The organism is Pedobacter boryungensis, assembly GCF_013204825.1.
Classification (GTDB): Bacteria; Bacteroidota; Bacteroidia; order Sphingobacteriales; family Sphingobacteriaceae; genus Pedobacter; species Pedobacter boryungensis.
In genome coordinates this window covers 57,672-115,342 of the sequence record NZ_JABMKV010000001.1, presented here as the reverse complement: position 1 = coordinate 115,342, position 57,671 = coordinate 57,672, and the positions used below count along the sequence as shown (strand labels likewise).

Genomic DNA, 57,671 nt, shown 5'->3' with positions numbered 1-57,671 from the left:
GGATTTCCATTTTCTTACAATTTGATTTGAATCTGGACTTATATAATTCAAATTTCCATAAACAGCATCTGAGCTAGTTTGCTTAAAGCAGGACACAATATTCGAAATCACGTCAGTATTAGCAAGCATATCATCAGCATTCAATATTCCTATTATGTCTCCTGTTGCTAAAATAATACCTTTATTTAAAGCATCGTACATTCCCTTATCTTTCTCAGAAACAAAAATGTCGATGTTAGACTTATGTTTTTCCAATATAGCTAAAGTAGAATCCGTAGATTCTCCATCAATTACTATATATTCAATATCATTATATTTTTGGGAAATAACAGATTTAACACAGTCTTCTATGTATTTTTCTCCATTATATACTACCGTGATTAAACTTACTTTCAATGACAGATTTTCTAAATAATATAATAAATTCAAAAAAATTGCTTTAATCTAGGATTAATTTCTCTAAATCCTACTCAACATTTCTTTTTATAAAATTGAAGTTGTAAGTATTTTGAGAATACCCTTACCAAACATAATAATAAATTAAAACCATATGTGACGAGGAATTATGAGTAATTTATTCCCATTTTTACCCAATTATACTCGTTTAGTTAAAGTTTAAAATTTTTAATTTAACTAAAAGTTAAAATATTTCTTCTATAAAGAAAATAGCAGCCACAGCCTATTACCGCACCAATTAAAATCCAAGTATATTTATCCAGTGGGCATGGAAGTGGGCCATAACTTACATAATTCCCTAAACTATAGGTAGAACTTTGCTTAATATAACAACCATTTGTTGAAATTGCTTGTACACAATAAACTGTATTCGGACTTGTAACTCTATCTGAAGACCCATTATAAACATAAGTAGGCAAGCCATTATAACTTGTCGTTGGAGTTATGTATAAATTTCCCGATGAAGCATATATACATCCATTGGCTGCATTGGCACTATTATTATTTAAAAAAAACAGAATAGTAAAAAATATAATGATTTTAAATTTACTCATAAAGGGATGAATTTTTGTGTTTTTATAAACAAGTTTTAAGCCGAAATGTTATTGCTTTTAAAGAAATGTAAACTAATGCAATAATTATTTTTTAGAAATTTTCTTTAGTTATACTAAAAATACCTGTTTCTTAAATTCATATTTTTTCAGCATCTTTAAGGTGTATTTAATAGTTTTATTATTTATAAGCAATATCATCCTACAAGGAATACCGTAATATGCAGAAAGCCAATCTTCTAAGAAATCTATTCTTAATTCTCACTATAATTTTACTTTTTTCAGCTTGTGCAGCTCGCAAGGAGAAAACTCTTTTCAATGCTACTACTGATATAGTGACCGACACGATTAAACAAGTGTATGTAGTAAATGATCAGGGTTTAGGTGACTTGTATTATAAGATTAAGGTAAATGATATTTTAGCTGTCAGAAATGTACAAAACAAAGAGTTTGGTTCTACAGGAGCAGCTGGAGCTTCTTCTAATGGAACTGCGGCTAATGTTACTTCTTATCCTGTTGACAATGACGGAAAAGTGAATCTCCCAGCAATTGGAAAAGTTGCTGTAGCTGGTTTAACTCGCAAAGAAGCAACCGCCAAATTACAGGCAATTTATGAAGAAAAACAGTTGGTGGATCCAATTATTGAAGTAACGATTGTAAATGTAAAGGTGACCCTATTGGGAGAATTTATGAAGCAAGGTAATTTTTTATTAGAACGAGATAACACAACTTTGATAGATATATTAGGCGAAGCTGGCGGGATCACAAAAACTGCTGACCCTAAAACACTAAAAATTATTCGCGGCGACAGGAGCAATCCAGAACTTATCTATGTAAATTTAAATGATATCAATAGTTTAGCTAGTAAAAAATTGATTTTGCAAAACAACGATATAGTTGTGATCCAACCTACAAAAAGTAGTGTGCTTGGTGAAAAATTACAGAGCTATAATAACATTATACAACCATTACTGGTTGTAATTAACTTAGGTGTTTTAATATTTACATTTACACGTTAATGAGCAATCCAGAAACTTTACAACATACTAAATCCGTTAGACAGGATATAGACTTCTATAAAATATTCAAAGTTTTTTTTAGTCGCTGGTATTGGATTGCAGGATGCGTAATTATTGCATTAATAATTGCTCGAATAAATATTCTGTACACCCCGCCAATGTATCAGACTAGTGCTTCTTTAAAATTACAAGAAAGAACTCCTACCCTTAACACAATGGGAGGTGACCCTTCTCAAGCATATAATTATACAGATAGAATACAAGCAGAAGGTGTAGTTATTCGTAGTAACGACGTTATTTTAAACGCAATTTCCAATCTGGATTATAAAATATCCTATTATTTAAAAGGTACAATCAGAACGACTGAATTATATCCAAGAAAACCGTTTGAAATAGAAATTATCAAACAAGATTCAGTTGATTTTAGTCGATTTTTGTATCAAGTAGAGGCTGTTAACCCCACCACCTTTTCATTAATCTCAGAAAACAATGGTTCCAAAAAGGAATATCATTATGGAGATACGCTGAGAATGGGAAATATGATGTTCAGAATTAAAAGTCAAATTCCTTCAGGGTCTTATAGCTTTAAATTTAATTCTAAAGAAGATTTCATTGGTAGAGCTGGTAATATCGGAATTAGTGAGATGGGTAACTTTACCAATATCATGTTACTAACGCAAACAGATTCTAATCCTGTTTTTGCAGCTGATATTTTAAATTCCATTATGAAGGAATATGTTGCATATGATATTATTGAAAAACGAAGATCAGCGGAGCAAACTATTGAATTTATTGAAAGTCAGTTAGGTTTTCTAAGTAAAAAAGCAGATACAGCAGGTTCGAACTTGGCCAACTACAAAATAAAAAATAAAATGGTTGATTTAAGTGCTAGCAGCCAATTGAATGCTAGCAAATTAAGTTCGCTCGAAGCTCAAAAATCTGAAGTAAATATAGAATTGATTGGAATTAATGAGTTAGAAAATCAAATCAATAATAATAGAGATAAAATAAAAATTAATTTTGATCTAGAAGGAAACATTAGTGGCTTATTAACTAACTTAATTGGTCAATTAAATACATTAATTAGTACTAGAGAACAAAAGCTAACTCAATTTAGACCTAATTCAGAACCAATTCAAGAGCTTGACAAGCAGATTTCTGATGTTAAATCCGCGATTAAAAATAACATTAGATCTTTAAAAGATCGTAATCTTAAAATGATGCGTTATTTTGATAATCAGATCGCTTTGGTGAATCAGAGTATAAGTCAAATACCTGGTAAAGAAAAAGATTTTGTACAATTTCAATCCAACTTTGATGTAAATAATAAAGTTTTAACTTATTTATCAGAGAAAAAATTAGAATCTGAATTAAATGCTGCAGCTATAGTTGCAGGTGCAGCAATTGTAAATAAAGCATTCCCATCAAATGTCCCTATCTCGCCAGTAAAAAATAAAATATATTCTTTCGCTGCTATGATTGGATTAGCATGTGGATTTGGTCTAATTCTGTTGGTACGTTTCTTAAATCCTTACATCTATGATAAAGAAACTGTTGAAGCTTTAACAAATACACCGATTATTGGGGTTATTAGAAAATTCCCAGAATACATTGATAAGGATAATCGACAAGCACTTTCTATAGCAAAACCGAAGTCTGTTTTTGCAGAGTCAGTTCGTTCTGTTCGTACAAATCTTAGTTTTTTGGCGAGTAACAAAAAAAGTAAAACCATTTGCGTTACATCTGAGGTTTCAGGGGAAGGTAAGTCGTTTGTAACTGTTAATTTAGCTGGTACATTAGCGTTAATAGATAAAAAGGTAATCCTAATTGCTGCCGATTTAAGAAAATCGAAATTGCACAAGGTATTTGGTAGTGACAATAAAATAGGCTTAAGTTCTTATCTAACGGGACAAAAAACATTAGAAGAAGTGGTAATTCGTGATGAAGTACATGGCATAGATTTTATCCCATCGGGTCCCGTACCTCCTAACCCATCTGAGTTATTACATACGGAATCTATGAAGAAATTGTTAGAAATATTGGCTCCTCAATATGATTACGTACTTGTAGATACTGCCCCTGTTGGTTTAGTTTCAGATGCTATTCCATTAATTAGACAATCTGATGTAAACCTGTTTGTAATTCGTTCAGGGAAATCTCAATTTAGAGCTGCAGCAATACCAGAAAGGCTATCTCGTGAATATGGATTAAGTAATCTAGCTATTGTTTTAAATGCTTTTGGAGATGATGCGCTCCACTCTAATTATTATACTACTGACTATGCAAGAGGTGGTGGAAATAGTACTTATTATTATTCTGATTATTCTGGGTATGCTGGTTCTGGATATTACGAAGAAGATCCGAAAAAATGGTGGGAATTTTGGAAGAAGAAATAATGAATATGATGGCTACCAAATATGATAGACAATAGTTACAAATGGTACCCTCTTTATACACGCTCCAGAGCTGAGAAAACAACACAAGAAGCATTAGCAAAAAAAAACATCATCTCTTACTTACCTTTAAAAAAGGCAATAAAACAATGGAGTGATCGGAAGAAAATTGTTGAGGAGCCTTTACTAAAATCTTATCTTTTTGTTTATATCTCAGCTAAAGAATACACAGAGGTGTTAATGACTTATGGTGTTAGTCGTTTTATTTATTTTTCTGGCAAAATTGCTTCAATTCCCGACAAACAAATATCAGATTTAAAATTACTGTTGGCTAATGCTACAGATCTCGAATTAATTGAATACGATATTTCTTTAGGAGAAAAAGTTTTAATTAAAGCTGGCCCATTCAAAGGAATTATCGCAGAATTAGTATCTTTAAAAAGCAAAAAAAGTATAGTTTTAAGATTACAGAATATCGGTTATTCTATTCAAATTAATACTTCTATGGCTTTTATTGAACCAGTAGCATAATTGCCACAACTACAAACAGTTACAAAATTTTAATGTGATTGAGAGGGCGAAGCTGTGTTTGATTGACATATTTTCATTGATTAGATAGCAAAGAAATATAAGGATTTTTATCAATCCATTTTCAAATTAGGTTTACGTCTTTAAATAATTTAACAAATAGTTAATACATGTGCAGAATTGCTGGCATAATTGCTCAAAATTCTTCTTCTGAACAATTAAAACATCAAGTAACCTTAATGTGCAATAGCATGGCGCATGGTGGTCCAGATGATTTTGGTGTTGTTGTTGATGACGAAAAAAAAGTAAGCTTAGGCAATAGAAGACTTTCTATTTTAGATTTAAGTGCTGCTGGTCATCAACCTATGTTTAGTGATGATGAAAAGATTGTAATTGCTTATAATGGAGAGATTTATAATTTTAAAGCATTAAAAGAGCAACTTATTCGAGAAGGTTTTCACTTTAAAACTAGCTCAGACACAGAAGTAATTATTAAGGCTTATCAATTTTGGGGAGAAAATTCATTTAAAAAATTAAATGGAATTTTCGCTCTCTGTTTACACGATAAAACAAAAAATTGTTGCTATTTAGTTAGAGATCAAAGTGGTGTAAAACCATTATATTACAGTAAAAATATAGATCAATTTACTTTTGCATCAGAAGTAAAAGCATTTGCACACTCGGGTGTAACTCCTTTGGGAAACGAAAACTGGAAAATATATTATTTAGCCTTTGGACACATTCCAGAGCCATTTACTACCTTAAAAAATGTTTATAGTTTACCAAAAGGTAGCTTTTTAAAATATCAATTAAGCGATGGCTCCTTTAAAATTCACCCTTATTTCCAATTTAGCACAGCTATTCAAATAATTGATGAAGGAGAAGCCATTATCAGAATTAAAGAAGAACTTAATAAAGCGGTTAAACTTCAATTAATATCCGATGCTAGTATAGGAGTTTTATTTAGTGGCGGACTAGATTCCAGCATTATCACTTTACTTGCCGACACCTACGCTAAAGGAAATTTAACTTCTATATCTGCTAATTTTAATGAAATAGATTTTTCTGAAAGTAATTATCGTCAAATTATTTCTGAAAGAGTTGAAGCAGGGCATCAAGAACATTTGATTACCTACAGGGATTTCGTTTACAATTTTGACACTGTGTTAAAAAACATGGATCAGCCAACTACTGATGGAATTAATACTTGGTTTGTTTGCAAATGCGCTAAAGAAAATGGTTTAAAATCTGTACTGTCAGGTTTAGGTGCAGATGAATTATTTGGTGGATATCCATCATTTGATCGTATCAGAAAAATTCAAAATCTAGGCAGAATAAGTAAAGAATTAATTAAATCAGCTCGTTTTTTACAAAACACCAAATTAAATAGACTTTATTATTTAAGTTTTCAATCTCCGGTTGGTGAATACTTGTGTTTAAGAGGTTTATATACTCCTGACATTATTGCTAAATTATTAGATATAGATGTTCAAACCGTAATTAATTGTCTACAAAATATTCCTTTAAATGATACCATTCGTTATTTAAATGATGAAGAAAGGGCAAGTTGGTTCGAGATTAATATGTATATGCAAAACCAATTGTTAAAGGATACTGATTTTATGAGTATGAGCCATGGCGTTGAGGTAAGAGTTCCATTTTTAGATGTGAACTTTGTGAATTTGGTAACCTCAATACATCCTTCCATAAAATTTGGTGTTTACCAAAAAAAACGATTACTGATAGAAGCATATAAAAAAGAGCTTCCAGAACAAATTTTCAATCGCTCAAAAATGGGATTTACTTTTCCATTTCAAGAATGGATGGTGAAAAACAAAGAGATATCATCTCCAGATCTTTATCAAAATAAAAAAGCTAAAAAACTAATTACTTCTTTTAACAATCACAAGTTACATTGGTCCTCAGCTTTCGCACTTTATAAAGTATTTCATGCCTCATAAAGTTCTTTTTTTAACACTAAAGGTTTTTGGTTTTACAGGCGGAATTGAAAAGGTATGTCGTTCTATTTGCAGATCATTATACGATCTTGGAGAAGAAAATATAGTAGAACCTACTGTATATTCGATGTACGATAAATATTTTGACCGTGATTCTAGATACTTAAAAAAACAACAATATCATGCTTTTAATGAGCATAGAAAATATTTTGTTATTAAATCCTTACTAAAAGGAATAAGATCTGATGTTGTTATTTTAAGCCACATTAATTTATTATCAATTGGTTATTTAATTAAAAGATTTAGTCCAAAAACCAAAGTTTATTTACTTGCTCATGGAATAGAAATTTGGAGAAAATTGCCAGAACCTAAGCTAAAAGCCTTAAAAAGGTTAGATAAAATCATTGCTGTTAGTCATTTCACAGCAGAAAGGATTAAAAGTATTCATGGCACTAAAGAAGATAAGATAGAAATACTTAATAATTGTATTGATCCATTTTATTTCTTTCCAACAAAATTTAGCAAACCAAAACCGTTGCTAGAAAGGTACCAACTTCATCCAGATCAAAAAATATTAATGTCTCTTTCCAGGGTTGTATCTTCAGAAAAATATAAAGGGTACGATAATACCATCTCCATTTTACCCCACTTAATAAAAAAATATCCAAAATTGGTATATTTAATAGCGGGGAAGTCTGATGATGAAGAAAAGTTAAGATTAGAGAAATTAATAACAAAACATCAAATAGCAAACCACATTAAATTAATTGGTTTTATAGATGAAGCTGAAATTACCGACCATTTTTTGTTGTCGGATATTTTTGTGATGCCAAGCAAAAAAGAAGGCTTTGGAATTGTATTTATCGAAGCAATGGCAAGTGGTTTATCTGTTATTGCCGGAAATAAAGATGGTAGTGTAGACGCACTAAAAAATGGAGAATTAGGTAAATTAGTTAATCCTGATGATTCGAGTGAAATTGAAAAAACCTTAGATGAGCTATTGAAATCACCTCTGAATGACAACGAAAAAATTGCATTACAGAAAAAGGTTTTAAAAGCTTTTAGCTATGAAAAATATCGCGAAAGCATTAAAAAATTAATTGTTTACGGCACAAGCTATATTATGCTTTTATAATGAATAAACAACAAGACATTTGGGAAATAGCTCCTTCAACACATCTTTTAGATTTAAAACTTAAAGAAGTTTGGGCATATAGAGATTTGTTAGGTTTATTAGTAAGAAGGGATTTTGTTTCTTTTTATAAACAAACTATTCTTGGTCCCCTGTGGTTTTTTATACAACCGTTATTTACCACCATCATTTTCACTTTTATTTTTGGAAATCTTGCTGGCATATCAACTGATGGATTGCCAAAACCACTTTTTTATATGGCAGGTATTACTGCCTGGAATTATTTTGCTGATTGTTTAACCAAAACATCAACAGTATTTAAAGATAATGCGGCAATTTTTGGAAAAGTTTATTTCCCTAGATTAATTATGCCACTTAGTATTGTGGTAAGTAATTTAGTTCGCTTTGGAGTACAAATGGTTTTGTTTCTATTTTTTATAGCATATTATTATTTTTATAAAGGAGCAGATTTTCAACCCAGTTGGGCAATTTTATTATTTCCATTAGTAGTAATGTTAATGGCTCTTTTAGGATTAGGCGCTGGAATGATTATATCTGCCATGACAACTAAATACCGGGATCTTTCTTTTTTGGTAGGTTTTGGTGTACAGTTATTAATGTATGCAACTGCAGTAATTTATCCGCTATCTACAGCAGTAGAAAAATACCCAAAATACAGTTGGCTTATAAAATATAATCCAATGACTACGCTTATTGAGATATTTAGATATGGATTCTTAGGAAAAGGGGCTTTTAGTTGGAGCTACTTAAGCTATACTTCTATTATCACCCTTATTATACTACTTGTTGGAGTGATAGTTTTTAATAAGGTAGAGAAAAATTTTGTAGACACTGTTTAGGAATTATAAATGTCATTAGCAATAAAAGTAGAGAACCTTAGTAAAGCTTACCAATTAGGCCAAATAGGTACTGGAACAATTAGTCGAGATTTAGAGCGTTGGTATGCTCGAATACGAAAAAAAGAAGATCCATTTTTGCGCATTGGTGAGGATAACAATCAAAATGCTAAAAGTACAAGTGATGTTGTTTGGAGTTTAAGGGATATCAATTTTAAAATTGAACAAGGAGATGCTGTTGGAATTATTGGGCGAAATGGAGCTGGTAAAAGCACATTGCTAAAAATCTTAAGCAAAATCACCTCTCCTACTACTGGCAAAATTACTGGTCATGGCCGAATTGCAAGTTTATTAGAAGTTGGAACAGGTTTTCATCCGGAGTTAAGCGGTAGAGAAAATATTTTTTTAAACGGTGCTATTTTGGGCATGCGAAAAAAAGAAATTGCCAGAAAATTAGATGAAATTGTAGATTTCGCAGGTATACAACGTTACTTAGATACACCTGTGAAAAGGTACAGTTCAGGCATGTATGTTCGTTTAGCGTTTGCAGTGGCAGCGCACCTTGAAAGTGAAATTCTAATTGTAGATGAAGTATTAGCTGTTGGTGATGCAGAATTTCAAAAGAAATGTTTAGGTAAAATGAGTGAAGTTAGCAAAGGCGAAGGGAGAACTGTTTTATTTGTGAGCCATAACATGGATGCTGTAATGAATCTATGTAAAAGTGGAATTGTACTAAATAGTGGAAAATCAGACTTTGTAGGAAATGTTCACGATTGTATTGATTATTACCAGAATAGCGGTCTTAATTCTATTGATAATTGGGTTGCAAAAAAAGATTTGCATCACCCACATTTCAGTAACATTAAATATGAAATTTCTGGTGAGCAACCAAACCTTATACTTACCATACATTTTAAAACCAACTCTGCATCAAATAGTCCAGGTGCATTTGTAGTTTTTGGAATAAAGAGTAGCTTAGGTGGAACAATTATGGAAGCGGTACCTTCTTTAAATCCCTTTGTGAAATTTAATGGGGAAGAAACATCATACAGTTGTGAAGTTGAATTAACCGGATTTATTCCAGGTACTTATTTTATATATGCTTGGTTAGGTGCTAGTGAAGCGGAAAGTTACGATTGGCAAGATAATATATTGAGTTTTGAAATCACACAAGCACCTATGGCAGAAAGAACTTTTCCCTACAGTGCTCGAACAGGTTTTTTAGTAGCGCAATCTAAATTAATTTAATAAACCATGGTTGAACAAGTAACACATCATCAAGTCATACTCGCCATTATAATTCGTGCAAATTTTAAAAAAGAAGGCATTTCATTTTTTACACCTGGCGATTTTTCTCAGCAATTGGGCTACATGAATAGACCAAAAGGGTATGTAATCGAACCGCATGTGCATAATTTGGTGGAGCGAAAAGTTACACTTACGCAAGAAGTTTTATACGTCAAATCTGGAAAAGTAAGAGTAGATTTTTATGATGATGATCGAAATTATTTAGAAAGTAAAATCGTGGAAGAAGGTGATGTAATTCTATTAGCTGCTGGTGGGCATGGTTTTGAAATGTTAGAAGATGCAGAAATGATAGAAATTAAGCAAGGGCCATACTGTGGAGATGAAGATAAAGTACGTTTCGAACATCGTAAAGAAAACATAAGTTATAAATAACTGACTATCAGAATGAACGAAAATTTTAAATTATACAGTCAATACTATGATTTGCTTTATCAAGACAAAAATTATGTTCAAGAAACTAATTATGTAAGTGGATTGATTGAAACTTATCGCCCTAAAAGTAAAAGCATTTTAGAGCTAGGTTCTGGAACTGGAAAACATGCATTTTTATTGGCAGAAAAGGGTTATAGTGTGTTAGGTATTGAGCGTAGCGAAGAAATGGTAGCCATCGCTAACAAGAAAAAAAATGAAAGTGTAAGTTTTAAAGTAGCAGATATCACCAAATTTAATCTTGATCAAACTTTTGACATCGCAACTTCCTTATTTCATGTAATCAGTTATTTAAACGACAATGAAAGCTTAATTCAAACATTTAAAAATGTTCATGAGCATTTAAATAAAGATGGCATATTTATTTTTGATGTATGGCATAGTTCTGCGGTTTATCATCAAATACCAGAAAAACGAACTAAAATTCTACAAAATGAAAGTATCGAGGTTATTCGAAAAGCAAATCCAGTAATCTATTCAGAGAAAAATGTTGTCGAAGTTAACTATGAAATAGCAATTAAAAACCTCAGTGATAAAAGCATAAATACAATAGCAGAAAGACACCCAATGCGTCATTTTAGCAGACCAGAAATTGAGTTGTTAGCATACGCAACCGGATTTAAACTATTGGGTACCGAAGAATTTTTAACTGGTTCAGTTCCATCCACAAACACATGGGGTGTATGTTATATTTTAAAGAAAATCTAAAACTTAATCATTAAAATGCATCAACCAATTCCTGTAAATACGCCATTGCTTAATGGCAATGAATTAAAATATGTAACAGAATGTATAGAAACTGGATGGATTTCTAGTGAAGGTCCATTTATTTCAAAATTTGAAGAAAATTTTAGCAATTATATTGGTTGTGAGTATGGTGTTGCGGTAAGTAATGGTTCTGCTGCTTTAGATATCGCTATAAAAGCACTAAACATTGGCAAAGGTGATGAAATTATTATGCCAGCTTTTACAATTATTTCTCCAGCACAATCTGTTGTTACTGCAGGTGCTTTACCAGTTTTGGTAGATAGTGATCCATTAACATGGAACATGGATGTTAATCAGATTGAAGCAAAAATTACATCCAAAACAAAAGCAATATTAGTTGTACATATTTATGGTTTACCAGTGGATATGGATCCGATATTGGCTTTAGCAAAAAAATACAATCTAAAGGTAATTGAAGATGCCGCAGAAATGCACGGCCAGACTTATAAAGGTAAAATGTGTGGGAGCATGGCTGATTTAAGCATTTTTAGCTTTTATCCGAATAAACACATTACTACTGGCGAAGGCGGAATGTTATTAACAAATGATAAAACTTTAGCGGAAAGATGTAAAAAATTAAGGAACCTTTGTTTTGAGCCAAATGGACCACGTTTTGTACATTATGAATTAGGTTGGAATTATAGGATGACAAATTTGCAAGCAGCTTTAGGTTTAGCTCAATTAGAACAAATTGATGGTTTTATTGAGATTAAAAGAAAAATGGGTGCTAATTATCAGCATCAACTTTCTTTTTTGAAAGAGAAAGGATATCAATTGCCTTTAGCTAAAACTAATTTTGCAGAAAATATATATTGGGTATTTGGTTTAGTTGCACCTACCGCGAAAGAAAAAGAAGAAATTGTAAATTATCTCACTGAAAATAAGATTGGTACTCGTCCATTTTTTTGGTGCATCCATGAACAACCTGTATTTAAATCAATGGGTTTATTTAAGGATGAAACTTATCCTGTGGCAGAAAAACTAGCAAGAAATGGATTTTATTTACCAAGTGGTTTGGGATTAACCGATGAAAATATACAGACCATTGTAAATAAAATACAAGTGCAATAACTATGAGTAAAAAAATAGCTTATTTCACAAACTCAAAAACACTTTTCACCAATAATACTGTACTTGCAGTATTTAGAGAATTTTTGGAACAAGATGTTGAAATTCATTTAATTTGTCCGGATGGGAATGTAAAGTTACCTGATGATTTATCAAAAATTAAAAAACATAAAATTCCAAACCCTTTAATTTTATGGCCAAAAAATCCCTTAAAAATAATTTCAGCAATAGCAGATTATGTTTCTTTAGCCAAATTTTTATATCGTGAAAAAGTAGAAACGTTAATAGGTCAAGATCATGTTGGGTTAATTATAGCAGGTAGATTAAATAAAATTTTAAAGTGCAAAAATTTAGTATATTTTTCATTTGAGATCTACTTTCAAGATGAGCTTAATACATTGTGGGACAAAAAACTAAAAGAAAAAGAATTAAAATATGCTCTTCAGGTAACTGATATTTTAATACAAGATAAAGTCAGAATGTCTTTACTGAAAACTGAGAATAATGTTTCTGAACAAACAAATTGGCATCTTATTCCTGTTGCAACAACTTCAGATATAACCCACCTTACCAAAAATGTAAAAGCATTAAAAGAAAAGCTTTCCATACCAAATCATTTTAAACTAGCTATCCATTCAGGAAGTGTGGAGGCTTGGAGTGGCGCTCAATTTTTTATTGATGCATTAAAAGGAGATTGGCCATCAGAAACTTGGCTCGTAATACATAGTTTTGAAGAATTTTCAGACAATCACAAAGTTCATTTAGAACTTAAAGAATTACAACAAAGAGGCGTTAATGTTACCTTATATCATCATATTTTTGAAAATGATGATCAGTATTTCGAATTCTTAAAATGCTTTGATGTTGGTTTTGCATTGTATGCTGCCCAACCACAAAATGGATTAGGGAAAAATATTGGAGAAATTGGCTTGGCATCTGGTAAATTTTCTAATTTAATGATGCTCGGCATTCCAACAATCGTAACAGATAGTACTTTTTATCCCGAACTATTTGAAAAATATTTAGCTGGAGAAGTGATAAAGGAATATACACAGATAAATCCAGCGCTTAAAAAAATTGTTAATGCTAATCAGGATAAGTATGCGAAAGAAGCCAAACGGCTTTATGACGAAGTGTTAAATCCAAAGAAAGCAATACATGAAATGGTAACATCATTGATTTAAAAATGATTAAAAAATCTATTAAAATAAAGTTTCAAAACGGATTATCATTCAACGATTTCGTAAAGGAAGTCTTTGAGGTTAATAAATTAACGGACGATTTTGATTTTGAAGAATCTGATGAGCCAGATTTTATTGTTTTTGGACCTTATGGCAATAATATCCCTCCCGTGGGAAATTATACAAGGATTGGTTATTTCTGTGAAAATATGACTCCAGATTTAACTACTTGTGAATATGCATTTGGCATCCCGTTGGAAAAGGAAATTAATAATCCTAACTATAAAAGAATTCAATGGCATGGAGTAAATCCTGAATTATTTATAAAAAAATTCACAGATAATGACATTGATCGAATTGTAAGCGAAAAAACGAGTTTTTGTAATTTCTTATATTCAAACAAAGTTCCATATAGAGAAGAATTTTTTAGGCAATTATCAAAGTATAAAAAAGTTGATGCTCCTGGCAAATCCATGAATAATATGAGTGGAATTGATAGTTTGTATCAAGGAAATACTTGGGAGAGAAAACGTCAATTTCTTTCTAAATATAAGTTTACGATTGCTTTTGAAAACTATGCCTATCCTGGCTACCAAACTGAAAAACTATATGATGCCATGCAGGTAAATAGTTTGCCAATTTACAGTGGCGATATAAATGTGAGTGAAATTTTTAATGTGAAAAGTTTTTTAAATGCGAATGAATATATTAAGATTAAAAACAATAAAGTTATTCAATCTTTAGAGAAATTTTCTCAGCAAAATTTTGTCGATTTTAGACCTCAAGAATTTAGAAAACCTCAAAATCATTTAAGTAGGAAATTAAAAGCTTATGGTAGAATCCTCAAAATGTATTTAAATTATAATAATTTAAATTTCGAACCATTAATAGAAAAAATTATCGAAATAGACAATAACCAAGATTTATATATTAAGTATTTAAAAGAACCTTGGTTAAACAACAATGAGGTGCTATCAAATTCGTATAGTAAAAACACATGGTCGAAAATTTTTAATGCAGGAAAATCATAAAGGATTTATTCAAAGCATTCAATTTTTAAGAGGCTTTGCAGCATTAGCTGTAGTACTTTGTCATTATGGTTCTTCATTGGTTGGCTATAAAAACTTATCAAAGGTTTTAAATTATGGTCAATATGGTGTTCATGTATTTTTTTTTGTAAGTGGTTATGTAATTTGCCTTGCTTTGATAAAGAATAATTATCATCCAAAATATTTTTTTAATTTTTTATTAAAACGATCAATTAGAATTGATCCAGCTTATTTAACAACTATTATTTTAACGCTGTTATCATTTTGGCTATTTACCGCTATCCCATCATTTAAAGGAAATAGTATTCCTTTTATTCCAGCGCAATTTTTAGCTCACGTTTTTTATATTGTGCCATTCACTAATTTTGGTTTTTACAACCATGTCTTTTGGACATTATGTGTAGAGTTTCAGTTTTATATTTTAATAGGGAGTTTATACTTCTTGAATACAAATTTGTATTATAGGATATGTTTTCTGATGCTATTTTCAGTAACTCCTTTCATCCCATTCGCTAATTCTGGTTATTTAGTTACAACTTACTCCCCTATTTTTGCAATAGGTATTGCAACAATGCATTATCATTTAACAAAAGAAAAAAAATATTTGATCCCAATTGTTTTTAGTGCGGTAAGTATATTTTTAAATTTTAATATTGGCATATTACTCCTCATAGTTGGTGTAGCAATTTTTGTTTCTTTCATAAAGAAAATCTCAAAAATATTTGATTTTTTAGGTACAATCTCCTACTCACTATATATTATCCATCCATTAGTATTAATTTATTTATTGGGCATTTATAAAAAGCTATCTATACCCAAAAATTTAGAGCTTTTGACCTTAACAAGCCAACTGTTAATTGCGATAATTTGCGCTTACATCTTTTATATTTTAATAGAAAAACCCTCAATTACACTATCCAAAAAAATCGCTTACAAAAACAAATGACCTCTCCACTCGTTTCGATAATTATTCCATTATATAATGCCGAAAATCATTTAGTTGAAACGATAGAGTGTGTAATTAATCAAACCTGGTCACATACAGAAATCATTATTATTGATGACGGCTCTACTGATAATTCCTATCAAATCGCCAAAAAGTACGAATCGGAAAATATAATTGTCGTAAAACAAGAAAATAAAGGTGCTAGTGCTGCTAGAAATAATGGTTTAGCTATTGCAAAAGGAAAATATATTCAATTTTTGGATGCTGATGATTTAATTAATCGAGAAAAAATTGAGCTTCAAGTTAAGTTATTAGAACAGAATGAAGGATATTTAAGTATTTGTTCTACAGTATATTTTAATGATGGAGAAAATATTCTTTTAAAAGAGCCTATAAATTCATGGACCGATGGGTATTGTGGTGATAACTTAGATTTTGTTCATAAATTATTCGGTGGTAACTTCATTGGATCCAACTACGGGGGAATGGTAACTATTCATTCTTGGCTATGTCCAAAATCTATACTAGAGATTGCTGGGCCATGGAACGAAAGTTTAAGCATGGATGATGACGGTGAATATTTCTGTAGAGTAATTCTAAAAGCAAGTGGCATTTGTTATGCTCCAGGCGCATTAAATTATTACAGACAACACTTTAAAAATAAAAATCTCTCTGCTCAATTAACTTTTAAAGGTTTTGAATCTATGCTAAATGCTACTGATTTAAAATTTAACCATCTTAAAGACAAAATTGATCTTGCTCTACTTCATAAAGTCTTTTCTTTACATTATCAACAAATAGCTACAGCAACTTATCCTAAATTTAAAAGTATATCTAAAAAAGCTGTTAGCAAAGCTGAAGAAATGGGCGTAAAACAAATAAAATATTTAGCAGGACCAGTTAGCACTTTTCTAAGTAATTTTTTAGGCTGGAAACTAGTTAGATTGATTAATTATTGGCGCTTTAAATAGCGTTTAGCGTGAAAAAAAACATAGAGAATTGCCCATAGAGATTTCATTAAAAAAGATCTAATTTGTTGAAAGAGAGTATAATTAATTTATATATTTAATTACTCATGGAAAAAGAAAGTATCATAAAAGTACCAGGAGCACAATGGAAGCATAATCTTTTATATCGGTTAGCAATTTCCAAAGAATTTCCATGTAGGTTAAGAATACAGAATATTATTCGCAAATTCTGGAATCTTGATCTTTTAAAATATACAACACCTTCAGGTCTTAAACTTGTACTAGATGTTACAGACTGGGTTCAGCATCAGATCTATCTACATGGTAATTATGAAATAAAAAGTGTTGAATTATTTAAAAGATTAAGTAAAAATTCTTCAGTAGTTTTTGATATTGGTGCACATATTGGTCAGTATGCTTTAGAGTGTTCAAAGGATGATAATTCTCTTGAAAAAAAAATATTTGCGATAGAAGTTAATCCAAAAACTTTCACATACTTACTAAATAACATTCAAGTTAATAATTTCAAGAATGTTAAACCTATTTTAGGCGCTGTAGGATCTTCAAAAAATGTCGTTAACATTAATATCCCAGCATATTGGAATATGGGAAATACAATGATTAATCACGAATTGGAAAATGTAGGATTAGACAATTATTTAGCAGCAACATTAAGTTTACCTGATATACTTAAAACGAATGGCATCTTCAATATAGATTTAATAAAAATAGATGTAGAGGGTCATGAGATCCATGTTTTTAAAGAACTGTTTGGCCAAAATATATATCCAAAAGATATCATTTTCGAATATATCCCTAAAGCTTTTAAGGGAGCTGATGATCTAATTATGTTATTTAGAGATAATGGATATCACATTAAAGATATAAATAACATTGATTTTATCGGACAAGATAATATACTAGAACAAAACTTATGGGCAACGAAAGTTTAGTTGATTCAAGAGCAATCTTGGTTATCTTTACTTGTGAAAGTAGAGAACATCTTTTGATTAACACTTTTAAATCTTTTATAGAAAATTGCGATTATCAATTTGATAAAATAATTTTAGCAATTGATGGCAAAGTTAATTCTCAAATAATAGATGAAATTTCTCCAACCCTTATTGTACAACAAGTGCACAGAAATGGCTATGTAAAAAACATTATAAATGCACTAAAACAAGTCGATACTCCTTATTTTTTTTGGCTGGAAGATGATTGGCAGTTCCATAAAAAATTAAATATCGGAGAATTATTAAATTCACTACAAAATAATGATAACTGGGTAGAAATTGTGCTAAGCAAAACTGGAGTTTTAACAGCTGAGCAAAAAATAAAAGATTTATCTAATAATATGTATGAAACCACATTCGGTTTTTCTGCTAACCCATGCTTATGCAATACCCAACACATTCAATCTGCTTTTGATGCATTAGAAAACGCACCTAAAGGAAACAAATTAGGAGAAGATGGTTTTGAAAATTTTTTGACTAGAAAATTTGAAGCAGAAAATAAAAAATGTGTCATTTTAGATCCTGTAGATAAATCTCACATTTCTCATGAAGGGTATTTAGAAAGCACAGCAAGAAACTGGCACATGACGAATTCAATTGAAAATAAAACGAAAACACATATATCTATTATAGCACCACCATCATTATTTCGTAAGCTCACTATGATTGGTAAGTTACTTTTGACTTTTATTAAACTAGCAACCAAACAATTATCAAATAACAAAGTATACGAATATTGTTTTAGAATTATTAGAACTGCTAACGTCACATTAAAGGATGAATAGAAATATTTTAACTATTGCTACAGGCAAAAAATTGTATGTTGATTTAGCAGTTAATTTAGCAAGGTCGTTCTATTTATGGCATCAAAAATCTGATATCACATTTTTCATTGTAACCGATTTACCCCATTTGGTTGAGGAAGATGTATTAAAATATGCTAAAATTATTACCGTAAAAAAGGGAGAACTTGGCGAAGGTTTTTCTCCTAAATTACACTTAGATAAACTTGCACCAGAAGGACAAACTTTATTTATAGATAGCGATTGTTTGATTTTCGGTAACCTGGATAATTTGTTTGAACGATTTAAAGGCAAATCTGTATCTGTAGTCGGCGGATATATCGCAGACGGAGAGTGGTTTGGAGAAATTAAAGAGATTTGTAAGCAATTTAACATCCCCCATATTCCTAAATTTAATGGTGGAATATATTATCTCGAAAAAGGAAAAATGGCTTCTAAAGTATATGCTAAAGCTCGGGAGTTAGAAAAAGATTATGATAAAATTGGTTTTGTGAGATTGCGAAATAGGCCAAATGATGAAGTATTAATGGCATTAGCTATGCAACTTTATGAAATGACCCCATTAGTGGATGATGGAACAATAATGAGTGATCCACAAGCATGTCCAGGTGGATATGAAATTGATGTAATTACTGGTAAAAGGTGGATGTTAAATCCTCCAAAACCCAGTCCATTGCACCAAGATTGGTATCCATTTGAAAAAGTGGAGCCAATAGTAGTACATTTTTTAGGGTATTATACACAACATTATCCTTATAAAAGGGAAGTTTATCTTTTAGATAAAAAGCTAAAAAACAAGTTAAATTGGTCAGCAAAAGCTTATGCCAAATTACTTATTGAATCTCCAGAAAGAATAAAAAATAAGTTCAAGAAATTATTTAGACCAATTTATAGAGTAATTTTTGGTACTAGAAAAATTGTAAAATCCGAAAGAATAGTTTAATGGATGTAAGTATAATCATACCTGCTTATAATCGATTGTGGTGTCTTCCAAGAGCGATTAATAGTTGTCTCAATGCGAATTGCTCAACCGAAATTATTGTTGTAGATGACGGAAGTACTGATGGGACTTGGGAATGGTTAGAGAAGCAGGATAATATTATTAAAATTAAGCAAGCTAATCAAGGTCAGACATATGCCATAAATAATGGGATTGCTATAGCTAGTGGAAAGTATATTCGTTTTTTAGACAGTGATGATTTTCTTATAGAAGGAATAATTGACAAACAATTTATTGCAGCAGAACAAAACAATGCAGATTTAGTGTATTCTGGAGTAGATGTATATGTTGAAAATACAACAGAAATCATTAAATCCCCAGAAATTAATGCTCCGTGGAATGATTTTTTAACTATACAACTTGGCAATAGTTATGGCAGTCACTTTTTAGGGATGCTATTTAAAACTGAACTTGTAAAAAAGGTACCACGCAGACCTGACTTTGCGTTTAGAGAAGATAGAATGTTCCTTTTAGAATATGGATTGCTTGAACCGAAAATAGTACATGTGCCTGGCTGTGCTGGTTATTGGGTAAAACACACTGACCAAATGCAGGCAAATTACAGAGGATTAAAAGCTCAAGTTACGAATTGGCAACATTTAAACATTTATAAAAAAATATTATCACATTTACAATTAAGCGGAAAACTTACTCAAAATAGAAAAAATGCCGCTTGTGATGTTTTATGGCCTTTGGCTCATTGGGTTGCTTTAAATCATATTACTGAAGCCAATGAAATTGTAAATTGGATTTATGAATTAAATCCCCATTTTAAAATTCCTCAAAAAGGTATTTTGGGGTCTTTATACAGAAAAATGGGATTTAAAAACACTGAGAGATTATTAGGTTTAAGACGTAAGTTACTAGCAAAATGAACAGCACTAAACCCATAAATATTTTTTACGAAGAACCAGAAGCAGATCGTTGGTTTAAATATGATCGTTATCCAAGAAAAATTATTAGAAGGATAATTAGAGGTAAACAAAGACCTGGTGGTGTGATGATGGTTGCTTTAGAATTAATGCATGGATTAGATAAATTAAAAATCCCTTATCGTTTTAATGATTATAAATATACCAAAAATCATCCAAATGAATTAATTGGTGTAATTGGGAAACCACATTTAATTTTTGAGAAAAAATTTAAAAACCCAATTCTTTTTGGTGCAGGTGTATTTTCTCATCCAATAGACTGTCCAGATCTTTTTAAAATTTATCCGAATGTTAAAAAAATGTTGGTGCCAGGTCCGTGGATGCAGGCAATGTGCGAACCTTATTACCACGATAAAGTAATGGCATGGCCCGTTGGAATTGATAGCGAAAAATGGTCGGACAAAATTAAAGGAGAGAATTTAAATGTTGATTTTTTAATTTACGATAAAATACGGTGGGAGAATAATAAATTTCAAGATGATCTACTGGCACCACTTATTAAACAATTAGAAGATAAAGGCTTAAGTTATCATTATATAAAATATGGTAGCTATCAGCCTTCAGATTTAATGGATGAATTAAAAATTTGTAAAGCAGTAATTTTTTTATGTACACATGAATCTCAAGGTATTGCTTATCAGCAAATTCTATCAACAAATACACCGATATTAGCTTGGGATAGAGGCGGTTATTGGCAAGATCCGGCTTATTACCCGAATAAAGTAAAGTTTGAGCCTGTAAGTTCTGTTCCTTATTGGGATGAAAGATGCGGTGTTAAATTTAAAGGGATTTCAGATTTTCCTCTAATGCTTGATAAGTTTATTATTAAATTAAATAACAATGAGTTCAATTCAAGGAGTTTCATATTGGAAAATTTAACGCTTGAAATTTGTGCTCAAAAATACGTAACAATTTATAACGATACAGCGAATGAAAATTCTTCAAATTCTTAATCCTGTTACTCCACTTCCTGCAAAAACTATTGGGGGTTCTGAAAGGATTGTAGAATATTTAATGGATGAATTAATTCTTCTAGGCCATGATGTTACATTTATGGGCCATGATGAATCCAGTTTCACTAATCAAGTTAAACATATCCCAATTGGAACGTATTTAGATAGAAAAAAAACATTAAAAACAGTATGGAAACATTTAATAAGTACAAAATATGATGTTGTTCATAACCATGGTCGATTATTATATTTTGCTCCCATAATATATAGCAAAACGCGAAAGTTACACACGTTTCATATGGCTGATTTGGAAAGTGGATTTCATAATTTTCAACGCATGAAACCAAAAAATTTAACTTTTAGTCCATGTGGAAAATGGATTCAAGATAGGTACCAATCTCTAGGAGGAAATTGGCATTACGTTAATAATGGATTACCAATTTCTAAATATTCATTTGATAATGCACCTATTACAAATGATAATCCCTTAGTTATCATTTGTCGAATTGGACCAGGAAAAGGCTTAATAGATGCTATTGAAATCTCAAGAAAATCAAATAGAAAATTAATAATTGCAGGAAAAATTGGTGATTATCCACATGAAAAAGAATGGTTTAACGAAAACGTAGGCAAATATTTGGACGATAAAAACATAAAATTTATTGGCGAAGTAAATGATGCGCAAAAAAACGCACTGCTAAATCAAGCACTTGCACTAATTATACCAACAAAAGACAGTGAAGCATTTAATACAACTATGATCGAGGCAAATGCTTGTGGCTGTCCTGTAATTAGTTATAATCGATTTTGCTTTCCAGAATATATAACAAATGGAGTGAATGGTTTTATTGGGGATACAATAGAAGATTTGATTGATACGGTCCTTAAAATTAATCTTATTAATCGACAAAACTGTAGAACTTATTTTGAGCAAAAATACACATCTAAAACGATGGCATTAAATTACCAAAGTTTGTATGAAAATTCAATAAATAAATGAAAATAGCAATAATTGCCGATCCATTTATTCCAATACCTCCTTTAAATTATGGCGGAATTGAACGCATTATAGATTTTTTAGTCCATGGGCTTAAAGAGAGAGGACATGAAGTAATTTTAATTGCTCATCCTGATTCTAAAGTAGAGGTACCTTTAATCAAGTATAAAAATCAAAATACGAGGATAGCCACCTTACAAAATATACTCACCATAAACAAGTTGAAAAGTTTCAAACCAGATGTTATTCATAGCTTCGGTCGGCTAATAAATCTTTTGCCATTTTTAAGTTCTAATACTCCTAAAATAATGTCTTATCAGCGAGAACCAACGTTATCTCAAATTAGAAAAGCAGTATTTTTAAGTAAAAAACATACATTGAGTTTCACAGGTTGTAGCGATTATATTTCTAATCAAATTAAACCTTTTGCAGTTGCTGCAACCGTTTATAATGGTTTTCCGATACTTACCTATCATCCAAAATTTGAGTATAATGAAGATGCTCCCTTAGTTTTTTTAGGTAGAATAGAATATATTAAAGGAACGCACATTGCAATTGAAGTCGCTAAAAAAGCAAATAAAAGATTAATTATAGCTGGTAACATTCCACCAAATGAAGAAGAGTATTTTAATCAAAAGGTTAAACCTTTCCTTTCAGGAGAAATTGAATATATTGGACCAGTTAATGATATAGAAAAAAATGCTTTATTAGGCAATGCATTAGCATTTTTAATGCCTATTCAGTGGAATGAACCTTTTGGTATTGTAATGGCAGAAGCAATGGCTTGTGGTACACCAGTAATAGGATTTTCTAGAGGATCTGTTCCTGAAGTGGTAGATGATAATATTACAGGATTTGTATGTACTACACAAGATGATATGGTTGTTGCAATTGGTAAATTAGATTCAATAAATAGAGAAACTGTTTTCCAAACAGCAATGCGCAGATTTAGTAGTGATAGTATTGTTTCTGAATACCTAAAAATTTATGAAGCAAGAATTAATAAAAATTAATTTCTATCAAAATTTAAGTGTCTAGAAATATTGTTCTTATTACCTCGGGTCAGCCTTCTCTAAATCCAAGATTGGTAAAAGAGGCTGATGCATTAATTGAAGCTGGTTATAATGTCACTGTTATTTATCAATATTGGAACAATTGGGCTACAAATTTAGATGAAAAATTACTTCCTCAAAAAAAGTGGAAAGCAATAAGAATTGGTGGAGACCCTTTAAAAGAAAAAGTAACTTATTGGAGAACTCGTGTTATCTTAAAAATTGCTCAAAAATTGATTAAATCACTTGGCTTTAATAATAATTTAGCCGAGTTAGCTATAGGGCGATGTACTTTTCAGTTGGTTAAAAAAGCAAAGCATACACCTGGCGATCTTTATATTGCACATAATTTAGCAGCATTACCCGCAGCAGTTTTAGCTGCAAAACATAATAATGCAAAATGTGGTTTTGATGCAGAAGATTTACATCGCTACGAAATGAGTGATGATAATTTAAACGATGATGTTCGCTTAAAAAAATACCTTGAAGAGAAATATTTTCCTCAGGTTAATTATTTAACAACTAGCAGTCCAGAAATCGCGAAAAAATATGAATCATTCTTTCCATCCTTAACATTCAATACTGTATTAAATGTTTTTCCAAAAAATGATACAGAATTGATTACGAGAAATAACAATAATGAACCATTAAAATTATTCTGGTTCTCACAAAATGTTGGATTATCTAGAGGTTTACAAGATGTATTTGGTGCCTTAAAAATTATAGAAAATGAAAAAATAGAATTTCACATACTAGGATATTTAAGCAAGCAAGTTAAAACAGAATTAGATCAAATTATACAACATCTAAATTTTAATCAGCTTCCTAAAATTATCTTTCATCCACCTATAGAATCTACAGAATTAACTAGGTTTGCAAGTAAATTCGATATTGGTTTAGCGACTGAACCAGGATTTTCTATTAATAATGACATCGCTTTGAGTAATAAAATTTTCACCTATACACAAGCTGGCTTAGCTATTGTCGCATCTGATACAACAGCTCAGAAACAGTTTATGGAAGCTTTTCCTAATATGGGAGCTATTTATGAGAAAAAAAATTCAGCTAGCCTTGCTTCAATTTTAAAAAACTACATTGAACATATAGATTTATTAGTTCAACATCAGGCTCAATCTGAACTATATGCAAAAGAAAAATTAAATTGGGAAACCGAGAAAGAGAAATTTCTTTCAATTATTCAGCAAATAATTAACTCTTAAATTGAAACGTGTCCTTATTATTTCGCCTCACTTCCCTCCAGCAAATGCAGCAGATATGCAACGTGTTAGGATGAGTTTACCATATTTTAAGGAATTTGGATGGGAAGCCGAGGTAGTAACAGTCAATGAAAATTATGTAGATATGATAAAGGATTCTCTTTTACTAGAGTCTATTCCTCACCACATCATCATCCATAAGGTTAAAGCTTTTTCTAAAACATTAACTAGCAAAATTGGCCTTGGGAGCTTAGCCCTACGTTCATTATGGTTTTTTCGTAAAAAGGTTAATCAATTGCTAAAAAGTAAAAAATTCGATTTAATATATTTTTCTACAACAGAATTTCCAGTATGTATTTTAGGATCATATTGGAAAAATAAATTTAATATCCCTTATGTAATTGATATGCAAGATCCTTGGCATAGCGATTATTACCAAAATAAGCCAAAATCAGAGCGACCAAAAAAATATTGGTTTTCTTATCGTTTACATAAATTTCTGGAACCAATTGCCATGAAAGATGTAGGTGGTTTAATTAGCGTATCAGAAAAATATATTATTACCTTAAAAGATAGATATTCCAATTTGGCAACTGTCCCATATAAGGTTATCACTTTTGGTGCTAATGAATTAGATTTTAAAATTGCTCATGAAAATAACGAACAACTAAAATTGCACTACACCTATTCAAGTAAACAAGTTAATATTGTATATGTAGGCAGAGGTGGTTACGATATGCGAGATGCAGTGGAAATTTTGTTTAGGGCGTTTAAAATTGGGCTTGAAAAAGAACCAAATTTATTTGAAAATATTCACTTTCATTTTATTGGAACAAGTTATGCTCCAGCCGGTAAAGGTATAGCTACTATTAGTCCAGTTGCTGAAGCAGAAAATCTTTCTAAATACGTTACAGAATATACAAATCGTATTGGATTTTATGATAGTATTAAACAATTGATAAGTGCAGATGGATTACTTATAATTGGATCTAATGATAGTGGTTACACCGCTTCTAAATTATATCCTTATATTCTGGCCAAAAAGCAGTTATTAGGTATTTTTAATGAGATGAGCAGTGCTGCAAAAATTATTACAGCATGTAATGCTGGTGATTTAATTACATTTAATGATAGTTTGGATAAATCTTATCAAATCTTGCAACGTTATATAACTAATGTAAAAAAGCAACTGCCAATATCAACCAACTTTACCGCATTTAAGCCATATACGGCTTCATCTATGACAAAATCTCAAGTTGAATTATTTAACGAAGTATTGATTAGTAAACAAAATGTTATTAAAAAATATAATTAAAATCATATTAAGAAGGCCATTTTTCAAAGGACAGGATCGTCTTTTTAATTATCTTTTCAAAAAAAATAAATTAAATGAAGGATGGAAAATTGTCAAACCTATCCAAGGAAATTTTAAAATTAATTGTGATACTGCAACATGGATTGGAGCTAAAATAGTTTATACCGGTAATTATGAACCTGCTCTTAAAAGTGTATTCAAATCTAACATCAAAAAAGGAGATCATATTTTAGATGTTGGAGCAAATATTGGTTTTCATACATTGTTCTTTGCTGAATTAGTTGGAGACCAAGGTTCAATTACAGCTTTTGAACCTGTGCCTTATAATTTTGAAGTGCTTAATTATAACATCAGCATAAATGATTTCAATCATATAAAAACTAAAAATATTGCGCTTGGAAATAAAAATGAACAAATCAGCATTGCTGCTGATGAAAAAAGTTCAAATCCGGGAACCTTTAATCTTTTTGATAAAAGTGGCGATACATTAATTACATGCTGCATTGGAGATGAAATTGTTAAAGATGAAAAAGTAGATTTTATTAAAATTGATGTAGAAGGGTACGAAAGTTTTGTAATTCAAGGTTTGCTTGAAACTATTAAAAAAAATAGACCGAAAATTATATTTGAATACGATGTTAATTATCACAAAAAAACTGGACTAGCTAAAGATTATATCTTTTCCCTTTTAAGCGGTTTAAATTACCGGTTTATGCATATTTATCAAGAAGGCCCAATAGTGTTAGATAATTTTAACGAGCTTAAATCAGGGAATATTTTAGCATTACCAAATGACTAAGAAATTAGCAATTATTAGCACACATCCTATTCAATACTATGCGCCTGTATTTCAATTACTGGCTAAAAAAATAGATATTAAGGTGTTTTACACTGCTGGTAATGCTCTTGAAAAATATGATATTGGTTTTAAACAAAAAATTGAATGGGATATTCCTTTATTGGAAGGTTATAAATATGAATTTTTAGAAAACAGTGCAAAAGATAAAGGAAGCCATCATTTTACAGGGGTGGTCAATCCAAATGCAATTGAACAGATAAAAAACTATCAACCAAATGCAATTCTAATATACGGTTGGGCATATAAAAGTCATTTAAAAATTATTCGATTTTTTAAAAATAAAATCCCTGTATATTTTAGAGGAGATTCTACCTTATTAAATCAAAAATCTGACTTCAAAAATTTATTGCGAAACTTGTTTTTAACTTGGGTTTATAAAAATATTGATGCTGCATTTTATGTTGGTAGTGCTAATAAGGCATACTTTAAAAAATACGGGTTAAAAGATGAACAATTAATTTTTGCCCCACACGCTATTGATAATAAAAGATTTGGAGAGAATAGACAGGAAGAAGCATCAAAACTTAGGGCGAAATTTGGCATTAAGGAAGAAGAAATCTTAGTGCTTTTTGCAGGCAAATTAGAGTCGGTTAAAAATCCGATGTTGTTACTATCAGCTTTTCAAAAACTAAATTCAATTGACATCCATCTATTATTTGTAGGGAACGGAGAACTAGAAAAAAGCTTAAAGGAGCAAACTAAAGAAAATGGTCAACCAGAGAATATTCATTTTTTAGATTTTCAAAATCAAACGCAAATGCCAACTATTTACCAAGCTTGTGATTTATTTTGTCTTCCATCTAATAGTGAAACATGGGGTTTAGCCATAAATGAAGCAATGGCCTCAGGAAAACCAATATTAGTTTCAGATAAAGTAGGATGTGCAGTTGATTTAGTGAATGCAAAAACTGGAAGCATCTTTAAACATGGTGATTTAACGGATTTAACACAAAAATTAATAGCTTTAACACAATCTAAATCTCAATTAAAAAAAATGGGTGAAAATTCATTAAAATACATTAACAATTGGAGCTTCGAAGAACAAGTAAATGCAATTATAAAGTATGTTAACAGATCAGAATCTTAATTTTTCTCGTCAAAAAGTACTTATTTTAATTTATCTCCCATGGGTTTTATCAATAATCACTCAACTTGACCCTATCGTTTCTTACTTTGTGGCATGGAGTGGTTCTTTTTATATTTTTTATTTAACACTCTTTTCTAAAGTAAAATTTATACCTCTTGATTTACCCCTAACCAAGCAGGTAATGAGACCGATAGTACTTATTCAGCTAATTTTTGCTGGTTTTATGTGTTGTACATCCATTTTTTACTTTATGGATCATATGGGTTACGAATATTTTAACAAAAAAAGCATAATACCTTTTAAGGTTAATGAACTAACTTATTTTATTGCTAAATGTCAACGAATGTCCTTGCTAGCGCATGCTGCGTTGGTTACCGGAATGATTGTTCAAATTAAACAGTTTCCAATTATCAAACATAAATTAAACTTAAATTTAGATTTCTTTTTAATATGGTTATGTGTGGGTTGTTACCTTTTAGGGGCAACGGCTTCTAAAATCGCAAGTGTTTCTCAATTCTCTTTTGGATTAATTAACATTTCCATTACTTGCAGTGCATTAGTATTTGTAAGGGGGATTGTGCAAAGAAAAAGAGGTTATATATTTTTTGGGGGAGGATTATTTGTTTTTAATTTTTTAGCATCAACACTAACTGGTTACAAAGAAAGTATCATTATAAATGTAATTATCATTAGCTTTTTGCTCTACCCCTATTATAAAAAAGTTATTTTAACCTTAGCGATACCAACAATTTATATTCTATTATACATTTTGCCAACCTTTGCAAGTATAGTAAGATCTCAAGCATGGTCTGGGCAGAAAACTGCTGTAGAAGCAAGAAAAGCAGCATTCAATGCTGTATTAACAAGTGATGCTCCGCTAATTGATGAGACAAACTGGGGCTTTTTAACAAATCGTTTAAGTGAAATTAATATGTTTGCAAAATTTGTTAAGCACATCCCTGCAGAAAGAGATTATTACGGCTTAGAAATTTTTAAAAACTCTTTATTGGCTATTATTCCACGATTTATTTGGCCTAATAAGTTTATTACAGAAAGCATTTCCATGGAACGTGTGTATGAAGCAAGAGTTGCTTATAAAGGCTCTGATGTATCTGCCAAAACACGTCCAGTTGTTGATGGTTATGTAAGTGCAGGCCTATTTGGAGTATTTATTTCTATATTTTTATATGGTTGGTTAGCGCAATGGCTATGTAATAAAGCAGAAGAATGGTTTGGGGGTTACGAACTTGGATGTATTGTAATGTTCAATGCTATTTTTCAAAATTTATGGCGAGGAAATAATTTCGAATTTTTGCTTAATAATATCTTTTATGGTTATATAGCTATGTATGCCATTTTTTGGATGTTAAAAAGATCAAATACATTAACAGAATTGGATGTCTATAAAAATACTGCAAATATCAGCAGCATATAAACCCGCCTACATTTATGGCGGGCCTACAATGTCTGTTGCTAAATTGTGCGAAGTATTAGCTGAAAATAAAGTCCATGTTGAGGTTCTCACAACTACTGCAAATGGAAAAACAGAATTGGATGTCAACATAAATAAGGTTCAACAAGTTGAAGGAGTTAACGTTACTTATTTTAAAAGGTTAACGAAAGATCATACACACTTCTCACCTACTTTATTATTAGCATTAAGGAGTAGAATAAGAGGCCAACAATCAAAATCTAACGACAACAAATTAATTATACATATTCACGCTTGGTGGAATTTAATTTCAATTTTTAGCTGTCAAATAGCCAAATGGTATAATATTCCAGTTATTCTATCACCGCGAGGAATGTTAACGAATTATACATTAGGCAATAGAAATGGAACTTTTAAATCTATTATTCATACAATCATGGGTAAAAAATTATTGACTTATTGCCATATCCATGCTACGAGTGAAAAAGAAAAACAAGATATATTACAATTTATACAACCAAAAAGTCTTACAGTAATTCCAAATTTAGTAGAACTTTCAAAAAATAAGACAAAACAACTTCCTCAATCCTTTAAACAAGAAGACCCTTTTAAACTTATATTTTTATCACGAATTGAAGAGAAAAAAGGACTAGAATTACTATTTGAATCACTATCAGGTTTAACGATAAATTGGAATTTAACTATTGCAGGATCTGGGGAAGATCAATATGTAAAAAGCTTGAAGGAAAAAGCTAAAAATTTAAAAATTCAGGATAGAATAAAATGGATTGGACAAGTAAAGAGTGCTGATAAATTTAAAGTACTTGCGGATCATCATTTAATGGTTTTAACCTCATACAATGAAAATTTTGCTAATGTGGTTATTGAAAGTTTAAGTGTAGGAACTCCAGTTTTAATAGCTAATGAAGTTGGTTTGTCAGATTATGTTAAAGATAAAAAATTAGGTTGGGTAACTAGTTTGTCGCCACAAGATATACAGCAAAACCTAATTTTAGCATTTAATGACGATGAACTTAAATCAAAAATAAGAGCTAATGCTCCAAAAATAATTTCGGAAGATTTTGACGAAAAAAATTTAATTCAAAAGTATATAACGTTTTACAATCAAATTATTTAAATGGCAGACTACAAAGATTATGGGTATCAAAATGCGAATGCAACCCATGCGCATCAATACATTGCCGAGCCAATTATTAAATTATTAAATAAAAATAAAAATCAAACTATCTTAGATTTAGGTTGTGGTAATGGTGCTCTTGTTAAACAATTGGTTGAACTTGGGTTTAATGCTTATGGGACAGATGCATCTGAAACAGGAATAAAAATTGCTTCAACATTTTCTCATGAGCGTTTTGCAGTACAAGATCTAACAACGGATGAGCTTCCCAATAAATTTAACGAACTCAATTTTGACACGATTATTTCGACAGAAGTAATTGAGCACTTATACGACCCTAGAAAATTTATTCAATTTTGTAAAAAGATATTAGTTAAAAACAATGGTGGACAACTTATTCTAAGCACACCCTATCATGGCTATTTAAAAAATTTATTATTAGCAGTAGCTGGAAAATGGGATCAACATGCAAATCCACTTTGGGATGGTGGACATATTAAACTTTGGTCTAAAAATACAATAAATCAATTGTTGGAGGAGCAGGGATTTAAAGTAACCGATTTCGTAGGGTGTGGTCGAATTCCTTATGTTTGGAAATCTATGGTAATTAAAGCCACAATATAATGAAGAATTTCAGTTTCATTATTTTAACTTTTAACGAAGAACAGCATCTACCAAGATTACTTAAATCTATATCAGATTTAAATGCTCCAATTTATATCTTGGATTCTGGAAGTACAGATGAAACTTTAAAAATTGCTGAAGAATTTAAGGCAGTTGTTAAGATTAATCCTTTCGAAAATCATCCTAAACAATGGGATGTCGCTTTAAAAAGTTTCAATATTCAAACTCCATGGATTATTGGATTAGATGCCGATCAAATCGTAACACCAGAACTTTTCTTGTTGTTACAAAATTTCAAAGATGAAGATTATAAAAATACTAACGGTATTTATTTTAACAGAAAAAACTATTTTAAAGGCAAATGGATTAAATATGGTGGTTTCTATCCAAAATATTTGCTTAAAATGTTTAGAACCAATATTGGATATTCTGATTTGAATGAAAATATGGATCATCGATTTATTGTTCCAGGCCAAACCCAAATTTGGAAAAATGGTCATATCCTAGAAGAAAATCTAAAAGAAAATGAAATCAGTTTTTGGATAGCAAAACACAATAGATATAGCGATTTAATTGCTGAAGAAGAAATAGAACGATTAAATAAATTACGTGGTCAAACAATTAAACCTAATTTTTGGGGCAGCCCAGATGAACGTAATGCTTGGCTAAAACGGCTTTGGTGGAAACTTCCTCTAGGTTTAAGACCTTTTCTATATTTTAGTTATCGTTTATTGTTTAAACTTGGTATTTTAGATGGTTCTACAGGGATTTTATTTCATTTTTTACAGGGATTTTGGTTTAGATTGATTGTGGATGTAAAGATTAAAGAAATGATAAAATCTAAACCGTAAATTAGTTTATAAATTAACTCAAAATATGAATCAACCTCTCGAAAACAAAAAAGCAGCAAATAAAACAGCTATCTTTTTTGTTGTAAAACTTTTATTTTTTTACTTTCTATTTAGTCAAGGCAATTTGTTTATGAATAGTGTAATGAATGAAGGCAGTAGATTTTATAATGCTTACATCTCCAGTTATTTAGATTACATTCAAGGTTTAAAAACAGCTTTAATTGTACCTGCTGTATGGATGATTAAACTTTTTGGCTTTTATGCTATTCATAACGAAATGGATGTTATGGTTGTGGCAGGACCGCATTTGCGAATTAATTATTCTTGTTTAGGCCTTGGTGTGATGTCTTTTTTAGCAGCCTTTGTGATCGCGTTTCCAGCTAAATTAAAATCAAAAATTAAACTTCTTGTTTTTGGATTATTTATGATTTATATCTTAAATGTTTTAAGAATAGTGGCACTTGGTGTGCTGTTAGGCTTTTTTCAATCTCAAAGAGATAATTTTACTTATCACCACGAAGTATTTAATATTTTAGTCTATATCATTGTATTTATAGTGCTTTATTATTGGATAAAAAAGAATAGCACTCCTATTATTAACAAAGAAACCGAATCAAAAATTGACTAAAGTAACCCAACTTAAAAAGGATTTTGATAGAAAAGATTTTAATCCAGGTGCTTCTTCTTTAAAAATAGCTTGTTGGTATTTTATAAGTGCCCTCTTTTTTCGATCAGGTTTAATTCCATTTAGTGCTGTCTTGGTCTTTATTTTAAGAGCTTTTGGTGCAAAAATTGGGAAAGATGTTCGAATAAAACCCTGCATTTATATTCATTATCCATGGAAATTAACTATTGGTGATTATTCTTGGTTGGCAGAATGTAGAATCGAAAATTTGGCTGAAGTTGTTATTGGTAAAAATGTATGTGTTTCGCAGAAAGCAATGCTATTAACTGGCAATCACGACTATAAAAAAACAGGATTTGATTTAATTACTAAATCAATTGTATTAGAAGATGGTGTATGGATAGGTGCTAAAGCTATTGTTTGTCCAGGTATTATTGCTCAATCACATTCAGTTCTAACAGTTAACTCTGTTGCTACAAAAAACATGGAAGCCTACGCTATTTACCAGGGCAATCCAGCAAATAAAGTGAAAGATAGAGTAATTAGCTAATTACTCTTCATTAATTGCTTTCCATAACATATCTTTTAATTCGGTAATACCTTGTTGGGCAACTGCCGAAATAAATATAGTCGGAATTTCAGGTAAATCTGCCTTCATCTCTGTCTTCAACTCATCATCTAACATATCTGATTTTGTAACAGCTAATAAATGAGGCTTTTGCATTAACTCAGAGTTGAATTGTTGCAATTCATTTTTCAAAATTTCATATTCTTCTTTAATACTTCTACTAGTATCCGCTGGTACCATAAAAAGTAAAACAGAATTACGCTCTATATGACGCAAGAATCTAAATCCTAATCCCTTTCCTTTAGATGCTCCCTCAATAATTCCAGGAATATCTGCCATTACAAATGATTTCCCGTTCCTATAAGAAACAATACCTAAATTCGGAACTAAAGTAGTAAACGGATAATCAGCAATTTCTGGTTTTGCAGCAGATAATACAGATAACAAAGTCGATTTCCCTGCATTAGGAAAACCAACTAAACCTACATCTGCAAGTACTTTTAGTTCCAAAACCATCCACTCTTCTTTTCCTGGCTCACCCGGTTGTGCAAACCGTGGAGTTTGCAAAGTTGGAGTTTTAAAATGCCAGTTTCCTAACCCACCTCTACCTCCTGGTGTTAAAATTTTAGTTTCCCCATCTTCCGTAATCTCGAATAAAATATCTCCTGTTTCTGCATCACGAGCAATAGTTCCAAGTGGAACTTCTAAAATCTCATCTTTTCCAGTCTTACCTGTTTTCTGGCTACTTCCACCACTTAATCCATCTTCAGCAATAATATGTTTACGATATTTTAAGTGAAGTAAAGTCCAAAATTGAGAGTTTCCTTTCAAAATAATGTGTCCACCTCTTCCTCCATCCCCACCATCGGGTCCGCCAGTAGAAGTTAATTTATCACGGTGTAAATGTGCAGAGCCTGCGCCTCCCTTACCAGAACGGCAACATATTTTTACATAATCTACAAAATTCGATCCCTGTGACATAACAATTTATTTAAAAACAAAAAAGCGGGAAGAATGAACAATCTTTCCCGCTATTCTTTATTTAAGTTATACTTTAATATTTATCTATAACGGCACATAAACTATTAAAGATATCCTCTATGTTTCCAATGCCGTTAATTTTCGTTAATTTCTTTTGCTCATCATAATAAGGCAATACTAAAATGATTTTATTAAAATACTCATCAATTCTTTTTTGAGATTTTTCTGCCTGATCATCTAATCTACCTGTTTCCTTTTGACGTAAAGCTACACGTTTAACTAACTCATCTTTATCAACATCTAATGCAATTACACCATTAATCTTACTTCCTTTTCCTTCTAAAAACTTGTCTAGTTCAACAGCTTGCGGAATTGTTCTTGGAAAACCATCAAACACAAAACCCTTAGCATTTGGGTTTTTGTCGATTTCCTCTTCCAACATATCAATTGTAATTTTATCTGGTACTAATTCACCATCAGCAATTAATTTGCTTACTTTTTTACCTAAAGCCGTTTGGTTTTTAATGTGTGCTCTAAAAAGATCTCCTGTAGAAATATGCACTAACTGATATTTATTAATCAGCTTTTCAGATTGGGTGCCTTTGCCTGCACCTGGAGGGCCAAAGAGAACTAAATTCAGCATTAAGGTTGTCTTTAAAAGTGAAAAAAGCCTCACCGCCTGTTGGCAGCAAGGCTCTTTAATTTGGTGCACTTGTAGGGATTCGAACCCCAAACCTTCTCATCCGTAGTGAGATGCTCTATCCAGTTGAGCTACAAATGCGAATGTTACTATTTCCGTATGGTTAACGGACTGCAAAAGTAACGCTTGAAATTCAATTTAACAATTTTTTTCTTTAATAATTGAAATTAATCGGTTACTAGTTTTTTAATTGCATCAAAATCAGGTAAATCTGTTGCAACATCTAAAACCTCTGCGTACTTAATTATGCCTTGTTCATCAATTACAAAAGCAGCTCTCTTAGAAACTCCTTTTAAATTAAATACAAATTCTTCATAAAAAGCACCAAACGCTTGAGATACTTCTTTGTTAAAATCAGACAATAAAGGAAATTGATAAAACTGTTCCTCCTTAAATTTTGCTAACGCAAAAGGAGAATCAACAGATATGGCAGCAATAGATGCATTCATACCTTCATAAAAACCAAAGCTATCTCTCATAGTGCACAATTGAGTAGTACATGTGCCTGTAAATGCTAATGGGAAAAAGTGTAGAACCAATTTTTTTCCTTTATAATCACTTAATGAAACCTCTTTTAGTTCTGAACTAAATAATTTAAAATCTGGGGCTTTATCGCCAACTCTTAGTGCCATATTCTTGTTTAATTTCTATCTAACTGTTATTTCTTGCTTTAAGCTGTTGATCTACTATTGCAAGTCCTTCTTCAAAGCTATGTGGTTGATAATTTAATTCAGTCATCGCTTTGTCTAAAATAAACCCAGTACGAGCAGGTCTCTTTGCAGTTTGGTTAAGAGTATTAGCACTAATTTCATTAATTAAGCTTTTATCTAAATTCCAAAAATCAGCTACTCTCGCAACTAACTCAGAAATACTCATCATATCTTTTCCAGAAATATTGTACACCCCTTGTGCATGATGCATAACAGCTAATAAACAACCATCAGCAAGATCCTCCGCCAAAGTTGGCATACGCCACTGATCATTCACAATATTTAAAGGCTGTCCCTTTTCTAATGCGCCTTTTGCCCAAAGTACAATATTACTTCTACTCATATCGCTTACAATACCATACACAATAATGGTTCGAAGAATAGCCCATTTGCATTTAGATTTTTTAATAGCTTCTTCTGCCAATAATTTTGTTTCTCCATAATAACTTAATGGATTTGGCGCAGCTTCTTCACTATAAGGGCCATCTTCTCCGTCGAATATAAAATCGGTTGATAAATGAACGAGTTGAATATCGAGTTGCTCACAGATAGCGATTAATGTTATAACAGATTCCACATTTAAATCAAATGCTAATTCTTTTTGATCCTCACAAGTATCCACATTTGTCATTGCTGCTGTATGAATAATTGCATCAGGTTTATATTTCTCAATAACCGTTTTTACTTCATCCGGATTTAAGATATCCATATCAGCATATATATATCCCTCCTTAACAGGAAAACGATTTTCTCCTTTTGAAGTAGCTATTAGATTAACCCCACCTTCTTTTAAAATTTTCTCGGTAATTTTTTGCCCTAAAAGCCCATTACTGCCTGTTACTAATATGGTTTTCATAGGTGCTAAATTATCGATTAAATTTGTGTGGAAAAATCTTTTATTTATATATAAAATTTACATTGAAAAATCTTAACTTTGCAAACCGAATTGCGGGTGTATAAAAACGCCTTTAACATTTTGATTTTTATAATTTTACCAAAAACAATATATGCCTAACATTGGAAAAATAGCGCAGATCATAGGACCGGTAGTTGACGTAAGTTTCGCTAACGATGCCCATTTACCTAAAATTTTCTCTGCATTAGAGATTACTAAAGAAAACGGACAAAAGATAGTTCTTGAAGTTCAACAACACCTTGGTGAAGACCGTGTACGTGCCATTGCGATGGATTCTACAGATGGTTTGGTACGTGGGATGGAAGCATTAGACACTGGTGCTCCTATCAAAATGCCAGTTGGCGATCAAATTAAAGGTCGTTTGTTTAACGTAGTTGGAGAAGCTATCGATGGTATCAACACAGTCGATAAAACGGATGGTCGTCCAATTCACAATGCCCCTCCTAAATTTGATGAGCTTTCTACAGAAACTGAAGTACTTTTTACAGGTATTAAAGTTATCGATTTGTTAGAGCCGTATGCAAAAGGTGGTAAAATTGGTTTGTTTGGTGGTGCGGGTGTAGGTAAAACTGTATTAATTATGGAGTTGGTAAATAATATTGCCAAAGCTTATGCAGGTTTATCAGTATTTGCTGGTGTAGGTGAGCGTACACGTGAGGGTAACGATCTTTTACGTGAGTTTATCGAATCTGGCGTAATCAACTATGGTGAAGATTTCTTACACTCAATGGAAAAAGGTGGATGGGATTTAAAAACTGTTGATACAGAAAAATTAAAAGAATCAAAAGCAACTTTGGTATTCGGTCAAATGAACGAACCTCCTGGTGCACGTGCTCGTGTAGCATTATCAGGGTTAACGGTTGCAGAATATTTCCGTGATGGCGATGGCGAAGGCGCTGGAAAAGATATCCTTTTCTTCGTTGATAACATCTTCCGTTTCACTCAAGCAGGTTCTGAGGTATCAGCACTATTAGGTCGTATGCCATCTGCGGTAGGTTACCAACCAACATTGGCAACTGAGATGGGTTTAATGCAAGAGCGTATTACATCAACTAAACGTGGATCAATTACCTCCGTACAAGCAGTATATGTACCTGCGGATGATTTAACTGACCCTGCTCCGGCTACAACTTTTGCCCACTTGGATGCAACTACAGTATTGTCTCGTAAAATTGCTGAATTAGGTATTTATCCTGCGGTAGATCCACTAGATTCTACTTCTCGTATCCTTTCTCCTGCTGTTTTAGGCGATGAGCACTATAATACTGCGCAACGCGTGAAAGAAACTTTACAACGTTACAAAGAATTACAAGATATCATTGCTATTTTGGGTATGGACGAATTATCTGAGGAAGATAAATTAGTGGTATCTAGAGCTCGTCGTGTACAACGTTTCTTATCTCAACCTTTCCACGTTGCTGAGCAATTTACAGGTTTAAAAGGTGTTTTAGTTGATATTAAAGATACCATCAAAGGATTTAACATGATCATGGATGGTGAAGTTGATGAATATCCAGAGGCTGCATTTAACTTAGTTGGTAGCATTGAAGAAGCTATCGAAAAAGGTAAAAAATTATTAGCAGAATCAAACTAGTATATAGTAGTTAGTACTTAGTATATAGATCCTTTCTCTAACCTAAGTACTATCTCATTAATTTATTTAGTTTGTTAGTCTAAATACTAACTGCTAAATACTAACTACTAAAAGAATGACTTTAGAAATATTAACTCCAGATAAAAAGGTTTTCGAAGGCGACGTAACTTCAGTTACCGTTCCAGGAACTTTAGGTTCTTTTCAAATTTTAAGAGGCCACGCTCCTATTATCTCTACATTAGAAGATGGTTTAGTAATTATTAAAGGAAATGCAGGCGAACAAAACTTTAACATTAAAGGTGGTGTAGTTGAAGTTCTGGACAATAAAATTATAGTTTTAGCAGAAGCAGTGCTTTCTTAAGTATAAATTTGCTAATTTGTAAAGCCCTTTGATAATTTCAAAGGGCTTTTTTATTTTTATATCATATAGCGCTCATTATGAAAAACGAAGATCAAGAAATTACTAAACAAGAAATTAAGAAAGAGTTCCAGCTAGAACGTATGATTTTATTTAGCGATGCCGTATTTGCAATCGTGATAACTTTAATGGCCATTGAAATTCATATACCCAAGTTGCCAGATGGTGTGCATTATACTCAAATTAGTTTTATTGATGCTTTAAAGCATGTTTATCCAACTATATTTGGTTATTTGTTAAGCTTTTTCTTTATCGGCGCAATGTGGTATAAACATCTCCAAATGTTTAGCTTATTAAAAGACTATGATAAAGGGCTAATTGTGAGAAATCTAATTTTCTTATGCTTTATTGGCTTGTTTCCATTCGGAGCTTCCTTAATTACATTACATTTAAGTTTTCTATTACCTGCATTTCTTTATTTCATCATTATCATTCTATGCATGGGTGCTCAATTATTTTTACATGACTATATATTAAATCGAAGCAAGAATATTATCATCAATGTAAATCATACCGATCAAAAATTAGATTTAAAAAAACGTATCTATTTATTAACGTTAATGGTTGTAATAGTTAGTTTAGGCTATATTACATATACCTTCTTTTTGGAGAAAGAAGACAAGTCATTAGCTATGTTATGGGCAATTGTCTTTATTCCAATTTCTATTTTTATTAATAAACGTCTAAAACTTTAGAAAGCTTAAACTATCGTAAAATCCTATAAAATTACTTCTATATTTTCTATGCTGTAAAGAGCTGAACTTTAGCTATTTTTTTAAGTTTCTTCAGCAAGCTGATCAATTTACGCAGAAAAATGGTTAATTACAATGCAAGCATAATAAACATACCGAATACCGAAATCATATTTAGTCTACTTATCACCACCATTAAAACTGAATAATATTAATATTTAGATATTTTATTCTATATTTGTTATAAATTCAAAATAAAATTTTTTTTAAATTATTTTTAATTTACTATTGCTTGTTTATGAACCAAAAACTAAATTGGTTTTATAAACAATAACAATGTATAACCCTCGATATTTAAGTTTAAGTTTAACGAATAAAGCTGATCATACATCTACTTTATATGTCATTCTTATCGCTATTATTCTGCTACTAAGTAAGCAGCAGGGGTCGCTATAAATGAATATTTAATACTCAAAATACCCAAAGCGTCCCAATTAAAGGGACGCTTTTTTTAAATAAAAAAATTAAAATGCAATACTATAATTCAAACACAGTAATTTATGTAAACGGACGCTTTGTTAAAGCTGAAGAGACAAAAACAGACTTATATGGTCAGTCGTTACATTATGGCTTTGCGGCTTTTGAAGGCATAAGAGCTTACAAAACTCATAATGCTACTCGAATATTTAAAATTAAAGAGCATTACGATAGATTACAACGCTCTTGTGAGTTGGTTAATATTCCATTTATATGGGATAAGAATGAGTTGATTAAACAAACTTATCGATTATTAGAATTGAATAATCTAAAAGATGCTTATATCCGCCCTTTAGTATATTGTGAACCAAACATGACCTTGATAGCTCCACAAAAAGCATCAATTATGATTTGTGCTTGGGAATGGGGTGCATATCTAGGTAGCAAACAACTTAAAGTTTGTGTTTCTCCTTTTCAAAGACCTAATCCAAAATCAACTTTTGTTGAAGCTAAAATTAGTGGGCATTATGTAAATTCTATTTTAGCTACAACTGATGCTAAAAGCAAAGGATTTGATGAAGCATTATTATTAGATATGAATGAAAATGTTGCTGAAGCACCAGGTGCAAACATTTTCATTGAGAAAAATGGAAAATTATACACCCCTAGTTTAGGAAATATCTTAGCAGGAATAACACGTAATACTGTTATTGAATTGTGCCATGTGCTTGACATTGAAATCATTGAAAAAAATATCAGCGTTGCTGAATTGAAGAAAGCAGATAGCGCATTTTTCTGTGGTACGGCGACCGAAATTATTGGCATTCACACTATTGATGACGTTGTTTTTAAACAAAAATGGAATGATAGTATAGGTGCTACTATACAAAGAGCCTACAAAAATTTAGTATTAGAGAAAGTAAATTATGAAGTAATAATCTAAGTTAAACAGACCTGAAAGTGAACAAATAAATCACCATTGAATAGATAAAATGAACGAAATCAATAAATACAGTAAAACATTTACACAAGATCCTACACAACCTGCAGCACAAGCGATGTTATACGGAATCGGATTGACCGATGCAGATATGAAAAAAGCACAAGTTGGCATTGCGAGTATGGGCTATGATGGGAACACATGCAATATGCATCTTAACGATTTAGCAAAAGATGTAAAAGCCGGTGTTTGGAAAAATGATTTAGTTGGATTAGTTTTTAATACCATTGGTGTAAGTGATGGAATGAGCAATGGTACCGATGGCATGCGTTATTCATTAGTTAGTCGCGATGTAATTGCAGATAGTATAGAAACCATTTGTGGTGGTCAATATTATGATGGTGTAATTGCAATTCCAGGCTGTGACAAAAATATGCCAGGTGCAATTATGGCAATGGCTCGCTTAGATCGCCCTTCAATTATGGTTTATGGTGGAACAATTGCACCTGGACATTACAAAGGCGAAGAATTAAATATTGTTTCTGCATTTGAAGCATTAGGACAGAAAATTTGTGGTAATCTCTCTGAAGAAGATTATCAAGGCATTATAAAACATACTTGCCCAGGTGCAGGTGCTTGTGGTGGAATGTATACTGCAAACACAATGGCATCAGCAATAGAAGCTTTAGGTATGAGTTTACCTTATTCTTCATCAAACCCTGCAGTAAGTGAAGAGAAAAAGCAAGAGTGTTTGGATGCTGGAAAATATATTAAAATCCTTTTAGAAAAAGATATTAAACCATCTGATATTATGACGCGAAAAGCATTTGAAAATGCAATTCGTTCTATTATCATTTTAGGTGGAAGCACAAATGCAGTGTTGCATTTTATTGCAATAGGAAAATCAGTTGGCGTAGAAATTACACAAGATGATTTCCAAAAAATGAGTGATGTAACTCCGGTTCTTGCTGATTTTAAACCCAGTGGAAAATATCTAATGCAAGATTTGCATCAACATGGTGGTATCCCAGCGGTGATGAAATATTTATTAAATGAAGGTTTATTACATGGCGATTGCTTAACTGTAACTGGAAAAACTGTAGCAGAGAATTTAGCTGATGTGAAATCTATCATGGATTATGAACAAAAAATCATTCAAAAACTAAGTGAGCCAATTAAAGCGACTGGTCACCTACAAATTCTTTATGGAAACTTGGCCGAAAAAGGTTCAGTAGCAAAAATTTCTGGTAAAGAAGGCGAAAAATTTGAAGGGCCAGCTCGTGTATTTGATGGTGAAAAAGACTTAGTTGCTGGAATTTCTTCTGGCCGAATTAAACATGGCGATGTTGTGGTTATTAAAAATGAAGGACCAGTTGGTGCACCCGGCATGCCAGAAATGTTAAAACCTACTTCATTAATTATTGGTGCAGGTTTAGGCAAATCAATAGCACTCATTACAGATGGTCGTTTTTCTGGTGGTACGCACGGTTTTGTAGTTGGCCACATTACTCCAGAAGCTTATAATGGTGGATTAATAGGTCTAGTAGAAGATGATGATCTGATTTTAATAGATGCCGTAAACAATGTAATTACCTTACAAGTAAGTGAAGAAATTATCGCTGAACGAAGAAAGAACTATAAACACCCTGCTCTAAAAGTAACTAAGGGTGTGCTTTATAAATATGCTAAAACAGTTTCAGACGCAGCAAACGGCTGTGTTACAGATGAAGACCTATAACCTACGAAGCAATTAAGAAGCTAAAGATTTACAATAAAGACTATGGAAACTGCACAGGAAACATTACAAACAATAGGGGCTAAAGCAGAAACCTCAACAAAAATTTTCAAAGGAACTGGTTCACAAGTCCTATTAAATGGATTGATTGAAGAAGGTGTACATACAGTCTTTGGTTATCCAGGAGGTGCAATTATGCCAATTTATGATGCATTATACGATTACGCGGATAAATTAAAACATATTTTGGTGCGTCATGAGCAAGGCGGAATTCATGCTGCCCAAGGTTTTGCAAGAGCCAGTGGTGAAGTTGGTGTTGTTTTTGCAACTAGCGGTCCTGGTGCAACAAACTTAGTAACAGGTTTAGCCGACGCTCAAATTGACAGTACTCCCCTAGTTTGTATTACAGGGCAAGTTTTTGCTCATTTATTGGGTACTGATGCTTTTCAAGAAACTGATGTTATTAATATCACTACCCCTGTAACTAAGTGGAATTATCAGGTTACTGATGCGAATGAAATTCAAGAAGTTTTAGCTAAGGCATTCCATATTGCTAAAAGTGGAAGACCAGGACCAGTTTTAATTGACATCACCAAAAATGCACAATTACAAATTGAAGAATTTCCAGCATATGTAAAATGTAATCACATTCGTAGTTATCGACCAAAACCAAAAGTTAGAATAGAATATATTGAAGAAGCTGCAGCGTTAATTAATTCAGCTAAAAAACCATTCATATTATTCGGGCAAGGTGTAGTTTTAGGCAAAGCCGAAGAAGAATTTAAAGCATTTATAAATAAAACTGGAATTCCAGCTGCTTGGACAATTATGGGTGAAGGTGCAATTCCAACTGCTCATCCGTTAAATGTAGGTATGTTGGGTATGCATGGTAATTATGGGCCAAATGTTTTAACCAATGAAGCTGATGTAATTATTGCGATCGGAATGCGTTTCGATGACCGTGTAACTGGTCGTTTAGATAAATATGCAAAGCAGGCAAAAATTATTCATTTAGATATTGATCCTGCCGAAATTGATAAAAATGTAAAAGCTGATGTTGGTGTTTGGGGTGATTGTAAAGAGACTTTACCACTGTTAACCAATTTGGCAAATGAAAATAAGCACGAAGATTGGTTAGCCAAATTTAGAGATTACAATCAACAAGAAATAGATCAGGTCATTACACCAGAACTTTACCCAACTGGGGATGAAATGACTATGGGCGAAGTATTGCGCAACATCAATGAAATATGTGGTGGCGACGCCGTAATTGTAACAGATGTTGGTCAGCATCAAATGGTTGCATGTCGTTATGCTAAATTTAACAACACACGTAGTAACATCACATCTGGTGGATTAGGTACGATGGGTTTTGGCTTACCTGCAGCAATTGGCGCTAAATATGGCGCTCCAGACAAAACAGTTATTGCTATAATTGGAGATGGCGGTTTCCAAATGACACCACAAGAGTTAGGTACCATTATGCAATTTGGTGCGGCAGTAAAAATTCTGATTTTAAACAATCGTTTTTTAGGAATGGTTCGCCAGTGGCAACAATTATTTCATGATAAACGCTACTCGTTTGTGAACATTACCAGTCCTGACTTTGTAGCATTAGCAAAAGCTTACTACATCGAGGCTGATAAAGTTGATGAACGTGCTAATTTGAGAAAAGCATTGGAAACAATGATTAATCACGAAGGCTCTTATCTACTTGAAATAATGGTTGGAAGAGAAAACAATGTTTTCCCAATGGTACCACAAGGTTGCAGCGTAAGTGAAATTAGATTAAAATAATTGGCCAATTAAAAGAGAGAAAAATGAGTACAATAGATCATTTCGAAAATAAAAACACCCCTTTAATTGATGGGAAAGAAGAATATACCATAACTGTTTATGCAGAAAACCGCATTGGTTTATTAAACAGAATTGCTATTATTTTTTCTAAAAGGAAAATAAACATTGAGAGCTTAAATACTTCGCCATCTGAAATTGAAGGTATACACCGCTTTAATATTGTAATACACGAAGGTTATGAAGTTGTTAGAAAACTTGCTCGTCAGATTGAAAAACAAATTGAAGTGTTAAAAGTATATTTTAATACGAATGATGAAATTATTTGGCAAGAACTTGCACTTTACAAAGTATCAACAGATGAAATTGCAGAGAAAGTAACTGTTGAGCGCTTATTGAGACAATATGGTGCAAGTGCAGTAGTAATTCGTAAAGATTATACGGTTTTCGCTGTAACTGGACATAAAGAAGAAACAGATGCACTAATAACCGCTTTAGAACCATACGAACTAATTGAATTTGTACGTAGTGCAAGAGTTGCAATTATCAAAGATAGTGCTGGTTTCCACGAAAAATTGAAAGAATTTGAAGCTATTGAGCCAGGTGAAGAATTGGTGGAAAATGAATTTTTAGAAAAAGGCGAAAAAATATTTACGATGTAATATTCTAAAGCATTAAGAGATATGAAACTTATAAATGTTGTACCCGTTTTAAGAATATTCGACTACGATAAAACCATTGAATTTTATGTCGAGTGGTTAGGCTTTAAAATAGATTGGGAGCACAGATTTGAAGAAAATACACCTGTCTATATGCAAGTTTCGCTAGGCGATATTATTTTGCATTTAAGCGAGCATCATGGCGACGCATCACCTGGCGGAAATGTATTTATTCGTTGCGAAGGCGTAAAGGAGTTTCATAAACAATTGATTGCAAAGAAATATAAATACAATCGACCGGGGTTGGAGGAAACTTTTTATGGCAGTTGGTGCGTCACAGTGAGCGATCCTTTTTACAATAAAATTTCATTTAATGAGGATATTGATAAGGTAGAGAAAGTGCAACCTGACAAATGAAAACAGACAATATTTAAATAAACCCGATCGAAATGGAAAGCCCACAGCGTAGCGAGGACTTGAAATGAAAAGCGGGGCTGAAGAAACCGAAAAGCAATGAACCTGCTTTTCAAAATAAATTAAAACATAAACTAATAAAGAAATAAACAAAAAACAATGGCAAATTATTTTAACACATTACCACTTAGAGAAAAACTAAACCAATTGGGCGTTTGTGATTTTATGGACAGTTCTGAATTTTTAGACGGCGTAAATGCTTTAAAAGGTAAAAAATTGGTAATTGTAGGTTGCGGTGCACAAGGTTTAAATCAAGGTTTAAATTTAAGAGATAGCGGTTTAAATATTGCTTATGCATTGCGTAAAGAAGCTATCGAAGGTAAAAGAGATTCTTGGAAAAATGCAACAGATAATAATTTTACCGTAGGCACGTACGAAGAATTAATTCCGACTGCAGATGTGGTAATTAATCTTACGCCAGATAAACAACATACCTCGGTGGTAAATGCGGTAATGCCATTGATGAAAGAAGGTGCTACTTTATCATACTCACACGGTTTTAATATTGTAGAAGAAGGCACGCAAATCCGTAAAGACTTAACAGTGATTATGGTAGCTCCAAAATGCCCTGGAAGTGAAGTTAGAGCAGAATATGTAAGAGGTTTTGGTGTGCCAACTTTAATTGCGGTGCACCCAGAAAATGATCCTCAAGGTAAAGGTTTAGCACAAGCAAAAGCATATTGTGTAGGTACTGGTGGGCATAAAGCGGGTGTGTTAAAATCATCTTTTGTTGCCGAAGTAAAATCTGATTTAATGGGCGAGCAAACTATCTTATGCGGTTTGTTGCAAACTGGTTCTATTTTATCTTTTGATAAAATGGTTGAAAAAGGAATTGATGCTGGTTATGCTTCTAAATTAGTTCAATATGGTGTAGAAGTAATTACTGAAGCTTTAAAACAAGGTGGTATTACTGCTATGATGGATAGATTGAGTAATCCTGCTAAAATTAAAGCATTCGAAATCTCGGAAGAATTAAAAGACATTATGCGTCCGTTATTTCAGAAACACCAAGATGATATTATGAGCGGTGAATTTAGCCGTATCATGATGGAAGATTGGGCAAACGGTGATAAAAATTTACTGGCTTGGAGAGCTGAAACTGGAGAAACTGCTTTCGAAAAAACACCAGCTGGAGATGTAAAAATTGGCGAACAAGAATATTTCGATAACTATACTTTAATGGTTGCTTTTGTTAGAGCTGGTGTTGAGTTAGCTTTTGAAACTATGGTTCAGGCAGGTATTAAACCAGAATCTGCGTATTACGAATCATTACACGAAACACCATTAATTGCAAACACAATTGCTCGTAAAAAATTATTCGAAATGAACCGTGTAATTTCTGATACTGCAGAATATGGTTGTTATCTATTTGATCAGGCTTGTAAACCATTATTAGCTGATTTTATGAAAAAGGTAGATACTGATTTAGTTGGTAAAAACTTTAATGATGATAAAGATGGAGCAGTTGATAATAGAACTTTAATTGCAGTAAATGAGGCTATCCGTTCTCATCAAGTAGAGCAAATTGGTTCTACTTTACGCAAAGCGATGACAGCAATGAAATCAATTAAAACAGCTTAGAAAATAAAGAATGTCAATCTGAGCTTGTCGAAGATTAACAAACATTAAATAAAAAATAAGATGTCAAAAACATTAGTAGAAAAAATTTGGAATGCTCATGTAGTAAAAAGTGAAGCAGGATTTCCTGATATTTTATACATTGATACACATTTCATTCACGAGGTAACTAGCCCGCAAGCTTTTGACGGTTTGCGCAAACGTGGATTACCAGTTTTTAGACCAAAGCAAACCATTGCTACTGCCGATCATAATGTGCCAACTCTAAATCAGCATTTACCTATTAAAGAAGAGCTTTCTCGATATCAGGTAGATATGTTGACTAAAAATTGTGCTGAATTTGGCGTTGAACTATATGGTTTAGGCCATCCTTTTCAAGGTATTGTTCACGTAATTGGGCCAGAATTAGGAATTACACAACCAGGTGCTACGATAGTTTGTGGCGATAGTCATACATCAACACATGGTGCTTTTGGCAGCATTGCCTTTGGTATTGGTACTTCTCAAGTTGAACAGGTGATGGCAACGCAATGTTTATTGCAGCAAAAACCTAAAACCATGAAAATTGAAGTGAATGGTGAAACTGGTATTGGTGTAAGCGCTAAAGATATTATCCTTTATATTATATCTCAAATTTCTGCCGCTGGCGGAACAGGCTATTTTATTGAATATGCCGGTTCGGCAATCACTTCTTTAAGTATGGAAGCCAGAATGACCATCTGCAATATGAGTATCGAAATGGGTGCTCGTGGTGGATTGATTGCACCTGATGAAACTACTTTTGAGTATTTAAAAGGAAAAGAATTTAGTCCGAAAGGAGAAGAATGGGATAAAGCAGTAGCAAAATGGAAAACTTTATACAGCGATGCTGATGCGCATTTTGATAAAGTATTAACGTTTAACGCAGCTGATATAGAACCAATGATTACTTACGGTACAAACCCAGGAATGGGAATGGGAATTACTCAAAATGTACCAGCAACTAATAAACAGGCTGTTCCAGAACAATTATCATATCAAAAAGCATTGAATTATATGGGCATTGCCGATAATTCTCCTTTGCTAGGAAAACCGATCGACTATGTTTTTATTGGCTCATGCACCAATTCCAGAATGGAAGATTTACGTGAAGTTGCAAATTTTGTAGAAGGTAAGCATAAAGCTGATGGAGTAACGGTATGGATTGTGCCTGGTTCTAAACAAATTGAGCAGCAAGCAATTGCCGAAGGTTTAGACAAAATATTTGAAGCAGCTGGTTTCCAATTACGTGAGCCTGGTTGCAGTGCTTGCTTAGGGATGAACGAAGACAAAATTCCGGCAGGTAAGTATTGTGTTTCTACATCGAATAGAAATTTTGAGGGCAGACAAGGGCAAAATGCAAGAACATTATTAGCTAGTCCACTTACAGCCGCAGCCGCAGCAGTTACCGGACGGGTTACTGATGTGAGAGAATTATTAGCAGAACACGTATAAAAATAAAAAGAGATGCCAGAAATATATTGGGATAGCAAACTATATGACAAACAACATCATTTTGTATCTGATTACGGTGCAGATGTTGTGCAGTGGCTTGCGCCAAAAACTGGCGAACAAATTTTAGATGTAGGTTGTGGAACTGGTCAATTAGCTGCTCAAATTGCTGAAAATGGAGCTCACGTAACTGGAGTTGATGCTTCATTAGAAATGATTAATAGTGCTAAAGTTGCTCATCCAAGCTTAGATTTTAAAGTAGTTGATGCAACTCAATTACCGTTTGAAAATAAGTTTGATGCCATTTTTAGCAACGCAACTTTCCATTGGATAGAAAACCAAGATGCATTAATAAAAGGATTGTTCAAAAGTTTAAAAACTGGTGGAAGATTAGTTGCAGAGTTTGGCGGCAAAGGAAATGTTAAAAGTATAACTGATGCTATTGAGTCGGCGGCCAGCCAATTGAATTTGACCGATCAAATTGTAACTGATTTTTGGTTCTTTCCATCGGTAAGTACATACACTACCTTATTGGAAAACCAAGGTTTCGAAGTTGAGCAGGCTTGGTTATTTGATAGACCAACACACTTAAATGGTGAAGACGGAATGTACATCTGGATTAATCAATTTGCACAACATACATTTAAAAAACTAACTCCGGTACAAGCCGAAGATGTTAAAAATTTAGCTGTACAACTACTAAAACCCAACTATTTTAAAAATGGAGAATGGGTTGCAGATTATAAAAGATTGAGAATTAAAGCTTGGAAGAAATAGGCCTCGAAGGCAATAATTAATAGAAAGAATGAAAAAATTCGAAAAATTAACATCGGCTATAGTGCCTTTAAATATAGAAAATATTGATACCGACCAGATTATACCTGCAAGGTTTTTAAAAGCAACTACACGAGAAGGTTTTGGCGAAAATTTATTTTGCGATTGGCGTTACGATGAAAATCGTAATCCAAAGCCAGATTTTGTTTTAAATGATAAAACCTATGCTGGTAAAATATTAGTAGCTGGTAAAAACTTTGGTTGCGGTAGTAGCCGTGAGCATGCCGCTTGGGCAATACAAGATGCTGGTTTTGATGCTGTAGTAAGCAGCTTTTTCGCTGATATTTTTAAAGGGAATGCTTTAAATAATGGCCTTTTACCAGTTCAAGTAAGCGATGACTTCTTGCATCAACTATTTATTGAAGTAGCAAAAAACCACGAAAATGAAGTAGAAATTGATTTAGAAAAACAGACAATCACTATTCTAAGTACTGGTCAACAAGAAACTTTTGAGATTAATCCTTATAAAAAATCATGTTTAATTAATGGTTACGATGATATCGATTTTATCTTAAATCAAAAGCAATTAGTAGAAGAATTCGAACAAACAAAGTAATGTTAAAGCCAGTCGTCCATATTGAAAATTTAACCTTAAAACACCAACACAAATTGGTGTTAATAGATTTGAATTGGATCATAAATCGTGGGGAAAACTGGTTATTAAGCGGAAAAAGTGGCAGCGGAAAAACTTCATTAGTTAAATTAATTGCAGGCATACTAAGTGCTAGTGGAAACATTAAAATTGAGCTTGATCCTACTCATAAATTGCCTGCAAAAACATTATATGTGGCAAGTTGGTATCAATTTAAAGATTTAGAAGGCGATTCTAACTTTTATTATCAGCAACGCTACAATAGTCAACAAGCGCATCGCACACATACTGTTTATACCGAATTACTGAAATACGGTCAGGAAAATCAACTTGATTTTGAGAACCTTGATCATATTTTGAATGCCTTAAACTTTACTGAATTAAAGGATGTGCAATTAATTCAGTTATCGAGCGGAGAACACAAAAAATTGCAATTAATTAAGGCATTATGGCTAAAACCGCAATTGCTAATTTTAGATCAACCTTATACCGGATTAGATGCGCTCTCGCGTAAAAACTTAAGTGAATTATTGAACGAGATTTCTACCGAAGGTGTTCAATTAATTATGATCTGTGACCAAACAGAGTTACCAACTTGCATTAATCGCTTTGCTGAAATAAAAGATGGAAGTTTAACTGTTGCCAAATCGTTAGAATCTGTATCAGTTTTACCTAAAAAAATAGTAAAAAGCATTCCAAATTTCTTAAGTAAAGCACCTGTTTCTAGTAGTGAAATTTTAATCAGCATGACTGATGTAAATATTAGTTATGGCGAAAAAAAGGTATTGAAACATATCAACTGGGAAGTTAAAGCTGGAGAAAAATGGTTGTTACAAGGTCATAACGGTTCTGGAAAATCAACTTTATTAAGTTTAATAAATGGCGATCATCCTCAAGCTTATGCGAACAACATTCACCTATTTGGCAATAAAAGAGGAAGCGGAGAAAGCATTTGGGAAATTAAAGCACATATTGGATTAATATCACCAGAATTGCATTGGTATTTCGATGCATCAGCAACGGTTTTTCAAAGTATCGCTTCTGGTTTTTTCGATAGTTCAGGTTTATTTAAAACAATTGGAGCAGAGAAACAGGCTCAAGTAGAAGAACTAATTGATTATTTCGAGCTTAATGAATATAAAAACGAGTTATTAAAAGTACTTCCACTTGGTAAACAAAGATTGGTTTTATTGGCAAGAACAATCATTAAAAATCCAGAATTACTCATACTAGATGAACCTTGTCAAGGTCTAGATCAGCAACAAACAGAGCATTTTAATCACTTAATAGACGAGCTGTGTACCAACGGAATGGCTTTAATTTACGTTGGCCATTTTGAAACACAACTACCAGCTTGCCTCACTCATAAATTGCTGTTAAACAACGGCGAAGTAATAGAAAATATAAAAGCATACCACACAAAAAAAGAATTAGCATAATGAACAAGCATATTTTAGTTATTCCTGGAGATGGAATTGGACCAGAAGTTACCCAATGGGGAAAAGCAGCATTGGAGCATATTGCCACAACTTACAATCATAATTTTACGTTTGATGAAGCCCTAATGGGTCATGCTGCAATTGAAGCTACAGGAAATCCATTACCAGATGAAACTTTAGAAAAAGCTAAAAAAAGTGATGCGATTTTATTTGGTGCAGTTGGTCATGCGAAATATGATAATGATCCTTCGTTAAAAGTTAGACCAGAACAAGGTTTGCTTAAAATTAGAAAAGAATTAGGTTTATATGCTAATCTTCGCCCTATTTTATTATTTGACGAACTTTTACATGCCTCAAGTATTAAACCTACAATTTTAAAAGGAACTGATATTTTGTTTTTCAGAGAATTAACAGGCGATGTTTATTTTGGAGAAAAAACACGTTCAGAAGATAGAGCTACAGCCTCCGATTTAATGATTTACCACAAATATGAAGTTGAACGTATTGCACACAAAGCATACGCAGCAGCTCGTCAACGTAGTGGAAAATTATGTTCAGTAGATAAAGCAAATGTGTTAGAGAGCTCTCGTCTATGGAGAGAAACTGTTCAAGAAATTTCAAAACAATATCCTGATGTAGAAACTACCCATATGTTTATTGATAATGCTGCTATGCAATTAATTAAAGATCCAAAACAATTTGATGTAGTATTAACTGCCAATTTATTTGGAGATATCTTAACAGATGAGGCATCACAAATTGCAGGTTCTATGGGCATGTTAGCCTCTGCATCTATAGGTGATGGCACTGGATTTTTTGAACCAATTCATGGTTCGGCTCATGATATTACAGGCAAAGATTTAGCAAATCCATTGGCCTCTATCCTATCAGCTGCGCTAATGCTCGAAATTAGTTTTGGGCTGAAAGAAGAAGCTAAAACTTTGGTAAATGCTGTAGACAAAGTTTTAAAAGAAGGTTTTAGAACCAACGATATTGCCGATAGCACAACCAATAGATACAAAGTATTAGGCACCAAAGAAATGGGCAAATTAGTCTTAAAATATTTATCACAAACCGTTACCATTAATTCATAAAGCGATGATACACGACCCTAATAAAGTTTACATTTTTGACACCACCTTGCGTGATGGAGAGCAGGTTCCAGGCTGCCAGTTAGATACTAACCAGAAAATCGAAATCGCAAAATCACTCGAGTTTTTAGGGGTTGATGTAATTGAAGCTGGATTTCCTGTATCAAGTCCTGGCGACTTTACAAGTGTAATCGAATTATCAAAAGCAGTAAAAGATCCAATTATTTGTGCATTAACTCGTGCAAATAAAAGTGATATCGATGTTGCTGCAGATGCTTTACGTTTTGCAAAAAGACCACGAATTCATACGGGAATTGGAGCAAGCGATATGCACATCAAAACGAAGTTCAATAGTACTCGCGAAGATATTTTAGCACGTGGAGTGGAAGCCGTTAGGTATGCTAAAAAATATGTGGAAGATGTAGAATTTTATGCCGAAGATGCTGGTAGAGCTGATATTGAATTTTTAGCAAAGATGATTGAAGCAGTAATTTCTGCAGGAGCAACTGTTGTTAACATTCCAGACACCAACGGATATTGCTTGCCAGATCAATACGGTTCTAAAATTTTGTATTTAAAAGAACATGTTAAAAATATCGACAAAGCCATTATTTCTGTGCATTGCCACAACGATTTAGGTTTAGCAACTGCAAACTCAATAGCTGGTTTACAAAACGGTGCTCGTCAGGTAGAATGTACTGTAAATGGTATTGGTGAACGTGCAGGTAATACTTCCATGGAAGAAGTGGTAATGATTTTAAAAACCCACAAAAGCTTAAATCTTCATACCAATATTAATACACAAGGTTTTTATAACATTAGCCGACACGTAAGTGAACAAATGCACATGCCTGTTCAGCCTAATAAAGCTATTGTCGGTGGTAATGCATTTTCGCATAGTTCTGGTATCCACCAAGATGGTTTCTTAAAAAATCGTGAAAATTATGAGATCATTAAACCTGAAGATGTTGGTTTTCCATCTGCCGCAATCGTATTAACAGCAAGAAGTGGCCGCCACGCTTTAAAACATCACCTAGATCGATTAGGTCATACCTTAGATAAAGATAATTTGGATATCGTTTACAAACAATTCTTGGTTTTGGCAGATAGCAAACAAGGCATCGATGATCATGATTTAAATCAGTTAGTAACCCTACATTTAGTGTAAAGAAATACGTCGAAAACGATAAGAAAAGAATAATGACAACAACATATACATTTGATTTTTTAGCAGCAGCAGAAAGACTAAAGGACACGGTTTTACATACGCCTTTAGAATTTAATGAACGTTTATCGGAAAAATACCAGGCAGAAATTTATTTAAAACGCGAAGACAAACAAGTAGTTCGCTCGTATAAATTGCGTGGTGCATATAATATGATGAGCCAAATCCCTGCTGATCAAATTCAAAATGGTGTAGTCTGTGCAAGTGCGGGTAATCATGCGCAAGGTGTTGCTTATTCTTGCAAAAAATTAAAAATTAAGGGCACCATTTTTATGCCCGAAATTACACCAAAGCAAAAAGTAAGTCAAACTACTTTATTTGGCAACGGGTGGATAGATATTGTTTTAGTTGGCGATACTTTTGACGATTGTTTAGCTGAAGCATTGCGTTTTACCGAAAAAAATAAAATGACTTTCGTTCCCCCATTCGATCATTATCATGTAATTGAAGGTCAAGGGACTGTTGGTGTAGAAATTTTAGAAGATTTGCCAGATACAGAAGTGGTAATCATGCCAATTGGTGGTGGTGGTTTAGCTTCAGGAACTGGAACATATTTAAAAGAAACCAAATCAAATATTTTATTAATTGGTGTCGAACCAGAAGGTGCTCCTTCTATGGATGCTGCTTTTAAAGCAGGCAGACCGATAAAACTAGATCAAATTAATCGCTTTATTGATGGTGCAGCTGTAAAAGCCGTTGGTTTACTTACTTACCCGATATGTAGAGAAGTTTTAGATGAAATTATGCTAATCCCAGAAGGGAAAGTTTGCACAAGCATTTTAAAATTATACAATGAAGATGCAATTGTTGCCGAACCAGCAGGAGCTTTAGCAGTAGCATCTTTAGATTTATGCGCAGCACAGATTAAAGGTAAAAAAGTAGTTTGCATTGTAAGTGGTGGGAATAACGACATCGAAAGAATGCAAGAAATCAAAGAGAAATCTTTACTTTTTGAAGGATTAAAGCACTATTTTATTGTTCGCTTCCCACAAAGACCAGGAGCATTAAAACTTTTTGTAAATGAAGTTTTAGGCCCACATGATGACATTACCCGATTTGAATTTATCAAAAAAACAGAGCGAGAAAGTGGTCCAGCTTTAGTAGGTATCGAGCTGAAAGATAGAGAAGATTACGAAGGATTAGTAAATCGTATGAAAACCTTTAAATTCGATATTATTGAGCTAAACCAAGATCAAACTTTGTTCGAATATTTAGTGTAATCAATTTTGTCATTCTGAGCCTATCGAACAATCTATTAGCTTAATTCAACTGGCCCAACATACGAACTTTTCTACTGTGTAAAATTTGGCAAAAGTTTTGTATTATAAATTACAAAACACACACACAACATGAAAAAGCTAACCTTAATCCTAATCTGCATCGCCACACTAGGTCTGGCGTCTTGCAAAAAAGACACTATTGTTCAAAGTGCGAACAATCTGACAATTATTAAATACATAGAGCCTAACCAATGGAAGTTAAGTGATGATGGCTATACATATTATGCTACTATTAACGAAAGTAGAATTGACCCAAGAACATTTGAAGATGATGGTATTTTAACGTACATCTCGAGAGGAGATAATAATACCTACGAACAATTACCTTTTGTTTATAATGTAGATGCCTATAGTTATGTAATTAGACAAGGATCAATTGAAATTGACATTCAAAGTTCTGACAACCAAGATACAACTCCTATTAAACCAACAACAAGAACCCGAGTTAAAATTGTACTTATCGAATCGGCTCAATAAAAAACCTGATTAAAACTCTAAAAAACGACCAATGTTCGCTTGAACGTGGTCGTTTTTTTTATGCGTTCCACTATTCAATTGCAATGCTCTAATTTTTACACCATTTCTTTCAAGCAAAAGTTCATCGTAAAAACCCTTGTAATATACTTCTCTAACTTCAAAACGTCTGCTTTGCCAAGTGCTTTTTAAATCTACCCATTCCGGATAAAAAGCCACATGCTGTTTTGTAGTATTAATACCTAATTGCGATGCTTCTTCCTGAGTTAAAATAACAGCATTCCCTAAAATTTGCGCAGTATATAAATCCGACGGATGTTGATAAATTGTTTCCGGCTTATCATTTTGTAAAAGTTTCCCGTGTTTTAAAATCAACAACTGGTCGGCAAGAAATAACCCATCCGTAGGGTCATGAGAAACCAAAATAATCGTTAATCCAGTTTCCTTTGCTAAACGTTTAATATCAGCTCGTAATTGGTTTTTTAACAACGAATCAACTTGACTAAAAGGCTCATCCAACAATAAAACCTTAGTGTTACTAATTAATGCTTTTGCTATGGCAACACGTTGTTGTTCTCCCCCACTTAGCTCAATTATTTTTTTGTCCTTTAGCTTAGTAATATGCAAATGCTCCATCATTGCTAAAGTTTTACTCTCCTTAGCCTTTATGTCAGTATTAGAAAGCATCGAAGCGATATTGTCGTAAACCTTAGCATAAATGTTTAATGAAAAATCTTGAGTAACCATTTTCATTTCAGCATTACCCGGAATAAGTTGCTCGTCTGGGCCTTTAACCCTTTTGTCATTCATTAAAACTTCACCCGCATCTGGCTTAAGCAAACCATATATACACTTTAACAAAGTTGATTTCCCGCTACCACTTTCGCCAATAATGGCAACAATGTCTCCTCGTTTTATAGAAAAATTAATATCCGAAATACCCGATGCCTGACTTTGCTGGTATTGTTTTGTTAGTTTATTAACGGTGATTATCTGCTCATTCACAGCGTAAAGATAGATAAAGTCCAGAAGTTATATAGTCAGAAACTCCGAAAGTTACGTCAAGGCATCACTCTTAAGAAAATGAAACAAAAAATCCTGCAAACTTTCGCCTGCAGGATCGGATTTATTTGTGTGTTTGTGTTTCTATTTTATTGCCCCTCTAACCAATCTTCCCTGTCTTTTCGATTCCCTTTCTAATTTATTCCAAAGGTTAAACCGAATGCCATATTTTTTAATCCTTTTTGCGGAGTACTATCAAACATATCGTTTGCATAATATTTAGCAAATAAAGCTAATCCATTAGTACCTACCCTTACAGTACCACCATAACGGAATGGAGCGAAGTTATAATCATCTTTAAATTTCTCTTTTCCACGTTCATCACTAATCTGTTTTACTTTTCCATTTAACAAGAAACCAACTTCCGGACCAACAACAAAATACCAACGTCTACCTTTATTATTTTCCTTAGTTCTTAACTCAAAGTTTAAAGGAATATGTAAATAACTACTAGAGAAACGGTTTTTACTAAAAATAATAGGTTCGTTAATATAAGTTAAATCAGCAGTATTTTTTTGCATGGTAATATTCTCTTTCAAACGAATTAAAGTCCAATCAAATCCTCCAGCTACATAAATTTTAAAGTTCGAGTTAAATCTATATCCCATTTGTAAAACATCAAATGAAAGATGACTAGTTTTCCAAGCATTGTAATCTAAAAACTTATTTGCTGGCGATAATGAAAAACTTCCATTATCAATCAATTTAGAGAAACCAATATCTAAACGAGTAAAAGTTAATCCTCCCACAAAGCGTGCTTTATTCGGATCTCTTCTTTGAATAGTATCCCCATTACCAGATTTAACTACAAAAGGGCCAATTGATATACTTTTACCATAGGTAATTTTTTTAGTTTTCACACTATCCTGTTGTGCACTAGCACTAGAGCCTGCCAGAAAGGTAAGTCCGCTTACCAAAACTGCTGTTAAAATTAAATGTTTCATTTGTGTGTATGTTTGTTTGGTTTATGTGTTATTTATGTTTTTTACTATTCAATTTCAAAAAGCCAATGTTTATTCCAATTATCGATGAATTATCATCATCATCAGTATTAAACCTTACCAACTTCTTTTCTCTTTTATCAACTTTATCAACAACGTAGTTTACTAAATCCCCAACATTTCTAATTCCCCTACGCTCCGTTGTGCTCTCTGTTTCTGTAATTACCTGCTCTTCTTTCTGAGGTTCAACTTGAGCAATCACTGTTGTATTATTCTCTACAGGAACCTCTTTCTCAATTACATTCAATGGTATAACATCAGCAGCTTTAATAGGTAGACGGTCAGTGTTTGTATTCGGTTGCACGCTTGCTAAAATAATTTTCGGATTACTTTCCAATGGCTTACGATCTAATAACTGAACCTTTTTAGTTTTCATAACCGAATTAACCGATCTGCTTCCCTGTGCCGAAACATTCTCAACCGGTAACTCAGTAGATTCTATCACTTGTTTACTAGGC

General features: G+C 32.4%; 57 protein-coding genes and 1 tRNA gene (2 of these 58 cut by a window edge). 48 read left to right on the top strand and 10 right to left on the bottom strand.

The genetic code is table 11. The features are described from left to right. Positions 1-429 carry the 5' portion of a glycosyltransferase family 2 protein gene (locus tag HQN85_RS00520; protein WP_173268394.1) on the bottom strand. Its footprint begins 348 nt before the window's first position, so 429 of the gene's 777 nt are visible here — the first part of the coding sequence; the start codon lies at positions 427-429; the stop codon falls past the left edge of the window. 200 nt (positions 430-629) lie between these two features. Further along, positions 630-1,010: a hypothetical protein gene (locus HQN85_RS00515; RefSeq protein WP_173268393.1), complete on the bottom strand. Its 381-nt coding sequence runs from the start codon at positions 1,008-1,010 to the stop codon at positions 630-632. A gap of 218 nt (positions 1,011-1,228) precedes the next feature. Here HQN85_RS00515 and HQN85_RS00510 point away from each other — a divergent pair, with 218 nt between their 5' ends. The 31 genes from HQN85_RS00510 (at position 1,229) to HQN85_RS00360 (ending at position 33,059) form a co-directional block, all read left to right on the top strand. Beyond that, positions 1,229-2,026, top strand: coding sequence for a polysaccharide biosynthesis/export family protein (locus tag HQN85_RS00510; RefSeq protein ID WP_173268392.1), 798 nt, complete (start codon positions 1,229-1,231; stop codon positions 2,024-2,026). Next, positions 2,026-4,422: a GumC family protein gene (locus HQN85_RS00505; RefSeq protein ID WP_173268391.1), complete on the top strand. Its 2,397-nt coding sequence runs from the start codon at positions 2,026-2,028 to the stop codon at positions 4,420-4,422. The genes HQN85_RS00510 and HQN85_RS00505 overlap by 1 nt, the downstream gene beginning before the upstream one ends. A gap of 21 nt (positions 4,423-4,443) precedes the next feature. Next, positions 4,444-4,950: a UpxY family transcription antiterminator gene (locus HQN85_RS00500; RefSeq protein WP_173268390.1), complete on the top strand. Its 507-nt coding sequence runs from the start codon at positions 4,444-4,446 to the stop codon at positions 4,948-4,950. Between the two features lie 167 nt (positions 4,951-5,117). Further along, entirely contained in the window at positions 5,118-6,908 is a 1,791-nt protein-coding gene (asnB, locus tag HQN85_RS00495) for an asparagine synthase (glutamine-hydrolyzing) (protein ID WP_173268389.1), read from the top strand. Then, entirely contained in the window at positions 6,898-8,040 is a 1,143-nt protein-coding gene (locus HQN85_RS00490) for a glycosyltransferase family 4 protein (protein WP_173268388.1), read from the top strand. The genes asnB and HQN85_RS00490 overlap by 11 nt, the downstream gene beginning before the upstream one ends. Further along, the gene (locus HQN85_RS00485) at positions 8,040-8,897 is read left to right on the top strand and encodes an ABC transporter permease (RefSeq protein WP_173268387.1); all 858 of its coding nucleotides are present in this window, start codon (positions 8,040-8,042) and stop codon (positions 8,895-8,897) included. The genes HQN85_RS00490 and HQN85_RS00485 overlap by 1 nt, the downstream gene beginning before the upstream one ends. Before the next feature lie 9 nt (positions 8,898-8,906). Then, positions 8,907-10,142, top strand: coding sequence for an ABC transporter ATP-binding protein (locus HQN85_RS15725; RefSeq protein WP_173268386.1), 1,236 nt, complete (start codon positions 8,907-8,909; stop codon positions 10,140-10,142). 6 nt (positions 10,143-10,148) lie between these two features. After that, positions 10,149-10,574: a cupin domain-containing protein gene (locus tag HQN85_RS00475; RefSeq protein ID WP_173268385.1), complete on the top strand. Its 426-nt coding sequence runs from the start codon at positions 10,149-10,151 to the stop codon at positions 10,572-10,574. 12 nt (positions 10,575-10,586) lie between these two features. Next, positions 10,587-11,339 carry a class I SAM-dependent DNA methyltransferase gene (locus tag HQN85_RS00470; RefSeq protein WP_173268384.1) on the top strand — a complete coding sequence of 251 codons (753 nt, stop codon included), beginning with the start codon at positions 10,587-10,589 and terminating at the stop codon, positions 11,337-11,339. Between the two features lie 15 nt (positions 11,340-11,354). Beyond that, entirely contained in the window at positions 11,355-12,470 is a 1,116-nt protein-coding gene (locus HQN85_RS00465) for a DegT/DnrJ/EryC1/StrS family aminotransferase (RefSeq protein WP_173268383.1), read from the top strand. A 2-nt stretch (positions 12,471-12,472) separates the two neighbouring features. Next, a complete protein-coding gene (locus tag HQN85_RS00460) occupies positions 12,473-13,651 on the top strand; it encodes a glycosyltransferase (RefSeq protein WP_173268382.1) in 1,179 nt (392 codons plus the stop codon). A gap of 2 nt (positions 13,652-13,653) precedes the next feature. Then, positions 13,654-14,679, top strand: a complete 1,026-nt coding sequence (locus HQN85_RS00455; protein WP_173268381.1) for a glycosyltransferase family 10 domain-containing protein — start codon at positions 13,654-13,656, stop codon at positions 14,677-14,679. After that, the gene (locus HQN85_RS00450) at positions 14,663-15,643 is read left to right on the top strand and encodes an acyltransferase family protein (RefSeq protein ID WP_173268380.1); all 981 of its coding nucleotides are present in this window, start codon (positions 14,663-14,665) and stop codon (positions 15,641-15,643) included. The genes HQN85_RS00455 and HQN85_RS00450 overlap by 17 nt, the downstream gene beginning before the upstream one ends. Then, positions 15,640-16,614 carry a glycosyltransferase family 2 protein gene (locus HQN85_RS00445; protein ID WP_173268379.1) on the top strand — a complete coding sequence of 325 codons (975 nt, stop codon included), beginning with the start codon at positions 15,640-15,642 and terminating at the stop codon, positions 16,612-16,614. The genes HQN85_RS00450 and HQN85_RS00445 overlap by 4 nt, the downstream gene beginning before the upstream one ends. Positions 16,615-16,718: 104 nt before the next feature. After that, the gene (locus tag HQN85_RS00440; RefSeq protein ID WP_173268378.1) at positions 16,719-17,564 is read left to right on the top strand and encodes an FkbM family methyltransferase; all 846 of its coding nucleotides are present in this window, start codon (positions 16,719-16,721) and stop codon (positions 17,562-17,564) included. Then, positions 17,546-18,409: a glycosyltransferase gene (locus HQN85_RS00435; protein ID WP_173268377.1), complete on the top strand. Its 864-nt coding sequence runs from the start codon at positions 17,546-17,548 to the stop codon at positions 18,407-18,409. Before HQN85_RS00440 ends, HQN85_RS00435 begins: the two co-directional genes overlap by 19 nt. Then, positions 18,402-19,370 (top strand): hypothetical protein, encoded by a 969-nt coding sequence (locus tag HQN85_RS00430; RefSeq protein WP_173268376.1) that lies wholly within the window; start codon positions 18,402-18,404, stop codon positions 19,368-19,370. The genes HQN85_RS00435 and HQN85_RS00430 overlap by 8 nt, the downstream gene beginning before the upstream one ends. Then, positions 19,370-20,302 carry a glycosyltransferase family 2 protein gene (locus HQN85_RS00425; protein WP_173268375.1) on the top strand — a complete coding sequence of 311 codons (933 nt, stop codon included), beginning with the start codon at positions 19,370-19,372 and terminating at the stop codon, positions 20,300-20,302. The genes HQN85_RS00430 and HQN85_RS00425 overlap by 1 nt, the downstream gene beginning before the upstream one ends. Continuing rightward, a complete protein-coding gene (locus HQN85_RS00420; RefSeq protein ID WP_173268374.1) occupies positions 20,299-21,312 on the top strand; it encodes a glycosyltransferase in 1,014 nt (337 codons plus the stop codon). Before HQN85_RS00425 ends, HQN85_RS00420 begins: the two co-directional genes overlap by 4 nt. Beyond that, a complete protein-coding gene (locus HQN85_RS00415) occupies positions 21,290-22,312 on the top strand; it encodes a glycosyltransferase (RefSeq protein WP_173268373.1) in 1,023 nt (340 codons plus the stop codon). The genes HQN85_RS00420 and HQN85_RS00415 overlap by 23 nt, the downstream gene beginning before the upstream one ends. Then, a complete protein-coding gene (locus HQN85_RS00410; protein ID WP_173268372.1) occupies positions 22,309-23,322 on the top strand; it encodes a glycosyltransferase family 4 protein in 1,014 nt (337 codons plus the stop codon). The genes HQN85_RS00415 and HQN85_RS00410 overlap by 4 nt, the downstream gene beginning before the upstream one ends. A gap of 17 nt (positions 23,323-23,339) precedes the next feature. Continuing rightward, complete coding sequence (locus HQN85_RS00405) at positions 23,340-24,581, top strand: glycosyltransferase family protein (protein WP_173268371.1); 1,242 nt, start codon at positions 23,340-23,342, stop codon at positions 24,579-24,581. Between the two features lies 1 nt (position 24,582). Then, positions 24,583-25,893, top strand: coding sequence for a glycosyltransferase family protein (locus HQN85_RS00400; protein ID WP_173268370.1), 1,311 nt, complete (start codon positions 24,583-24,585; stop codon positions 25,891-25,893). After that, complete coding sequence (locus HQN85_RS00395) at positions 25,871-26,692, top strand: FkbM family methyltransferase (protein ID WP_173268369.1); 822 nt, start codon at positions 25,871-25,873, stop codon at positions 26,690-26,692. Before HQN85_RS00400 ends, HQN85_RS00395 begins: the two co-directional genes overlap by 23 nt. Further along, positions 26,685-27,839 carry a glycosyltransferase family 4 protein gene (locus HQN85_RS00390; protein WP_173268368.1) on the top strand — a complete coding sequence of 385 codons (1,155 nt, stop codon included), beginning with the start codon at positions 26,685-26,687 and terminating at the stop codon, positions 27,837-27,839. The genes HQN85_RS00395 and HQN85_RS00390 overlap by 8 nt, the downstream gene beginning before the upstream one ends. Continuing rightward, on the top strand, positions 27,817-29,274 hold the full coding sequence (locus tag HQN85_RS00385; protein WP_173268367.1) for an exosortase Y-associated Wzy-like protein: 1,458 nt from the start codon (positions 27,817-27,819) through the stop codon (positions 29,272-29,274). Before HQN85_RS00390 ends, HQN85_RS00385 begins: the two co-directional genes overlap by 23 nt. Beyond that, a complete protein-coding gene (locus tag HQN85_RS00380; RefSeq protein WP_173268366.1) occupies positions 29,237-30,409 on the top strand; it encodes an XrtY-associated glycosyltransferase XYAG1 in 1,173 nt (390 codons plus the stop codon). Before HQN85_RS00385 ends, HQN85_RS00380 begins: the two co-directional genes overlap by 38 nt. Beyond that, a complete protein-coding gene (locus HQN85_RS00375; protein ID WP_173268365.1) occupies positions 30,410-31,033 on the top strand; it encodes a class I SAM-dependent methyltransferase in 624 nt (207 codons plus the stop codon). After that, the gene (locus HQN85_RS00370) at positions 31,033-31,884 is read left to right on the top strand and encodes a glycosyltransferase family 2 protein (protein ID WP_173268364.1); all 852 of its coding nucleotides are present in this window, start codon (positions 31,033-31,035) and stop codon (positions 31,882-31,884) included. Before HQN85_RS00375 ends, HQN85_RS00370 begins: the two co-directional genes overlap by 1 nt. A 25-nt stretch (positions 31,885-31,909) precedes the next feature. Further along, on the top strand, positions 31,910-32,512 hold the full coding sequence (xrtY, locus tag HQN85_RS00365; protein ID WP_173268363.1) for an exosortase Y: 603 nt from the start codon (positions 31,910-31,912) through the stop codon (positions 32,510-32,512). Further along, positions 32,505-33,059 carry a WcaF family extracellular polysaccharide biosynthesis acetyltransferase gene (locus HQN85_RS00360; protein WP_173268362.1) on the top strand — a complete coding sequence of 185 codons (555 nt, stop codon included), beginning with the start codon at positions 32,505-32,507 and terminating at the stop codon, positions 33,057-33,059. The genes xrtY and HQN85_RS00360 overlap by 8 nt, the downstream gene beginning before the upstream one ends. On the opposite strand, the gene obgE is transcribed toward HQN85_RS00360, so the two are convergent. The 5 genes from obgE to HQN85_RS00335 form a co-directional block, all read right to left on the bottom strand. Continuing rightward, positions 33,060-34,058 carry a GTPase ObgE gene (gene obgE, locus HQN85_RS00355; protein WP_173268361.1) on the bottom strand — a complete coding sequence of 333 codons (999 nt, stop codon included), beginning with the start codon at positions 34,056-34,058 and terminating at the stop codon, positions 33,060-33,062. 73 nt (positions 34,059-34,131) lie between these two features. Further along, positions 34,132-34,701, bottom strand: coding sequence for an adenylate kinase (locus HQN85_RS00350; protein ID WP_173268360.1), 570 nt, complete (start codon positions 34,699-34,701; stop codon positions 34,132-34,134). Between the two features lie 61 nt (positions 34,702-34,762). Beyond that, a tRNA-Arg gene (locus HQN85_RS00345) sits at positions 34,763-34,839 on the bottom strand. Between the two features lie 86 nt (positions 34,840-34,925). Then, complete coding sequence (locus HQN85_RS00340) at positions 34,926-35,390, bottom strand: redoxin domain-containing protein (RefSeq protein WP_173268359.1); 465 nt, start codon at positions 35,388-35,390, stop codon at positions 34,926-34,928. 19 nt (positions 35,391-35,409) lie between these two features. Next, positions 35,410-36,324, bottom strand: coding sequence for an SDR family oxidoreductase (locus HQN85_RS00335; RefSeq protein WP_173268358.1), 915 nt, complete (start codon positions 36,322-36,324; stop codon positions 35,410-35,412). Positions 36,325-36,475: 151 nt separating this feature from the next. Here HQN85_RS00335 and atpD point away from each other — a divergent pair, with 151 nt between their 5' ends. The 17 genes from atpD to HQN85_RS00250 all read left to right on the top strand — a co-directional run bounded on the left by atpD (position 36,476) and on the right by HQN85_RS00250 (position 55,153). Continuing rightward, entirely contained in the window at positions 36,476-37,978 is a 1,503-nt protein-coding gene (gene atpD / locus HQN85_RS00330; protein WP_173268357.1) for a F0F1 ATP synthase subunit beta, read from the top strand. 115 nt (positions 37,979-38,093) lie between these two features. Then, on the top strand, positions 38,094-38,339 hold the full coding sequence (gene atpC, locus HQN85_RS00325) for an ATP synthase F1 subunit epsilon (RefSeq protein WP_173268356.1): 246 nt from the start codon (positions 38,094-38,096) through the stop codon (positions 38,337-38,339). 77 nt (positions 38,340-38,416) lie between these two features. Beyond that, complete coding sequence (locus tag HQN85_RS00320; RefSeq protein ID WP_173268355.1) at positions 38,417-39,091, top strand: TMEM175 family protein; 675 nt, start codon at positions 38,417-38,419, stop codon at positions 39,089-39,091. A gap of 526 nt (positions 39,092-39,617) precedes the next feature. After that, positions 39,618-40,508: a branched-chain amino acid transaminase gene (locus HQN85_RS00315; RefSeq protein WP_173268354.1), complete on the top strand. Its 891-nt coding sequence runs from the start codon at positions 39,618-39,620 to the stop codon at positions 40,506-40,508. 49 nt (positions 40,509-40,557) lie between these two features. Then, a complete protein-coding gene (ilvD, locus tag HQN85_RS00310) occupies positions 40,558-42,243 on the top strand; it encodes a dihydroxy-acid dehydratase (protein WP_173268353.1) in 1,686 nt (561 codons plus the stop codon). 42 nt (positions 42,244-42,285) lie between these two features. After that, positions 42,286-44,037, top strand: coding sequence for a biosynthetic-type acetolactate synthase large subunit (gene ilvB, locus HQN85_RS00305; protein ID WP_173268352.1), 1,752 nt, complete (start codon positions 42,286-42,288; stop codon positions 44,035-44,037). 23 nt (positions 44,038-44,060) lie between these two features. Beyond that, the gene (ilvN, locus tag HQN85_RS00300; protein WP_173268351.1) at positions 44,061-44,696 is read left to right on the top strand and encodes an acetolactate synthase small subunit; all 636 of its coding nucleotides are present in this window, start codon (positions 44,061-44,063) and stop codon (positions 44,694-44,696) included. Between the two features lie 21 nt (positions 44,697-44,717). After that, positions 44,718-45,110: a glyoxalase superfamily protein gene (locus HQN85_RS00295; protein WP_173268350.1), complete on the top strand. Its 393-nt coding sequence runs from the start codon at positions 44,718-44,720 to the stop codon at positions 45,108-45,110. Between the two features lie 156 nt (positions 45,111-45,266). Further along, positions 45,267-46,748, top strand: coding sequence for a ketol-acid reductoisomerase (ilvC, locus tag HQN85_RS00290; RefSeq protein ID WP_173268349.1), 1,482 nt, complete (start codon positions 45,267-45,269; stop codon positions 46,746-46,748). Between the two features lie 60 nt (positions 46,749-46,808). Next, a complete protein-coding gene (gene leuC, locus HQN85_RS00285; RefSeq protein WP_173268348.1) occupies positions 46,809-48,218 on the top strand; it encodes a 3-isopropylmalate dehydratase large subunit in 1,410 nt (469 codons plus the stop codon). A 12-nt stretch (positions 48,219-48,230) separates the two neighbouring features. Further along, a complete protein-coding gene (locus tag HQN85_RS00280; RefSeq protein WP_173268347.1) occupies positions 48,231-48,992 on the top strand; it encodes a class I SAM-dependent methyltransferase in 762 nt (253 codons plus the stop codon). 28 nt (positions 48,993-49,020) lie between these two features. Then, the gene (gene leuD, locus HQN85_RS00275) at positions 49,021-49,605 is read left to right on the top strand and encodes a 3-isopropylmalate dehydratase small subunit (RefSeq protein ID WP_173268346.1); all 585 of its coding nucleotides are present in this window, start codon (positions 49,021-49,023) and stop codon (positions 49,603-49,605) included. Beyond that, a complete protein-coding gene (locus HQN85_RS00270) occupies positions 49,605-51,080 on the top strand; it encodes an ATP-binding cassette domain-containing protein (protein ID WP_173268345.1) in 1,476 nt (491 codons plus the stop codon). The genes leuD and HQN85_RS00270 overlap by 1 nt, the downstream gene beginning before the upstream one ends. Continuing rightward, entirely contained in the window at positions 51,080-52,174 is a 1,095-nt protein-coding gene (leuB, locus tag HQN85_RS00265; protein WP_173268344.1) for a 3-isopropylmalate dehydrogenase, read from the top strand. The genes HQN85_RS00270 and leuB overlap by 1 nt, the downstream gene beginning before the upstream one ends. A gap of 4 nt (positions 52,175-52,178) precedes the next feature. After that, entirely contained in the window at positions 52,179-53,339 is a 1,161-nt protein-coding gene (locus HQN85_RS00260) for a 2-isopropylmalate synthase (RefSeq protein WP_173268343.1), read from the top strand. A gap of 32 nt (positions 53,340-53,371) precedes the next feature. Further along, positions 53,372-54,616 (top strand): threonine ammonia-lyase IlvA, encoded by a 1,245-nt coding sequence (ilvA, locus tag HQN85_RS00255; protein WP_173268342.1) that lies wholly within the window; start codon positions 53,372-53,374, stop codon positions 54,614-54,616. A gap of 129 nt (positions 54,617-54,745) precedes the next feature. Beyond that, the gene (locus HQN85_RS00250) at positions 54,746-55,153 is read left to right on the top strand and encodes a hypothetical protein (protein ID WP_173268341.1); all 408 of its coding nucleotides are present in this window, start codon (positions 54,746-54,748) and stop codon (positions 55,151-55,153) included. Positions 55,154-55,162: 9 nt separating this feature from the next. Here the strand turns inward: HQN85_RS00250 and HQN85_RS00245 are convergent, their stop codons facing one another. The 3 genes from HQN85_RS00245 to HQN85_RS00235 all read right to left on the bottom strand — a co-directional run. Next, positions 55,163-56,155: an ABC transporter ATP-binding protein gene (locus HQN85_RS00245; RefSeq protein ID WP_173268340.1), complete on the bottom strand. Its 993-nt coding sequence runs from the start codon at positions 56,153-56,155 to the stop codon at positions 55,163-55,165. A gap of 191 nt (positions 56,156-56,346) precedes the next feature. Continuing rightward, positions 56,347-57,156: an outer membrane beta-barrel protein gene (locus HQN85_RS00240; protein WP_173268339.1), complete on the bottom strand. Its 810-nt coding sequence runs from the start codon at positions 57,154-57,156 to the stop codon at positions 56,347-56,349. Between the two features lie 28 nt (positions 57,157-57,184). Further along, on the bottom strand, positions 57,185-57,671 hold the 3' portion of the coding sequence (locus tag HQN85_RS00235; protein WP_173268338.1) for a hypothetical protein. 254 nt of this gene lie beyond the right edge of the window; only the last 487 of its 741 coding nucleotides appear in the window; its start codon lies off the right edge, out of view; the stop codon is at positions 57,185-57,187.

What these genes read in the sequence shown, in the direction of transcription:
- HQN85_RS00385 (WP_173268367.1), top strand. Translation starts at nt 27,817, where the DNA reads ATGTTAACAGATCAGAATCTTAATTTTTCTCGTCAAAAAGTACTTATT.
- HQN85_RS00320 (WP_173268355.1), top strand. Translation starts at nt 38,417, where the DNA reads ATGAAAAACGAAGATCAAGAAATTACTAAACAAGAAATTAAGAAAGAG.
- HQN85_RS00295 (WP_173268350.1), top strand. Translation starts at nt 44,718, where the DNA reads ATGAAACTTATAAATGTTGTACCCGTTTTAAGAATATTCGACTACGAT.
- leuD (WP_173268346.1), top strand. Translation starts at nt 49,021, where the DNA reads ATGAAAAAATTCGAAAAATTAACATCGGCTATAGTGCCTTTAAATATA.
- HQN85_RS00270 (WP_173268345.1), top strand. Translation starts at nt 49,605, where the DNA reads ATGTTAAAGCCAGTCGTCCATATTGAAAATTTAACCTTAAAACACCAA.
- HQN85_RS00515 (WP_173268393.1), bottom strand. Translation starts at nt 1,010, where the DNA reads ATGAGTAAATTTAAAATCATTATATTTTTTACTATTCTGTTTTTTTTA.
- HQN85_RS00380 (WP_173268366.1), top strand. Translation starts at nt 29,237, where the DNA reads ATGTCTATAAAAATACTGCAAATATCAGCAGCATATAAACCCGCCTAC.
- HQN85_RS00260 (WP_173268343.1), top strand. Translation starts at nt 52,179, where the DNA reads ATGATACACGACCCTAATAAAGTTTACATTTTTGACACCACCTTGCGT.
- xrtY (WP_173268363.1), top strand. Translation starts at nt 31,910, where the DNA reads ATGAATCAACCTCTCGAAAACAAAAAAGCAGCAAATAAAACAGCTATC.
- HQN85_RS00510 (WP_173268392.1), top strand. Translation starts at nt 1,229, where the DNA reads ATGCAGAAAGCCAATCTTCTAAGAAATCTATTCTTAATTCTCACTATA.
- HQN85_RS00420 (WP_173268374.1), top strand. Translation starts at nt 20,299, where the DNA reads ATGAACAGCACTAAACCCATAAATATTTTTTACGAAGAACCAGAAGCA.
- HQN85_RS00340 (WP_173268359.1), bottom strand. Translation starts at nt 35,390, where the DNA reads ATGGCACTAAGAGTTGGCGATAAAGCCCCAGATTTTAAATTATTTAGT.
- leuB (WP_173268344.1), top strand. Translation starts at nt 51,080, where the DNA reads ATGAACAAGCATATTTTAGTTATTCCTGGAGATGGAATTGGACCAGAA.
- HQN85_RS15725 (WP_173268386.1), top strand. Translation starts at nt 8,907, where the DNA reads ATGTCATTAGCAATAAAAGTAGAGAACCTTAGTAAAGCTTACCAATTA.
- atpC (WP_173268356.1), top strand. Translation starts at nt 38,094, where the DNA reads ATGACTTTAGAAATATTAACTCCAGATAAAAAGGTTTTCGAAGGCGAC.
- HQN85_RS00425 (WP_173268375.1), top strand. Translation starts at nt 19,370, where the DNA reads ATGGATGTAAGTATAATCATACCTGCTTATAATCGATTGTGGTGTCTT.
- HQN85_RS00440 (WP_173268378.1), top strand. Translation starts at nt 16,719, where the DNA reads ATGGAAAAAGAAAGTATCATAAAAGTACCAGGAGCACAATGGAAGCAT.
- HQN85_RS00455 (WP_173268381.1), top strand. Translation starts at nt 13,654, where the DNA reads ATGATTAAAAAATCTATTAAAATAAAGTTTCAAAACGGATTATCATTC.
- HQN85_RS00445 (WP_173268379.1), top strand. Translation starts at nt 15,640, where the DNA reads ATGACCTCTCCACTCGTTTCGATAATTATTCCATTATATAATGCCGAA.
- HQN85_RS00490 (WP_173268388.1), top strand. Translation starts at nt 6,898, where the DNA reads ATGCCTCATAAAGTTCTTTTTTTAACACTAAAGGTTTTTGGTTTTACA.
- HQN85_RS00280 (WP_173268347.1), top strand. Translation starts at nt 48,231, where the DNA reads ATGCCAGAAATATATTGGGATAGCAAACTATATGACAAACAACATCAT.
- HQN85_RS00475 (WP_173268385.1), top strand. Translation starts at nt 10,149, where the DNA reads ATGGTTGAACAAGTAACACATCATCAAGTCATACTCGCCATTATAATT.
- leuC (WP_173268348.1), top strand. Translation starts at nt 46,809, where the DNA reads ATGTCAAAAACATTAGTAGAAAAAATTTGGAATGCTCATGTAGTAAAA.
- asnB (WP_173268389.1), top strand. Translation starts at nt 5,118, where the DNA reads ATGTGCAGAATTGCTGGCATAATTGCTCAAAATTCTTCTTCTGAACAA.
- HQN85_RS00250 (WP_173268341.1), top strand. Translation starts at nt 54,746, where the DNA reads ATGAAAAAGCTAACCTTAATCCTAATCTGCATCGCCACACTAGGTCTG.
- HQN85_RS00370 (WP_173268364.1), top strand. Translation starts at nt 31,033, where the DNA reads ATGAAGAATTTCAGTTTCATTATTTTAACTTTTAACGAAGAACAGCAT.
- ilvN (WP_173268351.1), top strand. Translation starts at nt 44,061, where the DNA reads ATGAGTACAATAGATCATTTCGAAAATAAAAACACCCCTTTAATTGAT.
- HQN85_RS00505 (WP_173268391.1), top strand. Translation starts at nt 2,026, where the DNA reads ATGAGCAATCCAGAAACTTTACAACATACTAAATCCGTTAGACAGGAT.
- HQN85_RS00465 (WP_173268383.1), top strand. Translation starts at nt 11,355, where the DNA reads ATGCATCAACCAATTCCTGTAAATACGCCATTGCTTAATGGCAATGAA.
- HQN85_RS00240 (WP_173268339.1), bottom strand. Translation starts at nt 57,156, where the DNA reads ATGAAACATTTAATTTTAACAGCAGTTTTGGTAAGCGGACTTACCTTT.
- HQN85_RS00485 (WP_173268387.1), top strand. Translation starts at nt 8,040, where the DNA reads ATGAATAAACAACAAGACATTTGGGAAATAGCTCCTTCAACACATCTT.
- HQN85_RS00350 (WP_173268360.1), bottom strand. Translation starts at nt 34,701, where the DNA reads ATGCTGAATTTAGTTCTCTTTGGCCCTCCAGGTGCAGGCAAAGGCACC.
- HQN85_RS00415 (WP_173268373.1), top strand. Translation starts at nt 21,290, where the DNA reads ATGAAAATTCTTCAAATTCTTAATCCTGTTACTCCACTTCCTGCAAAA.
- HQN85_RS00390 (WP_173268368.1), top strand. Translation starts at nt 26,685, where the DNA reads ATGACTAAGAAATTAGCAATTATTAGCACACATCCTATTCAATACTAT.
- HQN85_RS00450 (WP_173268380.1), top strand. Translation starts at nt 14,663, where the DNA reads ATGCAGGAAAATCATAAAGGATTTATTCAAAGCATTCAATTTTTAAGA.
- HQN85_RS00375 (WP_173268365.1), top strand. Translation starts at nt 30,410, where the DNA reads ATGGCAGACTACAAAGATTATGGGTATCAAAATGCGAATGCAACCCAT.
- ilvB (WP_173268352.1), top strand. Translation starts at nt 42,286, where the DNA reads ATGGAAACTGCACAGGAAACATTACAAACAATAGGGGCTAAAGCAGAA.
- ilvC (WP_173268349.1), top strand. Translation starts at nt 45,267, where the DNA reads ATGGCAAATTATTTTAACACATTACCACTTAGAGAAAAACTAAACCAA.
- HQN85_RS00500 (WP_173268390.1), top strand. Translation starts at nt 4,444, where the DNA reads ATGATAGACAATAGTTACAAATGGTACCCTCTTTATACACGCTCCAGA.
- HQN85_RS00315 (WP_173268354.1), top strand. Translation starts at nt 39,618, where the DNA reads ATGCAATACTATAATTCAAACACAGTAATTTATGTAAACGGACGCTTT.
- obgE (WP_173268361.1), bottom strand. Translation starts at nt 34,058, where the DNA reads ATGTCACAGGGATCGAATTTTGTAGATTATGTAAAAATATGTTGCCGT.
- HQN85_RS00335 (WP_173268358.1), bottom strand. Translation starts at nt 36,324, where the DNA reads ATGAAAACCATATTAGTAACAGGCAGTAATGGGCTTTTAGGGCAAAAA.
- HQN85_RS00430 (WP_173268376.1), top strand. Translation starts at nt 18,402, where the DNA reads ATGAATAGAAATATTTTAACTATTGCTACAGGCAAAAAATTGTATGTT.
- ilvD (WP_173268353.1), top strand. Translation starts at nt 40,558, where the DNA reads ATGAACGAAATCAATAAATACAGTAAAACATTTACACAAGATCCTACA.
- HQN85_RS00460 (WP_173268382.1), top strand. Translation starts at nt 12,473, where the DNA reads ATGAGTAAAAAAATAGCTTATTTCACAAACTCAAAAACACTTTTCACC.
- HQN85_RS00395 (WP_173268369.1), top strand. Translation starts at nt 25,871, where the DNA reads ATGTTATTAAAAAATATAATTAAAATCATATTAAGAAGGCCATTTTTC.
- atpD (WP_173268357.1), top strand. Translation starts at nt 36,476, where the DNA reads ATGCCTAACATTGGAAAAATAGCGCAGATCATAGGACCGGTAGTTGAC.
- HQN85_RS00410 (WP_173268372.1), top strand. Translation starts at nt 22,309, where the DNA reads ATGAAAATAGCAATAATTGCCGATCCATTTATTCCAATACCTCCTTTA.
- ilvA (WP_173268342.1), top strand. Translation starts at nt 53,372, where the DNA reads ATGACAACAACATATACATTTGATTTTTTAGCAGCAGCAGAAAGACTA.
- HQN85_RS00470 (WP_173268384.1), top strand. Translation starts at nt 10,587, where the DNA reads ATGAACGAAAATTTTAAATTATACAGTCAATACTATGATTTGCTTTAT.
- HQN85_RS00435 (WP_173268377.1), top strand. Translation starts at nt 17,546, where the DNA reads ATGGGCAACGAAAGTTTAGTTGATTCAAGAGCAATCTTGGTTATCTTT.